This is a genomic window from Pseudomonas sp. GW821-FHT09C09, from assembly GCF_059418105.1.
In genome coordinates this window covers 563186-618841 of record NZ_JBWKPF010000003.1, presented here as the reverse complement: position 1 = coordinate 618841, position 55656 = coordinate 563186, and the positions used below count along the sequence as shown (strand labels likewise).

The following is a 55656-nucleotide window of genomic DNA, read 5'->3' as shown; positions in this document are numbered from 1 at the left end:
ATCCTACCCCGACGCAGGCCTACTCTAGTCCTCGCGCAATCGTGTCACCCCTCCCCGCCGAATCCGCTTCGCCGCTACTCCCATAACAAGGAGGTTCCCTGATGTTCGATTTCCACCCCCAGCTCAAGCAGCGCTTCGCTGCCTTGCGCACGGGCGCCGAGTTTTTTTCCTTGCGGTATGTACGCGAGTCCGGCCAGTACCTGTCGGTGCGCAAGAACGTCGCCGAACCGCCGAGCCTGAGCCGCGACGAAGGCGCGATGCTCACCGTCCGCGTCAACGGCGTCGAAGCCTACGCCGCGACCAATGACCTGTCGCAACAAGGACTGCAAGCCGCCCTCGAGCGCGCCGAACAGCAAGCCCGGCGGATCAAGCCCCACGCCCTGCTCGACCTGAGCCAGCAGCCGGTGTCCAGCGACCGCGCCGATTACTTTTCACCCAATCTCGAACAACCCTTCCCGTCCCTGAGCGAATGCTTCGAGCTGCTCGGCGCGGAATCCGCCTCGGTGCCAAAGGATGAGCGCCTGGTGAACTGGGAAGTGAGCATCGGCATCACCCACGTCGAACAGATTTACCTGAGCAGCGCCGGGGCCGAATTGCGCCAGGCCCAGCGCTTCGTCTATCCGGGTCTGGACGTCACCGCCTACGACGGCAACGACAGCCAGACTCGCAGCCTCGGCCGCGAGAACTTCGGCCAGCAGGGCGGCGCCGACGTGATCAGCCGTTGCGGCTTGATCGGCGCCGGCCCGCAAGTCGCCGATCAGGCGCTGCAACTGCTGCTCGCGCCAAATACGCCGCAAGGTCCGCGCGACCTGCTGCTGATGCCCGACCAGATGATGCTGCAGATCCACGAATCCATCGGCCACCCGCTGGAACTGGACCGGATCCTCGGCGACGAGCGCAACTACGCCGGCACCAGCTTCGTCAAAGCCTCGGATTTCGGCAGCCTGCAATACGGCTCGAAACTGCTCAACGTGACCTTCGATCCGGACATTCCCGAAGAGCTGGCGAGCTACGGCCACGATGACGACGGCTCCAAAGCCAGCAAGCAATTCCTGATTCGCGAAGGCCTGCTGGTACGGCCGTTGGGCGGTGCGCTGTCGCAGTTCCGCGCGGGCCTGGACGGTGTCGCCAACAGCCGCGCCTGCGGCTGGAACCGACCACCGATCGACCGCATGGCCAACCTCAATATCGAGCCGGGCGACCAGTCGCTGGAGCAACTGATCGGCGGCATCGAAAACGGCATCCTGATGAGCACCAACCGTTCGTGGTCGATCGACGACGCGCGGAACAAATTCCAGTTCGGCTGCGAATGGGGCCAGTTGATTGAAAACGGCGAACTCAAAGGCGTGGTGAAAAACCCGAACTACCGGGGTATTTCCGCGCACTTCTGGAAGAGCCTGCGCGCGGTCGGCAACGCCGGCACCACCAAAGTGCTGGGCACACCGAACTGCGGCAAGGGCGAACCGAACCAGGTGATCCGCGTCGGCCACGCTTCGCCGGCCTGCGTGTTCAGCAATGTTGATGTGTTTGGGGGAGACGCCTGATGAGTATTTCCAAGAGCCAGGTCGAGGCCTTCAAGGTGCTGGTCAACTGGCTGCGCGATGCCGTGCGCGAGCCGGAACAATTCACGCTGAGTTACGACGCCGAATCGTCGGCCTTCGTGCGCTTCAATCACGCGAAGGTGCGTCAGGCCGGGCAAGTGCAACAAGCCGGTATCGGCCTGAAACTGATCGACGACGGGCGCCATGCCGACCTGCACATCACCCTGTCCGGCGAACAGGCTACCGACCTGCAACGCCTCGCCGAAGGCCTGCAACAACTGCGCGAAACCCTGCCGCTGCTGCCGCAGGATCCGTACCTGCTGCTCAACCACAACGGCTGGCAGAGCCAGAATGTGCAGGAACATCCGCTGCCGGACACCGAGCAGGTGGTCGCTGAAATCGCCGAGGCGGCCGAAGGGCTGGATCTAGTCGGCTTCTATGCCGCAGGTCCCATCAGCCGTGGTTTCGCCAGTTCTTCCGGCGCGTTCGGCTGGCATCAGGCCAACAGTTTCAACTTCGACTTCAGCCTGTTCCACGAGAACGGCGAAGCGGTGAAAGCCAGCTACGCCGGGCACGAGTGGAGCAGCGAAGGTTTCGCCAAGCGTTTCCAGCAAGCCCGCGAGCAGCTTGAGTTTCTCGGTCGTCCGTTGCGCACCCTGCCACCGGGACAATACCGCGCCTATCTGGCACCGGCAGCCCTGGAAGAAATCATGGGCATGCTGTGCTGGGGCGGTTTCTCGGCGCAGTCGATTGCCAGCAAGAGCAGCCCGTTGCAGAAGCTGTATGCCGGCGATCAGGCGTTCAGTCCGCTGGTGTCCCTCGACGAGAAAGTCAGCGGTTCGCTGAGCCCGGCGTTTTCCGGTGAAGGTTATCCGCGCAGCGATCTGCGGTTGATCATCGAAGGCAAAGCAGGTGACCAGTTGGTGGGTTCGCGCAGTGCTGCCGAATACGGCCTGACGGCCAACGGTGCCGGCGGTGGCGAATCACCGAGCGCGCTGAACATGGGTGCCGGTGATCTGCCGCAGGCCGAAATCCTCAAGCAGTTGGGCACCGGCCTGTACATCAGCAACCTGTGGTACCTGAACTTCTCCGATCAACCGGCGGCGCGCCTGACCGGCATGACCCGGTTTGCCACGTTCTGGGTCGAGAACGGCGAGATTCAGGCGCCGGTCAGCACCATGCGTTTCGACGACAGCGCTTACAGCCTGCTGGGTTCGCAGCTGGAAGCGTTGACTGCCGAGCGCGAGTTGCTGCTGTCGGCAAGCACCTACAGTCAGCGCAATACGTCGTCGGCGTTGTTGCCGGGGGCGTTGGTGAGCCGATTGACCTTGACCTTGTAAAAGCATCGCGAGCAGGCTCGCTCCCACAGGTTCGCGCAGTCCATGTGGGAGCGAGCCTGCTCGCGATGAAGTCACCCCGGATTTACTGCGCCCATCACCAGAGGTTCCATGCCCAACCGCCCGCCTCTCGACGCCATCACCGCCCGCTGGTTGCCGTGGGTCGTCGCCATCGCTTTCTTCATGCAGTCCCTCGACGGGACCATCCTCAACACCGCCCTGCCGGCCATGGCACGGGATCTGGCCGAAGACCCGCTGCGCATGCAGGGTGTGGTCATCGCCTACATGCTCACCGTGGCGTTGCTGATTCCGGCCTCGGGCTGGATCGCCGACCGCTTCGGCACCAAGAAGATCTTCTTCGGCGCGATCCTGCTGTTCAGCATCGGCTCGCTACTCTGCGCCCTGTCCAGCAGCCTGACCATGCTGGTCGGCGCCCGGGTGATTCAGGGCCTCGGCGGTGCACTGATGCTGCCGGTCGGGCGACTGGTCGTGCTGCGCGCCTACCCGCGTTCGGAGCTGGTGCGGATCATGGGTTTCATCACCATTCCCGGCCTGCTCGGCCCGCTGATCGGCCCGACCATGGGCGGCTGGATGGTGCAATACCTGACGTGGCACTGGATCTTCCTGATCAACCTGCCGGTCGGCGTCATCGGCTGCTACGCGGTGTGGAAGTTCATTCCCGACCTGCGCGGCACCGAGCGCACACGCTTCGATAGCCTGGGTTTCCTGCTGTTTGGCGCAGCGATGATTCTGATCACCATCGCCATGGAAGGCCTTGGCGAATTGCATTTGCCGCACCTGCGGGTGATGTTGCTGCTGTTCGGCGGCATGGCCTGTCTGGCGGCGTACTGGTTGCGCGCCGGGCGGGTCGAGAATCCGCTGTTCGCGCCTTCGCTGTTCAAGACCCGGACGTTTGCGGTGGGGATCATCGGCAACCTGTTCGCCCGTCTGGGCAGCGGCGCGTTACCGTTTCTGGTGCCGTTGCTGCTGCAAGTGGCGCTGGGTTATTCACCGTCGCAGGCCGGGATGAGCATGCTGCCGCTGGCCGCTGCAGCGATGTTTGCCAAGTGGATGGCGCGACCGCTGATCGAGCGTCTCGGCTATCGCATCGTGCTCACCGGCAACACGCTGGCGCTGGGGATCATGCTGGCGAGCATGGGTCTGGTCAGCGAGCAGACACCGTATTGGCTGCTGTTGGGCCTGCTGGCGATCCTCGGCGCGATCAACTCGCTGCAGTTCACCGCGATGAACACCGTGACCCTGATCGACCTCGACGACGCCAGCGCCAGCAGCGGCAACAGTCTGCTGTCGGTGGTTGCGCAGTTGTCGCTGAGCCTCGGGGTGGCCTGCGCCGGTGCCTTGCTCGGCGGCTTCACGGCGGAAATCGGCAATGATGGCGTTGAAACCGTGCTGGGCGCGTTCCAGCTGACGTTCGTCACCGTGGGTGTCATGGCGATGCTGGCGGCGACCATCTTCTCGCAACTCTCGAAAGAAGACGGGCGGCGCGTCAAACGTCCCGATGAACATCCGGACGAACACATCGAACATTAACCACTGTTCGTCCAGAACTTTCGAGGAAAGTGGCACGGGGCTGCTACACTGCGCGACATTTTGTTTTGCAGGCCAGTCCCGTGACCACCATCGCCACCGCTTTTAATACTCTGCCGCTGTCCGCCGCCATGCTGGCTAACCTCGAATCACTCGGTTATGCCCAGATGACGCCGATCCAGGCGCAGAGCTTGCCGGTGATCCTCAAGGGGATGGACCTGATCGCCCAGGCCAAGACCGGCAGCGGCAAGACCGCCGCGTTCGGCATCGGCCTGCTGAACCCGATCAATCCGCGCTACTTCGGCTGCCAGGCGCTGGTGATTTGCCCGACTCGCGAACTGGCCGACCAGGTCGCCAAGGAAATCCGTCGTCTGGCCCGCGCCGAAGACAACATCAAGGTCCTGACCCTGTGCGGCGGCGTGTCGTTCGGCCCGCAGATCGGCTCGCTGGAGCATGGCGCGCACATCATCGTCGGCACCCCGGGCCGCATCCAGCAGCACCTGCGCAAGGGTTCGCTGGTTCTCGACGGCTTGAACACGCTGATCCTCGACGAAGCCGACCGCATGCTCGACATGGGTTTCTACGACGCCATCGAAGACATCATCGAGCAGACCCCGGCCCGTCGTCAGACCCTGCTGTTCTCGGCGACCTACCCGGTGGGCATCAAGCAACTGGCGTCGAAGTTCATGCGTGATCCGCAAACGGTGAAAGCCGAAGCGTTCCACGACGACACCCAGATCGAACAACGCTTCTACGAGATTTCCCCGGAAGAGCGCATGAGCGCGGTGACCAAGGTCCTGCACCACTTCCGTCCGGCCTCCACCGTGGCGTTCTGCTTCACCAAGCAGCAAGTGCAGGAAACCGTCGATCACCTGACCTCCAAGGGCATTTCCGCCGTTGGCCTGCATGGCGATCTGGAACAGCGTGACCGCGATCAGGTACTGGCAATGTTCGCCAACCGCAGTACTTCGGTACTGGTGGCCACCGACGTTGCCGCCCGTGGTCTGGACATCGATTCGCTGGACATGGTGATCAACGTCGAGCTGGCCCGGGATTCGGAAATCCACATTCACCGCGTCGGCCGTACCGGTCGTGCCGGCGAGAAAGGCATCGCGGTCAGCCTGGTGGCGCCGTCGGAAGCGCATCGTGCGCAAGCCATCGAACAACTGCAGAAAACCCCGCTGAACTGGGATCAGGTGGACAACCTGAAATCCCAGGGCGGTGCCCCGCTGCAACCGCCGATGAGCACGCTGTGCATCGCCGGCGGGCGCAAGGACAAGGTGCGTCCGGGTGACATTCTCGGCGCACTGACCGGTGAAGCCGGGATTCCGGGCACCCAGGTCGGCAAGATCGCGATCTTCGACTTCCAGTCCTATGTGGCCGTCGAGCGCACCGTGGTCATGCAGGCGCTGCAGCGCTTGAACAACGGCAAGATCAAGGGTCGTTCGCTGCGCGTTCGGGTTTTGTAAACGATCTACCATCCAAAGTAGATCCCCTGTGGGAGCGAGCCTGCTCGCGATGGCGGACTGTCAGCCAACAACTATGTTGCATGTGCCGACCCCATCGCGAGCAGGCTCGCTCCCACATTGGTTTCCGGTGAATTTGAATTTTGTGTGAGGACACCGTTTTGCGCTCTACCGAAGTCGTGATCATTGGCGCTGGCGCCGCTGGGTTGATGTGTGCACTGACCGCCGCCGGGCGCGGGCGTCAGGTGTTGCTGCTCGACCACGCGAACAAGGCCGGCAAGAAAATCCTGATGTCCGGCGGTGGGCGCTGCAACTTCACCAATATGTACACCGAGCCGGGCAATTTCCTCTCGCAGAATCCGCACTTCTGCAAATCCGCGCTGGCCCGCTACACCCAGTGGGATTTCATCGGCATGGTCGCCAAACACGGCGTGCCGTATCACGAGAAGAAACTCGGCCAGTTGTTCTGCGATAACAAATCCAGCGACATCCTCGGCATGCTGCTGGACGAGTGCGATCAGGTCGGCGTCAACTTGCACCTGGACACCTCGATCCAGACCATCGAGAAAGTCGAGGGCGGTTATCTGCTCGACACCACCCTCGGCCAGATCCAGTGCCAGTCGCTGGTAATCGCCACCGGCGGTCTGTCGATCCCGACGCTGGGCGCGACCGGATTCGGTTACCAGGTCGCCAAGCAATTCGGCCACGACCTGCTGCCGACCCGCGCCGGCCTGGTGCCGTTCACCATCACCGATCAGCTCAAGGATCTGTGCACCGAACTGTCCGGCACCTCGGTGGATTGCCTGGTCAGCTGCAACGACCAGAGCTTTCGCGAGAACATCCTGTTCACTCACCGCGGCCTCAGCGGCCCGGCGATTCTGCAGATTTCCTCGTTCTGGGAGCCGGGCGACACCGTCGAGATCAACCTGCTGCCCGATCACGACGCCGCAAGCTGGCTGCAACAGCAGACCGCCGAGCGCCCGAACAGCGAACTGAAAACCCTGCTGGGTGAAATCTTCACCAAGAAGATGGCCAACCTGCTGGCGGACAACTGGTTCGTCTCCAAACCGATGAAGCAGTACACCCACGCCGAACTGACGGACATCGCCGAGAAACTCGGCAGCTGGAAAGTCGTCCCGGCCGGCACCGAAGGCTACCGCACCGCCGAGGTAACGCTCGGTGGCGTCGACACCCGCGAAGTGTCGTCCAAGACCATGGAATCGCTGAAAAGCCCGGGGCTCTACTTCGTTGGCGAAGTGCTGGACGTCACCGGGCATCTGGGTGGTTTCAACTTCCAATGGGCCTGGGCATCGGGTTACGCGGCGGCGCAATACGTGTGATTTGAAGGCCGTGCGGAACACTTTTTGCTGTCAGATGTGATCGGCGCCATTGCGTCGGCGTCATTACTGGCTCAATTTAGCGGCATCGCCTCGGAAGGCCTTCGCACTTCATGTCCTCGACCTCGTTTCGTCAGTCTTTGCGGCGCCTGTGGGCGCTGGATAAATTCAGCTACAGCGTGCGGGTGTTCATCGCCCTGACCGGCAGCATGGCGCTGTGCTGGTATCAGGATGAAATGGGGCTGCTGATCCCGCTGTTCCTCGGGATCATCGCCAGCGCCCTGGCCGAGACCGACGACAGTTGGCAGGGCCGCCTCAATGCCCTGGCGGTAACGCTGGTGTGTTTCAGCGTTGCGGCGCTGTCGGTGGAATTGCTGTTCCCCTATCCCATCGTGTTCGTCATCGCTTTGGCACTGGCCAGTTTCGGCCTGACCATGCTCGGGGCGCTCGGTGAGCGTTATGGCGCGATCGCTTCGGCGACCCTGATTCTTTCCGTCTACACCATGATCGGCGTGGACCAGCGCGGCGGCGCGGTCACGGATTTCTGGCACGAACCGATGCTGCTGGTGGCCGGTGCCGCTTGGTACGGCTTGCTGTCGGTTTTGTGGCAGGCGATGTTTTCCAACCAGCCGGTGCAGCAAAGCCTGGCGCGGCTGTTTCGTGAGCTGGGTTATTACCTGAAGCTGAAAGCCTCGCTGTTCGAGCCGATCCGTCAGTTGGACGTCGAAGCGCGACGGCTGGAATTGGCCCAGCAAAACGGTCGTGTCGTGGCGGCACTGAACAGCGCCAAGGAAATCATCCTGCACCGCGTCGGCAACGGTCGCCCCGGCTCGAAAGTCAGCCGCTACCTGAAGCTGTACTTCCTCGCCCAAGACATTCACGAGCGCGCCAGTTCTTCGCACTACCCTTACAACGCGCTGGCCGAGGCGTTTTTCCACAGCGACGTGCTGTTCCGCTGCCAACGCCTGCTGCGCCAGCAAGGCAAGGCCTGCCGGGCGCTGGCCGAATCGATCCAGATGCGCCAGCCATTCATCTACGACGCGACTTTCGCCGAAGCCCTGAGCGACCTGCACGCCTCCCTCGAACACCTGCGCATCCAGAGCAACCCGGCCTGGCGCGGGCTGCTGCGTTCGCTGCGGGCGCTGGCGGCAAACCTCGGCACTCTTGACCGCTTGCTCAGCGATGCCAGCAACCCTGATGCGCTGGCCGATGCCACCGACAGCAGCCTGCTCGACCGTTCGCCGCGCAACTTCAAGGATGTCCTGACCCGTCTGCGCACGCAGCTGACGCCGACGTCATTGCTGTTCCGCCACGCCCTGCGCCTGCCGCTGGCGCTGAGCATCGGTTACGGCATGGTGCATCTGATTCACCCGTCGCAGGGTTACTGGATCATCCTCACCACGCTGTTCGTCTGCCAGCCGAATTACGGCGCCACCCGGCGCAAACTCGGTCAGCGGATTCTCGGCACCGCAATCGGCCTGACCATCGCCTGGGCGCTGTTCGATCTCTTCCCGAGCCCGCTGGTGCAGTCGTGCTTCGCCATCGCCGCCGGCGTGGTGTTCTTTACCAACCGCACCACCCGCTACACCGTGGCGACCGCCGCGATCACGATCATGGTGCTGTTCTGCTTCAACCAGGTCGGCGACGGTTACGGGCTGTTTGTGCCGCGCCTGTTCGATACCCTGCTCGGCAGCCTGATCGCAGGCCTGACGGTGATCCTGTTCCTGCCGGACTGGCAGGGTCGGCGCCTGAACAAAGTGCTGGCCAACACCCTGACCTGCAACAGCATCTACCTGCGCCAGATCATGCAGCAATACGCTGCCGGCAAGAGCGACGACCTCGCCTACCGCCTCGCCCGCCGCAACGCGCACAACGCCGACGCGGCGCTGTCGACCACGCTGGCAAACATGCTGATGGAGCCGGGGCATTTCCGCAAAGAGGCCGACGTCGGGTTCCGTTTCCTGGTGCTGTCGCACACGCTGCTCAGCTATCTGTCAGGGCTTGGTGCGCACCGGGAAACCCAGCTGCCGGCCGAAGTGCGTGAGCATCTGATCGATGGCGCCGGGGTGAAACTGGCCAGCAGCATCGATGAAATCGCCCAGGGTCTGGCGAGCAAACAGCCGATTGCGATTCAGAGCGATGAGGAAGAGGCGCTGGCCAATGAGCTTGAGCAGATGGCGGACGAGATCGATGAAGGCCAGCGGCTGGTGCAGACGCAACTGGCGCTGATCTGCCGTCAGCTAGGCCCGTTGCGGACGCTGGCGGCGCACTTGATCAAGGACACCGCCGAGGATTGAGCCGCTTCACATGCCATGCTGCCTGAGCAACTTGTCATAGCTGCCATCCGCCTTCATGGCCGCAATCGCCTTGTCGAACCCGGCCACGATCTGTTCGTGCTCCGGGTTCTTCAGGCTGACCAGAATGTGCAGGCTGTTTTCGCTCAAGGGTTTGGGCAGGAACTCCACGGCGTTGCGCACTTTCGGTGATTCACGGGCCAGGTAATAGCGGGCGACAAACTCGTCTTCCAGGGTCAGCTTGACCCGGTCCGCCGCCAGCATGCGCACGGCCATGGCGAAGTTATGCACAGGGACTTTCTGCAGCGCGGTATCGGCATCGAACGGCGCCGAATAGGCATAGCCGCGCACCACCGCAATCGGGTAGGTGTGCAGTTCCTGCAAGTTGTTGTATTCGATGGGCGTGTCTTTGCGCTTGAGAAAACGCACGCGGTTGAGCAAGTACTCGTCGGAAAACTGCCCCAGTTTCGTACGCTCGTCGTTGTACCAGGCATTGACCAGCACGTCGTAACGCCCCTCGCCAACCCCGAGCAGCGCCCGCGCCCACGGCACCTGTTCGTAATCGCTGGCATAACCGGCCCGGGCCAGGGCCGTGCTGACGATGTCCGTGGCCAGCCCACCGTTGACCAGTGTGTCATCGGTAAAGGGTGGCCAGACGTCGAAGACCAGACGCAGTTTCTCCGCTGCAGCGCTTTGACCCAGCAACAGCAATCCGATCAAAGCCAACGCTCGATGCAATCGCGGCATGCTTGAAAATCCTTAGCGGGCGGGCCGCCCGGCGTGTTTTCAGTCAAAACCCCAAGGCCCCGTACCGGCGAATCCCAGGCCCTAACATTAGCTCATTGAAGCCGTTGCACAGCGCTTCTCAGCAGATTACACAAAGATGTCGGCGCCGCCAGAAGGGAATGATGGCATTTTGGCCTTTGTCACAGATTTCTCAGCCATACAGACATATTTCGACGTGGCGCTTAGTATCGGGCGACGTAGTTCAAGGAATCGGAAGATGACAATCGAGTGGGTCTGCAAACATCACAGCGATCTGGGACTGGAACAGCTGTACGCCATTTTGAAATTGCGCTCGGAAGTGTTCGTGGTCGAACAGCGCTGCGCCTACCTGGACCCGGACGGGCAGGATCTGGACGGGGACACCTGCCATTTGATGGGCTGGGACGGTGATCAACTGGTGGCGTACCTGCGTCTGCTGGACCCGGAATCCCAGGGCGGCGACGTGGTGATCGGGCGGGTACTGACGGCGCCGGCCGGGCGTGGCAAAGGCCTGGGGCATGAAATGATGGAGCAGGCGCTGAAACAGGCCGAAAAGCGCTGGCCTGAAGTGCCGATCTATCTGTCGGCTCAGGCACATTTGCAGGGGTATTACGGGCGGTACGGGTTTGTGGTGGCGGGTGAGGAATATCTGGAGGATGACATTCCGCATATCGGGATGCGTCGGTCTTGAGACTTCCCTTCGCGGGCGTGCCCGCGAAGGGACTACATCGGTCAGGGATACTCAAGCACAGCCTTGATCTGCCGCAGATTGCGCTCGATCCACCCCCGATCAATCGCCCCCCACTCACGAATCCGATAGCGCCCCGCATGGTTGCGCGCACCCTCTTCCTGTTCGAACTCGCAGACGATATCCAGATCCGCCAGCGCCGCAATAGTGTCCTGCGCCGTGCGCCGGGGCATGCCGGTGGCGTCGGTCAGCGCCGGCACGCTGCTGGCCAGGCCGCTGTCGATCAGGTACGCCACGTACAAGCGCCGGTAGAAACTGCTCTTGGTCTTGCTCACGTCCATGCATGCGCTCCGTTGTTTGATGTCTTATTGCATGTCCCGCCACGTCAGGTACACCCGCAGATCGAACTCGATCTGGTGATAGCCCGGCAGCATGTGCTCACATAATTTATAGAACGCCTTGTTGTGATCCGACTCCTTGAAGTGCGCCAGTTCATGCACGACGATCATCTTCAAAAATTCAGGCGCGGCCTCCTTGAACAGCGAGGCGATGCGAATCTCTTTCTTGGCCTTGAGCTTGCCGCCCTGCACTCGCGACACCGTGGTGTGCAGGCCGAGGGCGCGGTGGGTCAGGTCGAGGCGGTTGTCGAACAAGACCTTGTCGATGGCCGGGGCGTTGCGCAGGTATTCCTGTTTCAGGTCCAGCGCGTAGCCGTACAACGCCTTGTCGCTCTGCACATCGTGGCGGCCCGGATAGCGTTGGCTCAGGTAATCACCAAGGCGGTTGTCGGCGATCAATTGGCGCACCTGATCCTGCAATTGCGCGGGATAGGCCTGGAGGTATTTCAACGCGGTCATGGGCGGCACGGGTCATGAAAAGGCCGCCAGTGTAGCGAATTCAACCGGCCAACGCGCTCCAGTCGAAGGGCTCGGCAAAGCGCGTGGCGTCCTCGGCGACCAACGGCCGCGCCACCAGGAAGCCTTGCACGTACTCGCAACCATGAGCTTGCAGCCATTGATATTGCTCGACGGTTTCCACGCCTTCGGCAATCACCAGCAACCCGTATTCCTTGCACAGCTCGATGACCGTGCGCACCAGCGAGGCGTCCCGGGACGAGTCCGGCAATCGGGCGATCAGGTGGCGATCGAGCTTGAGGGTGTCCAGCTCCAGATCCCGCAGATGCGACAGCGAGCAGGACCCGGAGCCGAAATCGTCCAGCGCTACCCGCACCCCGAGATTGCGCAGCAGCTTCAGCTGTTTGCGGGTCTCGTCCGGGTTGATCGTCAGCGCCTCCTCGGTCACTTCCACTTCCATCTGATGCGGCTGCAAGCCATGGCGCTCCAGCACCTGGCGCAACTCGGTCACCAGATTCGGTAAACCAAACTGGGTATTGCTCAGGCTCACCCCAAGCACCAGATCCCTGGAAAACTCGGACTCCCAGGCCTTACGCTGCCCGGCGCTGCGGTGATAAATCCAGCTGCCGAGCCGACTGATCAGCGTCGCCTCTTCCAGCAACGGCAGGAACAGCCCCGGCGGCACGTCGCCGACACTCGGATGCTGCCAGCGCAGCAACGCCTCGAAACCACGAATCCGGCCGTCACCAATTGCCACTTGCGGCTGATACACCAGATTGAAATCGCGATTCTCGATGGCATTGCGCACGCTCTCTTCCAGCATCAGTCTCGAGCGTGCGCGGCCATTCATTTCATGATCGTAGAAGCGATATTGCTGACGCCCGGCGCGCTTGGCTTCGTACATGGCGATGTCCGAAGCACGCATCAGACCGTCGAGGTTGTTGCCGCAATCCGGGTACGTGGCGATGCCAATACTGGCGCCCAGAGCAATGTCCATGCCTTCGATCTGCTGACAGATCGACACCCGTTCGATGAGCTTCTCGGCGATCTTCGCCGCTTGTTCGGGGAATTCCAGATCCAGCAACGCGGTGAACTCATCGCCGCCCATCCGCGCCAGAATGTCGAACGGCCGCAGGCAGGCCTTCAGTTGTTCAGAGACCCAGCGCAACACCCGGTCGCCGGCGTCGTGGCCGAGAGAATCGTTGACCCGTTTGAAGCCGTCGAGATCGAGGTACATCAGCACCCAACTGCTGTCACTGCGTTCACCGCGCAACAGGAGGTTTTCCACCGTCTGGTAGAAGCCGCGACGATTGAGCAGCCCGGTTAACGGATCGGTGACAGCCTGAAATTCCAGCTGCTGATGCAGATGCCGCACCACCGACATGTCCAGCACCGTCACCACCATCGCGTGCTGTTCACTCGGCAACGGCGCGCAGGATAGCGCCACAGGCACTTGCTGGCCCGGCGCAGTTCGCAGTAACGCGTCGTGTAGACGCAACGTCTCGCCACGTTTGTAACTGGCATAAAACTCGGAATCGGCCCACAGCGGAATGTGCGGTTTCTGCAGGAAATCGAGAAACTCCTGCCCTTCCAGTTCCTTCACCGGCGCGTTGAGCAACCGCGAAATCGCCGGGTTGGCGAAACGGATCAAGCCATCCTCGGCCAATACCAGAATGCCTTCGGCGGCGTTATCCAGCACCGATGCATTGAAGGCCCGCGCCGATTCCAGATCCTGACTCAGGCGCTGCAACGCCCGGCGATTGCGCTGATGCTCCAGCAACGCCTGGACCTTGGGCTTGAGAATCTGCGGGTCGAAAGGTTTGAACAGGTAATCCACCGCACCACTGGCGTAACCCTTGATCACGGCGTCCTGGGATTGCTCATTGGCGGTCAGGAAAATGATGGGGGTGAGCCGCGTTCGCTGGCTGCCGCGCATCAGGCGTGCGACTTCAAAACCGTCCATGCCCGGCATCTGCACATCCAGCAGCACCAGATCGATGTCGTGTTCAAGCAACAGGCTGAGGGCTTCGAAACCGGAAGCCGCGGTCATGACCTGCCAGTCCTGGCGCTGCAGCAACGCGCGCATGCTGATCAGATTTTCAGGGTAATCATCAACGATCAAAAGGACGGAGCTGCCTTCACCTGGCTGGGTTTGCGCGCATTCCATGCTGCTTCTCTTGTCGGGACATCCAATCGGGACGCGGCCGGTTTCTCGTGAAAACCGTACTGTTACTGAGCCTTCACTCTAGTCCTGGATCCGAAAAAGCAGTAGCTGTCATCAGGCCATCATTTAACCAAACCGGTAAGTAGCCGACTAACGGTCATCGCTGCAGCCCCCGAAAACCGGGAAACATGGCATTTCGACAGGATGTTGGCGCCAATCATCCGCCAGACGGCCGTTAACAAAAAATCCCTCTACGCTTATAAAGGCCGCCCCCAAGAGGCGCGGGCTAGAGCTTCTGGCACGCGCGTGCAGCAGAAACAGAGTGGAAGAACCGACATGATCGACCTCGCAACCTGGAACCTCAGCGTTCCCGTTGGCAGCCCGCCCCACACCGTCGAAACCTCCAGACTGGTGAACGGCTTCAAGGATCAGTACTTCCATTCCGACACCGGCACCCTGTTTTTCTGGTCCCCGGTGACCGGCTCGAAAACCGAAAACGCCATCTACCCGCGCACCGAACTGCGCGAAACCTACAGCAACGGCACCCTGCGCAACTGGTACTACCCGGACGCCGACAACCTGCTGCGCGCGACCCTCTCGGTCAACAAGGTGCCCAGCTCCGGCAAGATCGTCATCGGCCAGATCCACGCCTATGAAAGCCAGAAGCCGCTGGTGAAACTCGAGTATCAGTACAAGAGCAAACTAGACTCCGGCAACCTGGTGATCAAAGTGCGCATGCACCCGGATGATGACGAAGGCCGGGTGATTACCCTGGCGACCGGGATCAAACTGGATCGCGAATTCAATTACCTGATTCACCTCAGCCCCGGTGGTGCACTGGGTATCAGCGCGGCCGGGTATCAGTGGGACTCGCAGATCAGCGCGACATGGCGCAACAAGCCGCTGTACTTCAAGGCCGGTGTGTATGTGCAGGACAACACCGGGTACACCAGCGAGGGTGGGCAGGTGACATTCAGCAAGCTGGATATTGATCACGATAAATAGCAGCCGCGTGACCGTTTAAGGCTGCTGTTTAAAGACGGTTCGCGTTACGTCCTGAAGCCTACAACGGCTTGCGTCGCTGCCTACCGGTACGCCAGAATCCGCCGGCTTGTACGCCTTGAGGGCCGTCGGTAACTTGATTCGGGTCACTGATTCGCAGTGATCGGGTTTAGTAGCCTGTGGTTTCAAGCTTGGTGCACAAGCATCTGTCAGTCAGGTATTTCAATACCTGCACTCGATGGCGACTGTGCGCAGGGCACCTTCGGGTGCGCCGGCTTGCTCGAAACCCCGGTCTACTAACCTGCGTACAGTTGCCTCCACTTTGATTAGTAGCCAGAGCGGAAGCACTCCAATCAGGTTTCGAGCAAATGACTAAATCAACGCCTCATCCGCCAGAAACAGATCTGGCCTCCCCCTACGATTCCCTCGACCCCAAAAAACTCAACGAAGCCGCCGAACGCGCCCTCGACCACTACCTCTGCCCCGGCGCCCGCATCATGGCCACGGTCAACGAACCCGACCGCATGTACTTCGCCAACCCCGCCTGCAACACCGAATCCCTGTTGGCCAACGCCAGCGAAACCCTCGGCTCCGCCAGCGAAATGCTCAACAACTTCGCCGCGATACTCCCGACATCCCACCGCAAGACCGCGCTGGGTATTGCACAAGTGGTGATGCTTGGGGAATTGGCGGTGAATCAGGCGCTGGATCACGTCGAGCCAAAAACTTAATAAGCAAGTGGCTTAGGCAGCTCATCTACTACAGAACCCGCCATTGGCGGGTTCTCTTCACGCAGCACCGAAAACCTGCCAACAAATAAATCCGTCACCTTTCTTACTGGTCACCTTTCTTACTTCAGCCACCTATTTAATTTTATAAAAAGCAACCTAATCTGCGCCATACGCCTACTTCGAATTAATACATCACTCATCGCAAAAACATATAAGCACCTGTCAACTCTGACAGGTGACTAAATGCATACGGGGATCTAACTTCACCTACGGAACATTCAAAAAATTGGCAAAACAATAAACCGATAATTTTTTCGAATAAACACAGGAGAATTAAAATGGAAAGCAAGGTTTACGCAAACCAGGACTGGCAATACATCGGCCGGATTCCCTCGGCAGGACGCCTATTTGCTGACGGCATGTGGTGCTTCAATGTTAACGAACGCACGGCCCGTTCCTGCAACAGTAACGGTCAGGGTAATACCGGGAACTACTACATCATCAAAGTCGAAGGCGACATGAGTTTCCCCTACTTCGGCCACCATGCCAAATGCGGCCAGGCGCTGATCCGTGTTGGTGATAACGGCAGCGTGGAATCACTGGAATACAACAGTTATTTCCAGGGCGGTGAAGATCTGTGGATGCGAATCAACGATAGCGGGACCGCAGACAATGATGGAGCACTGGACCTGAGATTCGTGTCCAAAGCTGAGTCGGATGCCAACGGTCAGCGAATGGAGCCGAAAAACTCGTACGGCGACCCACTCGGCACTCAGTACGACGCGAACGGCATCAAGCTCTCCGGACAATAAAAGGGGACGCAATAAAAGGGGACGGATTTATTTAACCGCCAACCTCACACTAAAACTGCTACAAGCTGCGCAGACCATGAAAAAGTCACCCATATCGGACTTCGGCCCAGCAAATCCAGATTTTGTCCGTTACAGGTGACATTTCACCCAATAGAAATATGAGCTCGCCATGAAAATTCAGGCAAAAAAAACCCGCCTCACGGCGGGTTTCTTTCAAATCAGCTCAACACCCAGTCTCAATTGACCTTGGCGTTCAACTCACCCTTCAGATAACGCTGATACATGCTTTCCAGCGAGATCGGCTTGATCTTCGAAGCGTTGCCAGCGGTACCGAAAGCTTCGTAACGAGCGATACATACGTCGCGCATCGCCTTCACGGTTTCGCCGAAGAATTTACGCGGGTCGAATTCGCTCGGGTTGGTGGCCATCAGGCGACGCATGGCGCCGGTGGATGCCAGACGCAGGTCGGTGTCGATGTTGACCTTGCGCACGCCGTGCTTGATGCCTTCGACGATTTCTTCAACCGGTACGCCGTAGGTTTCTTTGATGTCGCCGCCGTACTGGTTAATGATCGCCCGCCACTCTTGCGGCACCGACGAGGAACCGTGCATCACCAGGTGGGTGTTCGGGATGCGTTTGTGGATTTCCTTTATGCGGTCGTTACCACACGTCTGCATTAGGCCCACGAAACAACACCATCACTTGAATGTTGTGTTAACGTAACATTTATATATTTATGTTCCGGTAACAGCACATGGATTATTTTTTGTTGATCGCTCGCCTTGGCGACCAGTTGCGCAAAAAACGCATCGGACGAGGCCTCACCCAAGCGCAGCTTGCCGACCTCGCAGGGCTGACACGATACAAGGTCATCGCCGTAGAAAAAGGCACCCTTTCTGTCGGCATGATCGCCTATGCGCGCGTCCTTGGTGCTCTGGATTGCGAACTCGCTGTCGTTCCTGCCGCCATGCCGACCCTTGAAGAACTTGGGGACTTATTCGAATGAAAATGACCTCTCTCAAAGTCAGCACACCTGAGGGGCATAGCGGCAGGCTTTTCAGCGACAAAGAGGACTTCACATTCCGTTATCACGAAGACGCATCGCCAGAAATGGCGATCAGCCTGTCGATGCCGGTACGTCTTGACGAGTTTCGCCGGCGCGAGCTCCATCCTGTTTTTCAGATGAACCTGCCGGAAGGCTACGTGCTGGAGCAACTGCGCAATCGCTTGGCCAAGACTGTGAATGTCGACCCGATGCTGTTATTGGCGCTTTCCGGCAGCACTTCGCCCATCGGCAGGGTTCAAGTGCGCTCTGAAACGGTTGATGCCTTGCTGGAAGAGCAACAATTTCCAGGGGAGAAACTTGAGGAGATTCTGACATGGGACGGCACGGAAGATATTTTCGCCGACCTGATGGATCGCTACATCCTGCGAGCGGGCATTTCGGGCGTTCAGCCAAAATTGCTGGTTCCGGAACAACAAGAATCCGCGTTACCCCGCGTGACCTCGAAAACCTCGGACTTGATTATCAAAAGTGGTCGAGACGAATTTCCCGGTCTGGCAATCAACGAATTCCTTTGTATGTCCATGGCGAAAGAAGCGGGTATTCCCGTTCCGCCGTTCTACCTTTCCGACAATGCCAAACTTTTTGTCATGCGCCGCTTCGACCGCGACGATCAGCTCAACCCGATCGGTTTTGAAGACATGGCGGTGTTGATGGGGCTGTCGGCCAGCCAGAAGTACAGCAAAAGCTATGCGGCAATTGCCAAGGCCATCCGCCTTTACTGCCCGACCAAGCACTTACGCGCGTCCCTTGATCAACTCTTCGATAACGTTGCCCTCAGTTGCATTGTCGGGAATGGTGACGCTCATTTGAAAAACTTCGGCTTGCTCTACTCCGAACCGACGCAACGCGACGCGCGCCTGGCGCCGGCTTACGACATCGTCAACACCACGGCTTATATTCCGGAGGATGTACTGGCTCTGGATCTGGCGGGCAACAAATCGATGTTTGCCTCGCGACAGGGTTTGCTGGAGTTTGCCCACACTTGTGAGATCGAGCGGCCTCGGGAGCGAATTCAGCGATTGCTTGCCTCGGTTGAAGCCGTGCTTGCGCGCTATCCCCAGTATCGGGAACAGGCGCCTCATGTGGTCAGTGCCATTGAGCAGGCAGCAGCGCCGTTTGCTCTGACTTTCGGATAGCTTCATGGCCCGAGAATATCGTCGCCCATAAAAAATCCGCCTCACGGCGGATTTTTTATTCAATCAGCTCAACACCCAGTCTCAATTGACCTTGGCGTTCAACTCACCCTTCAGATAACGCTGATACATGCTTTCCAGCGAGATCGGCTTGATCTTCGAAGCGTTGCCGGCAGTACCGAAAGCTTCGTAACGAGCGATACATACATCGCGCATTGCCTTCACGGTTTCGCCGAAGAATTTACGCGGGTCGAATTCGCTCGGGTTGGTGGCCATCAGGCGACGCATGGCGCCGGTGGATGCCAGACGCAGGTCGGTGTCGATGTTGACCTTGCGCACGCCGTGCTTGATGCCTTCGACGATTTCTTCAACCGGTACGCCGTAGGTTTCTTTGATGTCGCCGCCGTACTGGTTGATGATCGCCAGCCACTCTTGTGGAACCGACGAGGAACCGTGCATCACCAGGTGGGTGTTCGGAATGCGTTTGTGGATTTCCTTGATGCGGTCGATGGCCAGTACGTCGCCGGTAGGTGGCTTGGTGAACTTGTAGGCGCCGTGGCTGGTGCCGATGGCGATGGCCAGGGCGTCGACCTGAGTCTTCTTGACGAAGTCAGCGGCTTCTTCCGGGTCGGTCAGCATCTGGCTGTGGTCCAGAACGCCTTCGGCGCCGATGCCGTCTTCTTCACCGGCCATGCCGGTTTCCAGGGAGCCCAGGCAGCCCAGCTCGCCTTCAACCGAAACGCCGCAGGCGTGAGCCATGGCGACGGTTTGTTGGGTTACGCGGACGTTGTATTCGTAGTCGGTCGGGGTCTTGCCGTCTTCACCGAGGGAGCCGTCCATCATTACCGAGCTGAAGCCCAGCTGGATCGAGCGCTGGCAGACGTCAGGGCTGGTGCCGTGGTCCTGGTGCATGCACACCGGGATGTGCGGGAATTCTTCGATCGCGGCCAGGATCAGGTGACGCAGGAACGGCGCGCCGGCGTATTTGCGAGCGCCGGCCGAAGCCTGGACGATCACCGGGGAGTCAGTCTTGTCAGCGGCTTCCATGATGGCGCGCATCTGCTCAAGGTTGTTGACGTTGAAGGCTGGAACGCCGTAGCCGAACTCGGCTGCGTGGTCCAGCATCTGGCGCATGCTGATAAGTGCCATTGTGTGTGTCTCTCCCGGTTTGGGTCGTTAATCGTGCCAGCCTGCCGGAGCGGCGGCGGCTATTCAAGTGATTGCAGATCGGGGGTTAAGGCCCGGCCTGGTGATTCGATAAAGCAGATTCTGTTTTATTCGGCTTTGCAGCCCCGGCCGATCAGATCATTGGTAGCGACCCAGTAGACCAGGCCTTCATTACCTTTGATGTGAAACGCCAGCATGTCGTCGCTGTACAGCGCGCCCGAGGCGCCCGGCTCTTCTTTCAGGCGATAGACCTGATCGCCGCCGCCCAGTCGCACATCGACTGCCTTCTGGCCGGCATCGGTGTAGCGCCACAGCACCTTGGCCTGGCTGTCGCAGGTCCAGGTGGTCCAGTTATCCACAGGGGCGGACGACTGGAACGGGTTCCACTGCGCACAACCACCCAACAATCCCAGTGCCGCAACGGCGATCAAGCCTTTCATCCGTGTTCCTCGACCGGCAGCGCACACCGCCGGCCCTGAGTTAAAGAGTCAGACCGGTCAAGGGCAACCATGTTCCTTGGCCGGGGTTTGCGTCTCGTATTTGTCCAGGCCTTCCGGCCCCGAGCGCTTGTTCAGCACCGGGTTGGTTTCGGCCTGCCAGTCGGCCTGATAGCAGCCCTTCTGTGCCTCGCCGGGTGCCGGCTCCGGCGCAGCCTTCGGGTTACTCCCGCAGGCCGCCAATGTACCGGTCAGCAACAACAGCGCTAACGACTTGACCATCTGAACACTCCTTTGCCTGGCCAAACGGGCGGCCTCAGGCCTTGGCCCGGCTTTCCAGGACTTCAACGGCCGGCAGCACCTTGCCTTCGACGAATTCGAGGAACGCGCCACCGCCGGTGGAAATGTAGGAGATCTTTTCCGCCACGCCATATTTATCGATGGCCGCCAGGGTATCGCCACCGCCGGCAATCGAGAACGCCGCGCTTTCGGCGATGGCTTCGGCCAGCACTTTGGTGCCGTTGCCGAACTGGTCGAATTCGAACACGCCGACCGGACCGTTCCACAGGATGGTTTTCGACGACTTCAGCAGTTCAGCGAAGTTGGCAGCGGTTTGCGGGCCGATGTCCAGAATCATGTCGTCGGCAGCGACGTCAGCGATCAGCTTCACGGTCGCTTCGGCGCTTTCAGCGAATTCCTTGGCAACTACAACGTCGACCGGCAGCGGCACGCTGACCTTGGCGGCGATGGCGCGCGCGGTGTCCAGCAGGTCCGGCTCGTACAGCGACTTGCCGACCGGGTGACCGGCAGCGGCGAGGAAGGTGTTGGCGATGCCGCCGCCGACGATCAGTTGATCGCAGATCTGGCTCAGGCTGTTCAGCACGTCGAGTTTGGTCGAGACCTTGGAACCGGCAACGATGGCCGCCATCGGCTTGGCCGGGGCGCCCAGGGCTTTACCCAGTGCGTCGAGTTCAGCGGCCAGCAGCGGGCCGGCGGCAGCGATTTTGGCGAACTTGGCTACGCCGTGGGTCGAACCTTCGGCGCGGTGAGCAGTACCGAAAGCATCCATCACGAACACGTCGCACAGGGCGGCGTATTGCTGGGCCAGCTCGTCGGCGTTCTTTTTTTCGCCCTTGTTGAAGCGCACGTTTTCGAACAGCACGATGTCGCCGGCCTTGACGTCAACGCCGCCCAGGTAATCGGCCACCAGCGGCACTTCGCGGCCCAGGGCCTTGCTCAGGTAATCAGCGACAGGCTTGAGGCTGTTCTCGGCGGAGAACTCGCCTTCGGTCGGACGACCCAGGTGCGAGCAGACCATCACGGCCGCGCCTTTTTCCAGGGCCAGCTTGATGGTCGGCAGCGAAGCCAGGATACGCGCATCGCTGGTGACAACACCGTCCTTGACTGGGACGTTGAGGTCTTCGCGGATCAATACGCGCTTACCTTGCAGATCGAGGTCGGACATCTTCAACACGGTCATGGGTCGCACTTCCTACGGTTTTTTTGAAGTCGCTGTCTGCAGATAGTGTTCTGCAACATCCAGCATTCGGTTGGCAAAACCCCATTCGTTGTCGAACCAGGCCAGGATGTTCACCAGCCGTGGGCCGGAAACGCGGGTCTGACTGGCATCGACGATGGCCGAATGTGGGTCATGGTTGAAATCACAACTTGCGTGAGGCAATTCGGTGTAGGCCAACAGACCTTTGAGCGGGCCGCTGGTGGCGGCGTCGCGCAGGATCCGGTTGACCTCGCCGGCGTCGGTGTCGCTCGCGGTCTGCATCGTGATGTCGAGGCAGGACACGTTGACCGTCGGCACGCGTACGGCTTTGGCCTGGATTCGCCCGGCAAGTTCCGGCAGCAGGCGTTCGATACCGCGCGCCAGACCGGTGGACACCGGGATCACCGACTGGAACGCCGAACGGGTGCGGCGCAGGTCTTCGTGGTGATAGGCGTCGATCACCGGCTGATCGTTCATCGCCGAGTGGATCGTGGTGATCGACACGAATTCCAGGCCGATCGCCTTGTCCAGCAGGCGCAACAGCGGCACGCCGCAGTTGGTGGTACAGGAGGCGTTGGACACCAGCAATTCATCGCCGGTCAGGCAATCCTGATTGACGCCGTAGACGATGGTGGCGTCGACATCCGCCTCGCTGGCCATCGGCTGCGAAAACAGCACCCGCGGCGCGCCGGCATCGAGGAAACGCTGGCCGTCTTCACGGGTGTGGTAGGCGCCGGAGCATTCGAGCACGAGATCGACGCCCAGGGACGCCCAATCGATGCCTTCGGGGGTGGAACTGCGCAGAACCTTCACGCAGTTGCCATTGATATGCAGACAATCGCCGTCGACCTTCACTTCGCCCGGGAACCGGCCGTGGGTGGAGTCGAAGCGTGTCAGGTATTCGATGCTGGCCATGTCAGCCAGATCGTTGATCGCGACAATTTCAAACCCGGCCTTATCGCCTCGCTCGAACAACGCACGCAAGACGCAACGACCAATCCGGCCGTAGCCGTTGAGTGCAACTTTGTAGGGACGCGGTTGAGGCATGGGGTTCTCGATTACCGTGCAGATTCAGTTACAGCATTGCCTGAACCTCCGCTTTCGCGAGCAAGCCCGCTCCCACAGGGGAATGCATTCCAATGTGGGAGCGGGCTTGCCCACGAAGACGTCAGTTCAGACGACATCCTTTCTGGATCAGTCTCAGTCTTCCAGCAGCTCTTCAGCCTGACCCAGGATGTTTTCCAGGGTGAAGCCGAACTCTTCGAACAGTGCCGAAGCCGGAGCCGATTCGCCGTAGGTGGTCATGCCGATCACACGACCTTCCAGACCTACATACTTGAACCAGAAGTCGGCGTGGGCCGCTTCGATCGCGATACGCGCGCCGACCTGCAAAGGCAGGACCGATTGCTTGTAGCTGGCGTCCTGAGCGTCGAACGCGCTGGTGCATGGCATGGAAACCACACGTACCTTGCGGCCCTGCTCGGTCAGTTTGTCGTAGGCCTGAACGGCCAGGCCGACTTCCGAACCGGTAGCGATCAGGATCAGCTCTGGCTCGCCTGCGCAGTCCTTCAGCACGTAGCCACCACGGCTGATGTCGGCGATCTGGCCGGCATCACGGGTTTGGTGCTGCAGGTTCTGACGGGAGAAGATCAGAGCGGACGGACCGTCCTTGCGCTCCAGAGCGTTTTTCCAGGCCACTGCCGATTCAACGGCATCGGCTGGACGCCAGGTGTCGAGGTTCGGCGTGCTGCGCAGGCTGGTCAGTTGCTCGATCGGCTGGTGAGTCGGGCCGTCTTCGCCCAGACCGATGGAGTCGTGGGTGTAGACATGGATCACACGCTGCTTCATCAGAGCGGACATGCGCACCGCGTTGCGGGCGTATTCCATGAACATCAGGAAGGTCGCGCCGTAAGGCACCAGACCGCCGTGCAGGGCAACGCCGTTCATGATCGCGGTCATGCCGAATTCGCGCACGCCGTAGTACATGTAGTTGCCGCTGGCGTCTTCGGCGCTGACGCCTTTGCAGCCTTTCCACAGGGTCAGGTTGGAACCGGCCAGGTCAGCCGAACCGCCCAGCACTTCCGGCAGCAGCGGGCCGAACGCGTTCAGGGCGTTCTGGCTGGCTTTACGGCTGGCGATGGTTTCGCCCTTGGCCGCGACTTCAGCGATGTAGGCATCGGCCTTCTCGGAGAAGTCAGCTGGCAGTTCGCCGCTCAGGCGACGGATCAGTTCGTTGGCTTCGGTCGGGAACGCGGCGGAGTAGGCAGCGAAACGCTGGTCCCACTCGGACTCGACGGCGCGGCCCTTTTCCTTGGCATCCCACTCGGCATAGATGTCGGCCGGGATTTCGAACGGACCGTGGTTCCAGTTCAGCGCCTGACGGGTCAGGGCGATTTCCGCGTCACCCAGCGGGGCGCCGTGGCAATCTTCCTTGCCCTGCTTGTTCGGCGAACCGAAACCGATGGTGGTCTTGCAGCAGATCAGGGTCGGCAGCGGGCTCTTGCGAGCGGTCTCGATGGCGGTCTTGATCTCTTCCGGGTCGTGACCGTCGACGTTGCGGATCACCTGCCAGTTGTAGGCTTCGAAACGCTTCGGCGTGTCATCGGTGAACCAGCCTTCGACTTCGCCGTCGATGGAGATGCCGTTGTCATCGTAGAAGGCGATCAGCTTGCCCAGGCCCAGGGTACCGGCCAGGGAAGCGACTTCGTGGGAAATGCCTTCCATCATGCAGCCATCACCCAGGAACACGTAGGTGTGGTGGTCGACGATGTTGTGGCCAGGACGGTTGAACTGCGCGCCCAGTACCTTTTCTGCCAGGGCGAAGCCCACGGCGTTGGCCAGACCCTGACCCAGCGGGCCGGTGGTGGTCTCGACGCCCGGGGTGTAACCGAATTCCGGGTGGCCCGGGGTGCGGCTGTGCAGTTGACGGAACTGTTTCAGGTCGTCGATCGACAGGTCGTAACCGGTCAGGTGCAGCAGCGAGTAGATCAACATCGAGCCGTGGCCGTTGGACAGCACAAAGCGGTCACGGTCGGCGAAGGATGGATTGCTCGGGTTGTGCTTGAGGTAGTCGCGCCAAAGCACTTCGGCAATATCTGCCATACCCATAGGGGCACCGGGATGGCCGCTGTTGGCTTTTTGCACGGCATCCATGCTGAGGGCACGAATGGCGTTGGCACGCTCACGACGGCTAGGCATCGCTGATCTCCTGGGTGTGAATAGATTGAAACGGAAAAAAGGAGGGCATTTTCCCTCACCCGAGCGCCTCGGGGCAATGACAGATAGTCATCCGAAGGCGTTTTTCCAATGGATAACATCGGTTTCGGCTGGTGAAACCTTTCCGCTGTTCGTCTGTAGAGTTAACCGGTCAGTGAGAAGTGCAATAAAAAGTGCCACCCATCGAGCAATATCAAAACTTTTTGATATTGGCCTTGCGGTGTTTTCCGGCCGTCTCTAGACTGCTGGCCCTATGAACTTACGCGTGCCTTCCATTCGCCATGACGATTGCGACGAGCTGGCGGCCCTGTGCAAGGCCGGCGGTGATCCGCTGCGGCTGAATGTATTGCGCGCCCTGGCCAACGATTCGTTCGGCGTACTGGAACTGGCGCAGATTTTCGATATCGGCCAGTCCGGCATGAGCCATCACCTCAAGGTGTTGGCACAAGCCGATCTGGTGGCGACTCGCCGTGAAGGCAACGCGGTTTTCTACCGCCGCGCCCTGCCCCACACCGAGTTGCTGGGCGGCAAATTGCACGCGGCATTGTTAGAAGAAGTCGACAATCTGGCGCTGCCGGCCGACGTGGAAACACGAATCGCACAGGTCCATGGGCAGCGTGCTGCCAACAGCCAGGACTTTTTCGCACGGGTCGCGGAGAAATTCCGCGCCCAGCAGGATTTGATTGCCGGACTGCCGCAGTACCGTGAAAGCGTGCTGGCCCTGCTCGACAAACTGAATTTCAATGGCGCTGCCACGGCCATTGAAGTCGGCCCCGGCGATGGTGCATTCCTGCCGGAACTGGCGCGTCGCTTCGGCACCGTAACCGCACTGGACAACAGCGCGGCGATGCTCGAACTGGCCCGTCAGGTATGTGAACGTGAAAAGCTGACTAACGTCAGCCTGCAATTGGCCGATGCATTGAATGGCGTGAGCCTTCAGGCCGATTGCGTGGTGTTGAACATGGTGTTGCACCATTTCGCCGCGCCGGCCGAAGCGCTCAAGCACATGGCCAGCCTGCTGCAACCGGGCGGTAGCCTGCTCGTGACAGAGTTATGTAGCCACAACCAGAGTTGGGCCAGGGAGGCCTGCGGTGATCTGTGGTTGGGGTTTGAACAGGACGATCTGGCCCGTTGGGCCACCGCTGCGGGACTCGTTCCCGGGGAAAGCCTCTATGTAGGCTTACGTAATGGTTTCCAGATCCAGGTTCGCCATTTTCAGCGACCGGCTGGCGACACTCACCATCGGTAAATTCAGGAAAACATCGAGATGAGCGAATACTCCCTCTTCACCTCCGAGTCCGTGTCTGAAGGACATCCGGACAAAATCGCCGACCAGATTTCCGATGCAGTGCTGGACGCCATCATCGCCCAGGACAAGCACGCACGCGTTGCCGTGGAAACCCTGGTCAAGACTGGCGTGGCCATCGTTGCCGGTGAAGTGACCACCAGCGCCTGGGTCGACCTGGAGCAGATCGTTCGTGACGTGATCTGCGACATCGGCTACACCAGCTCCGAAGTCGGCTTCGACGGCGCCACCTGCGGTGTGATGAACATCATCGGCAAGCAGTCCCCTGACATCAACCAAGGCGTTGACCGTGCCAAGCCTGAAGATCAGGGCGCCGGCGACCAGGGCCTGATGTTCGGCTACGCCAGCAACGAAACCGACGTGCTGATGCCGGCACCGATCACCTTCTCCCACCAGCTGGTTCAGCGCCAGGCCGAAGCCCGTAAATCGGGTCTGCTGCCTTGGCTGCGCCCTGACGCCAAGTCGCAAGTGACCTGCCGTTACGAAGGCGGCAAGGTTGTGGGTATCGACGCTGTTGTTCTGTCGACCCAGCACAACCCTGAAGTGTCGTACAAAGACCTGCGCGAAGGCGTGATGGAGCTGATCGTCAAGCACGTGCTGCCTGCCGAACTGCTGAGCAAGGACACCCAGTTCCACATCAACCCGACCGGCCAGTTCATCATTGGCGGCCCGGTAGGTGACTGCGGTCTGACCGGTCGCAAGATCATCGTCGACAGCTACGGCGGCATGGCCCGTCACGGCGGCGGCGCGTTCTCCGGCAAGGATCCATCGAAGGTTGACCGTTCGGCTGCCTACGCTGGCCGTTACGTTGCCAAGAACATCGTGGCTGCCGGCCTGGCCGAGCGTTGCGAGATCCAGGTTTCCTACGCGATCGGTGTGGCCCAGCCTACTTCGATCTCGCTGAACACCTTCGGCACCGGCAAGATCAGCGATGACAAGATCATCAAACTGGTCCGCGAAGTGTTCGACCTGCGTCCATACGCAATCACCACCATGCTCGACCTGCTGCACCCGATGTACCAGGAAACCGCAGCCTACGGTCACTTCGGCCGTGCTCCGCAGACCAAGACTGTTGGCGAAGACACCTTCTCCACCTTCACCTGGGAAAAAACCGACCGCGCCGACGCTCTGCGTTCTGCTGCCGGCCTGTAATTTTCCTGGCGGTACAAAAAGCCCCGCACGGTTCGCCGTGCGGGGCTTTTTCATGGCCGCGAAACACCCGGCAAAACAGCCGGCCGGCCCGCCGGAAAATCCCGGCTAGCCTTCAAGTATCTCCCTGAGCAAGGACGCTCACGATGCTTGCCACACTGCGCCTGTTTTGCATTTTCCTGCTGTTCTCCGCCCACCTCAGCGCCTTCGCTGGCGATTGTCCGGACTGGACCGCCGACAGGGCCCGAAGCGAAATCACTGCCCTGCAACAGCAGATCGATCGATGGGACGACGCCTATCACCGCGAAGGCCGGTCACTGATCGCCGATGAACTCTACGATCAGTCCCGCACCCGGCTCGGCATATGGCGCCAGTGCTTCAAGCTTCCATCAGCGTCCAAGCCGTTACGGACTGCGGCTGGCCCGGTCGCACATCCGATCGCCCATACCGGCCTCGACAAACTTCACGACGCATCCGACATCGAAGCCTGGCTGCGCGACCGCAAGGACGTCTGGGTACAACCCAAGGTCGATGGCGTGGCCGTCACGCTGATCTATCGCGCCGGGCGTTTGCAGCAGGCGATCAGTCGCGGCGACGGCGTTCGCGGGCAGGACTGGACTGCCTCGGCACAAAAGATCAACGCCATTCCCCGACAACTGACCCAACCGCTGGATCTGTCGGTGCAGGGCGAACTCTATTGGCGACTGAACGACCATATCCAGGCCCGCGCCGGCAGCGCCAACGCCCGCGCAACCGTCGCCGGCCTGATGGGACGCAAGGATCTCAGTGCCGAACAGGCAGCGGGTATCGGGCTGTTTGTCTGGGACTGGCCGCTGGGACCGAGCAGCCTGAAAAAGCGAATCACGGGGCTGGTGACACTGGGTTTCGCGACGACAGAACCTTACAGCCAACCTATTGGTGATCTTGCCGATGCGCAACAGTGGCGCGATCACTGGTATCGCTCGCCACTGCCCTTCGCCAGTGACGGTATCGTCCTGCGCCAGAGCCAGCGTCCTGCTGCCGAACGCTGGCAGGCGCGCTCGCCTTTCTGGGCCGTGGCCTGGAAATACCCGTTCGCCCAGGCACTGGCCGATGTGCGCAAGATCGATTTCAAGGTCGGCCGAACCGGGCGCATCACTCCCGTGCTGGAATTGGCGCCGGTCATGCTCGACGACCGCCAGATCAGACGGGTCAGCGTCAGCTCGCTCAAACGCTGGCAGGAACTGGACATTCGTCCCGGCGATCAAGTGGCGATCAGCCTGGCCGGACTGACGATTCCGCGACTCGACAGCGTCGTAATGCGCAGCACGGAGCGCGTCGAATTGAATGCTCCACTCGCCAGCGACTTTCACCCGCTAAGCTGCTGGCAACCGACGCCCGGGTGCGAGAGTCAGTTCCTCGCGCGTATGACCTGGCTTGGCGGCAAGCAAGGGCTGGCACTGCCCCATGTCGGTCGCGGCACGTGGGAGAAACTTCTGGATACAGGCCGCCTGAACAACCTGCTGGATTGGTTGGCCCTCGACGAGCCAGAGCTTGCTAAGATTGCCGGCCTCGGCGAGCGCAGCAGCGCCCGCCTGCTCCACAGTTTTCACAGCGCTCGCCAGCGGCCGTTCACCCAGTGGCTCAAGGCCCTGGGGCTGCCGCCGACCGGTCAGGCTGCTTTGGCTGATTCATGGCAAGCGCTGGCACAACGAAATACCGAACAATGGCAGGCAGAACCCGGAATCGGCCCCGGTCGCGCGGCGCAATTGAGCGCTTTTTTCCGCGACCCGCAGGTGCTGGCCCTGAGTGAAACCTTACGCGCCGCCGGAATCGACGGTTTCTGAACATGCATCCCGGCAAGCCGGGAACCCAACGGTCGCCGAAGCGCTCCAACAGCGCAGTGCTTTCCCGACCCGATTGCCTTTGCACATGGAGCTTTTATGAAATTTCTCGCACCGCTCGCCATGCTGACTCTTTGCGCCGTAATGGCCGCACCCGCGATGGCTGGCGAAGACGCCCCGGGCCTCACCGGTTGCGCCGCCAAGAAGCAAGGCATCATCAATCAGATCGAACAGGCCAAATCCCGCGGCAACGCCGACCAGCAGGCTGGCCTCGAAACCGCCCTGCGCGAAGTCACCGAACACTGCACCGACGCTGGCCTGAAAAAGGAACGTGAAAACAAGGTGCTCGACGCCAAGCACGAAGTGAGCAAGCGTCAGGCCGATCTCGACAAGGCCATGAAGAAAGGCGACCCGGAGAAGATCGACAAGCGCAAAAACAAACTCGCCGAGTCGCGCAAGGAATTGCAGGACGCGCTGGACGAACTGGACAAGTAATCCGCCAGGCAATGTGCGGTGAAAGAGTCCTCTCCGTCACCGCACCTCAGGATCAATGATCCCGAAACTCTTTATGACAGGCACTGCAGGCATCTTCGACCTTCTGCACCGCCGGCCCCAGGTTACTGGCCTTGTACGGCTGAACCTTGCTGGCGATCACCAGTTCACCGGTGGCCGCCTCAAGGGTGCGGGCCATTTCCTGGAATCGTGCCTGCCGCTGCCAGACATCGTCCTTGGCGCTGGTGTGATCCTCTTCGCGCACCGACGGGAAATGCTGCCACGGTTCATGGGACAGCGCATCGAGCTTGACCGCGCCTTCCGTGAATTTCGGCCCGTCGAAGGGGATGCGCCCGCGCAGCATGCCGCCCAGGTCTTCGCCGGTCTTGAGCATCTGCTTGAAGATCGCCTTGCGCTGACCCAGCGGGGAATTCGGGTCGACACCGCCGCAGGCGGACAAGGTCAGACAGGCCAGCAATACAACAGAAAGTCTTTTAAGAGTCATGGTGGCTTCAGGTCACGGAATTCGGCGGCCAGTATCCTCGCGTCACCGCCAAACACCAATAGCCCTATTAATAATATGGGTTGCTGGCGCGCATGGAGCACGCTTGCAACCGACACAGGAAATTCTCCATGAACAGCCGTTTCAAGGCCTGGCGTCACCCGCTCATCGCAACCCTGCCGCTGCTGGCGATCCTCGCCGGCTGCACCGGGGGCGACAGTGCCAAGCCGAAAACCCACGCACTGGCCACTTACTCCAGCGCCACCTGGGAAGCCCTGCCTGCGGTTTCCGACAACGATCTGGTGGCCGGTTTTGGTTCGTGGCGCAGTGCCTGCACCCGGCTCAAGGCTGACCCGGTCTGGGGCGCCACCTGCGCGGCGGCGGCCAATGTGCCGCAAAGCGCTGGCGATATCCGCACGTTCCTCAAGCAAAACCTCGATGTGTTCGGCCTGCGCGCCGAAAATGACAACCCCAACGGTCTGATCACCGGCTACTACGAACCGGTCTACCCCGGCAGCCTGACGCAAACCGCGGCCGCCAATGTGCCGGTGTATGGCGTGCCCGAAGACATGATCATCGTCTCGCTGGACAGCATTTACCCGGAGCTGAAAGGCAAGCGCCTGCGCGGGCGCCTCGAAGGACGCGTGCTCAAGCCTTACGACGACGCCTCGACCATCGAGAGCAAAGGCGTCAAGGCACCCGTGGTGGCGTGGCTGACCGATCCGATGAACCTGCAATTTCTGCAGATCCAGGGTTCGGGGCGGATTCAGACCGATGACGGCCGACAACTGCGCATCGCCTATGCCGACCAGAACGGTCACCCGTATCGGCCGATCGGCCGCTGGCTGGTGGAACAGGGTGAGCTGAAGAAAGAAGACGTGACCATGGGCGCCATCAGCAACTGGGCCAAGGCCAATCCGTCGCGCATTCCGGAATTGCTGGGCAGCAACCCGAGTTATGTGTTCTTCACCCGCAACCCGGACAGCAACGAAGGCCCGCGCGGCTCGTTGAATGTGCCGCTGACCGCCGGTTACAGCGCGGCGGTGGATCGCAAGGTGATTCCGTTGGGCAGCCTGTTGTGGCTGTCGACCACCCGCCCTGACGGCACGGCGCTGGTACGCCCGGTGGCTGCGCAGGACACCGGCGGCGCAATTGCCGGCGAGGTTCGCGCGGATCTGTTCTGGGGCACTGGTGATGCTGCCGGGCAACTGGCCGGTGACATGAAGCAGCAAGGGCAGATCTGGATGCTCTGGCCAAAAGGAGCGGCATTGCCACAAGTGCCGCAGGTTGAAGATAAACCCTGACCACGACTTCGGCGGTCGGACCGCCATCGCGAGCAGGCTCGCTCCCACAGGGAAATGCACTCAAGTGTGGGAGCGAGCCTGCTCGCGATGAGGCCAGTGGCAGCACTCAATAATCAGACCGAAACGAAGAAGAAACTGGCAATCAGCCCCATCCCGACAAACCACACCAGCGACCGCAGAATCGCCCAGTCCGCCAGATAGCAAATGATGTACAGCAGGCGACTGGTGATGAACAGCACTGCCAGCACATTCACCGTCACCAACTGCGCCGTGCCCACCAGGTGCGCAACGATCACCGCCGCCGCAAAGGCCGGCGTCACTTCAAAACTGTTCAGTTGCGCCGCATGGGCCCGTCGCGCCACACCGTTCAGGCTTTCGAGAAAATCCCGGGGATCGTGATTGTCACTGAGCCGGTAACCACCGACAGCCTTGGCCACGCCCGTGCACACATAGGGCAGAAAGATCGCAATGAAAACGCACCACAGAGCCACCGTCATAACGCCGTCCTTTTTCAGTTTTTAGAGTTGGCGGGTCAGAACTTCATCACCAGCATGCCGATCAGCACCAGCCCACAGGCTAAGAGCCGTGGCCGGCCGAAAGGTTCTTTCAGGTAACGCATGCCGAACAGCACCACCAGAATCACGCTGATCTCGCGCAACGCCGCTGCTTCGGCAATCGACCCCAGTTGCATCGCCCACAGCACCAGAGCGTAGCTGAACAACACGCAGAACCCGACCGCCAGTCCCAGCTTCCATTGTTCGCGCCAGAACTGCAGGAACGCCGGCCGTTTGGCGACCCACGCCAGCATCGGGAACGGCCAGGCGCTGAGCAACGTGACCCAGACCAGGTAATCCAGCGGATGCGACCAGCGCCGCAAGGCCTGACCATCGATGTAGGTGTAGCAGCCGATGCACAAGCCGATCAGCGCCACCACCGGCAGCATCGACCACGGCAGGTGTTTCCCGCCGCCGCCCTGCCAGAGCAGGCAGGCCATGCCCAGCGGGATCAGCATGATTCCGAAGATCTGCTGGTTGGTCAGCACTTCGCCGGCGAAGATCAGGGTCAGCGCCAGCACCACCAATGGCGACAGCCCGCGCATCAGCGGATAGACCAGCCCTAGGTCGCCGACCCGATAGGCCTGGATCAACAGGTAGCGATAAAGCAGCTCGAACGCCGCCGACGCCAGAATCCACGGCCAGATTTCCTGCGGCGGCAGGCTGATGAAAGGAAACGCCAGCGCGACGAACAACAGCGCCACGGTGTCCATGCAGGCCACCACCAGCAACCGCTCGGCGCTGAATTTGATCAGGGTATTCCACGCGGCGTGCAACAGCGCCGCCACCAACACCAGAGCTGTCGCCAGCACGTGTCACTCCTTCATTCTTGTTTTTGAACCCGAGCCATTTGATCAGGTCTTTGATTCGCGATGTGTCAGGCGCTGTTTATACGTCAAGCGACCTCGCCACACCCGGTTGCGCACAGACAAATGCCAAAAAAAATCCTGTCCGGGACACACAATTGTGCCCCCACCCGGTGTCTACCCATCCAACCCTTGTGCCCATGAACAGGCGCGCTGTCTTTTCACCCCCCATCCAAAGGACCCCGGATGCTTGAACTTGTCGCCGCTTTCATCTGCCTCACCACCCTCCTCACTTTCGTGAATTTCCGCTTCATCGGTTTGCCGCCGACCATCGGCGTGATGGTTACCGCACTGATGTTTTCCCTGTTGCTGCAAGGCTTGAGCCTGCTGGGTTATCCCGGCCTCGAAGAGCGCGTGCTGCAACTGATCGGCCAGATCGACTTCGGTGATCTGCTGATGAACTGGATGCTGTCGTTCCTGCTGTTCGCCGGCGCCTTGCACGTCAACCTGAACGACCTGCGCAGCTATCGCTGGCCCATCGGCCTGCTGGCGACCTTCGGCGTACTGATCGCCACCGCCGTGATCGGCAGCCTCGCCTACTACATCTTCGCCTTGTTCGGCTGGCACGTGAGCTTCCTCTACTGCCTGTTGTTCGGCGCACTGATCTCCCCGACCGACCCGATCGCGGTACTCGGCGTGTTGCGAACGGCCAACGCCTCGAAGCCGTTGAAGACCACCATCGTCGGCGAATCGCTGTTCAACGACGGCACTGCCGTGGTGGTGTTCACCGTGTTGCTGGGCATCGCGCAACTGGGTGAAACCCCGACCATCGGCGCCACCGCCATGCTGTTTGCCCATGAAGCCATCGGCGGCGTGCTGTTCGGCGGGCTGATCGGTTATCTGGTGTACCTGATGATCAAGAGCATCGAGCAGCACCAGATCGAAGTCATGCTGACCCTGGCGCTGGTGATCGGCGGCTCGGCGATGGCCACCGAGCTGCACGTCTCGGCGCCGATTGCGATGGTGGTTGCCGGTCTGATCATCGGTAACCTGGGGCGCAACCTGGCGATGAACGACATGACGCGCAAATACCTGGACGGTTTCTGGGAGTTGCTCGACGACATGCTCAACGCCCTGCTGTTCGCGCTGATCGGCATGGAGCTGTTGCTGCTGCCGTTCAACTGGCTGCACGTGGCGGCGGCAAGTCTGCTGGCGCTGGCGATTCTGTTGTCGCGCCTGCTCACCGTGGCACCGGCCATCGTTCTGTTGCGGCGCTGGCGCACGGTGCCGCGCGGCACCATTCGGATCCTGACCTGGGGCGGTTTGCGCGGCGGGGTTTCGGTGGCCTTGGCTTTGGCCCTGCCGCTGGGCCCGGAGCGCGATCTGCTGCTGAGCATCACCTACATCGTGGTGCTGTCGTCGATCCTGTTGCAGGGTCTGACCATTGGCAAACTGGTCAAGCACGCCACCCGCGATGAACCGGCAACCACTGCCGAGCCTGCGCACCACTGATCATTTCCTGATCCGCTGCGGGTCGGGCTTTTCCGCTTGATCCGCAGACTCCTTCGGCTTGCCGCTTTCGCTGCGGATCTGCGCATGGCTGATCAGGGCAAAGATGAAACTGCCGCCGATGATATTCCCCGCCAGGGTCGGCCCGGCAAACACCGCCCAGAAATCACTCCACGGCAACTCGCCGGCAAACACCAGATACGACACCTCCGCCGAACCCACCACGATGTGCGTAAAGTCGCCCAGCGCCATGAGGTAGGTGATGAGGATGATGATCCACATCTTCGCGCTCTCCATGGACGGGATCATCCAGACCATGGTGGCGATCATCCAGCCGGAAACGATGCCCTTGGCGAACATCTGGCTCGCATGGTTTTCCATGACCTTGCGACCAATCTCAAGAAAGGCGGCGTCGGTCTTGCTGTCGAAGATCGGCAGTTCGAGCATCACGTAGGCCACCAGAATCGTCCCGCACAGGTTGCCGAACAGCACCACCGTCCAGAGTCGGATCAAGCGGCCGAAATTGCCGAGCGTCGGTTTGGTCATGACCGGCAGAACAGCGGTCAGGGTGTTTTCGGTGAACAGTTGCTGGCGGGCGAGGATCACCGCCAGAAAGCCTGCGCAGTAACCGAAGCTCGCGATCACCTTGAATTCGTCACCCTCGGGCAACCGGGAATTGAGCAGGCCCATGCCCATCAGCGACAGGCCCATGGTCAGCCCCGCCGCCAGCGCCGACCACCACAGCGCGGCAATGCTGCGCTCCAGTTCCTGGTCGCCCTGTGTACGGATGATTTCATGCAGGACCGCCGCCCGGGGCGGCTGGTTTTTCTCGACTTCGTGCTGTTCCTTGGCCGAGAGGTCGGGGGTCTTGCCGTCTGTTGGCGTGGTCATGGCGGGAAACCGGTGGCGGGGTCATAAAGCTACGACACGCGCCATTCGGCTTCCGTTCTACGGGACGCGCCGATTACTCGGTAACGGGTGTTTCATCCTTGAACTGGTCTTTGACGTACTTGATCTCGGTCCGCCCGTGCGGCGCCGGCAGGCCGTCTTCGCCGAGGTTCACAAAAACCATCTTCTCGACGGTCAGGATGCTCTTGCGGGTGATCTTGTTGCGCACTTCGCAGGTCAGGGTGATCGAGGTGCGGCCGAACTCGGTGGCGGTGATGCCCAGTTCGATGATGTCGCCCTGGCGCGAGGCGCTGACGAAGTTGATCTCGGAAATATACTTGGTCACCACGCGCTGGTTGCCCAGTTGAACGATGGCGTAGATCGCCGCCTCTTCGTCGATCCAGCGCAGCAGGCTGCCGCCGAACAGGGTGCCGTTGGGGTTGAGGTCTTCGGGTTTTACCCACTTGCGGGTGTGGAAATTCATCTTCACTCCTGAGCGTCTTGCCGAATGATGGGGCCATCTTGGCAGACTGAGCGGTCATGCTCCATGAGGCTTCTACTATGGTCGCTATTAATGATCTTCATCTGGCCGACAGAAACCCTTTGGAAGATCAGTCTAGACGGCTATAATCGCCCCCGTTTCAAAACGGTAACGTTCGCTTGATACCGTTTTCCCGCCACCTGTCCGAGGGGCGCTGCAGCAGGTTCAACCTGTCAGGCTCGGATGGGGCGTTGACTGGCTCAGGCCGGACACTAAACGCACAACGGCGCCCATTCGCATACATTACGAATGGAGGCTCTCATGAGCGCTGTTATCACGCCTGCAGATTTTAACGATTACAAAGTTGCCGACATGTCCCTGGCTGCCTGGGGCCGTCGCGAAACCATCATCGCCGAGTCGGAAATGCCGGCTCTGATGGGTCTGCGTCGCAAGTACGCTTCCGAGCAGCCGCTGAAAGGCGCGAAAATCCTCGGCTGCATCCACATGACCATTCAGACCGCCGTGCTGATCGAAACCCTGGTTGCCCTGGGTGCCGAAGTTCGCTGGTCGTCCTGCAACATCTTCTCGACTCAGGATCAGGCCGCCGCTTCCATCGCCGCTGCCGGCATCCCGGTTTTCGCCTGGAAAGGTGAAACCGAAGAAGAGTACGAGTGGTGCCTGGAGCAGACCATCCTGAAAGATGGCCAGCCATGGGACGCCAACATGATCCTCGACGACGGCGGCGACCTGACCCAGCTGCTGCACGACAAGTACCCACAGGTTCTGGACCGCGTTCACGGCGTGACCGAAGAAACCACCACCGGCGTACACCGTCTGCTGGACATGCTGGCCAAGGGCGAACTGCGCATCCCGGCCATCAACGTCAACGACTCGGTGACCAAGTCCAAGAACGACAACAAGTACGGCTGCCGTCACAGCCTGAACGACGCCATCAAGCGCGGCACCGACCACCTGCTGTCCGGCAAGCAAGCGCTGGTCATCGGCTACGGTGACGTGGGCAAGGGCTCGGCCCAGTCCCTGCGTCAGGAAGGCATGATCGTTAAAGTGTCCGAAGTCGACCCGATCTGCGCCATGCAAGCCTGCATGGACGGTTTCGAACTGGTTTCGCCGTTCATCGACGGTATCAACGACGGCACCGAAGCAAGCATCGACAAAGCGCTGCTGGGCAAGATCGACCTGATCGTGACCACCACCGGTAACGTCAACGTTTGCGACGCAAATATGCTCAAAGCCCTGAAGAAGCGCGCCGTTGTCTGCAACATCGGTCACTTCGACAACGAAATCGACACCGCTTTCATGCGCAAGAACTGGGCATGGGAAGAAGTGAAGCCACAGGTACACAAGATCCACCGTACCGGCCCGGGCGCTTTCGACGCTCAGAACGACGACTACCTGATCCTGCTGGCCGAAGGCCGTCTGGTGAACCTGGGCAACGCCACTGGTCACCCGAGCCGTATCATGGATGGTTCGTTCGCCAACCAGGTTCTGGCCCAGATCTTCCTGTTCGGCCAGAAGTACGCCGACCTGTCGCCAGCCCAGAAAGCCGAGCGCCTGACCGTTGAAGTACTGCCGAAGAAACTCGACGAAGAAGTGGCCCTGGAAATGGTTCGCGGCTTCGGCGGCGTGGTCACTCAACTGACCAAGCAACAGGCTGACTACATCGGCGTGACCGTCGAAGGCCCGTTCAAGCCGCACGCTTACCGCTACTAAGAGCAGCTGCGAGCTTCAAGCTTCAAGCGGCAAGCAAGGTCAAAAGCCGAACTTGCCGTACGAAGCTTGAGAGCTCTGCCCCTATTTCAAAACAGTTTCAGGCAGCAGGTTTCACGCACGAGAGATCAGCGCACCTCCGCTTCTCTCGAAGCTTGTAGCTTGCCGCTCGTGACTGGAGGTCCCCCGATGTCCCAAGACCGTCGCTACAGCTTCGAGTTCTTCCCGACCAAGACCGATGCCGGGCATGAAAAACTGCTCGCCACTGCCCGTCAGCTGGCCACCTATAACCCTGACTTCTTTTCCTGCACCTACGGCGCGGGCGGCTCGACCCGTGACCGCACGCTGAACACCGTGTTGCAGCTGGAAAGCGAAGTCAAAGTCCCCGCCGCACCGCACCTGTCGTGCGTCGGCGACAGCAAGGACGACCTGCGCGGCCTGCTGAACGAGTACAAGGCTGCCGGCATCAAGCGCATCGTCGCTCTGCGCGGTGACCTGCCGTCCGGCATGGGCATGACCAGCGGCGAGCTGCGTCACGCCAATGAGCTGGTTGAATTCATTCGTGAAGAAACCGGCAATCATTTCCACATCGAAGTCGCCGCCTACCCGGAGATGCATCCGCAAGCGCGCAACTACGAAGACGATCTCGCCAACTTCGTGCGCAAGGCCCGTGCCGGCGCCGACAGCGCGATCACCCAGTACTTCTTCAACGCCGACAGCTACTTCTACTTCGTCGATCGTTTGCAGGCGCTGGGCGTGGACATTCCGGTGGTTCCGGGGATCATGCCGATCACCAACTACAGCAAACTCGCGCGCTTCTCCGATGCCTGCGGTGCGGAAATCCCGCGCTGGATCCGCAAGCAACTGGAAGCCTACGGCGATGACAGCCAGAGCATTCAGCGCTTCGGCGAACAAGTCGTCAGCGAAATGTGCGAACGCCTGCTGCAAGGCGGCGCGCCTGGCCTGCACTTCTATTCCATGAACCAGGCCGAACCGAGCCTGGCGATCTGGAACAACCTGAAGTTGCCACGCTGAGACCGCTGTACGCTTCAAGCTGAACGCTTCATGCAACAACAGAAGATCGCAAGTTTCGACAGCTCCTGGTGGGTTGTCGCAACTGCGATCTTTTGCTTTTAAGGCCCGAAACAGAGCTTCTGCAGCCAGTTTCTGGCTCTTTGGCGTTTCTCGTCGTAATCTCAAGTCATGCCTTTGATCACGCAGTTATTCGCCGTGCTGGTTTTTGCTTGCCTGAGCTTTGCGGCTCGAGGCGAGAAGCTGCGTATCGTCACCGAACCCTGGGCGCCGTACGTTTACGAAGAAAACGGCAAGAACCTCGGGCTGGACTACGAAACCACCGCCATCGTGTTCAAACGTCTGGGCATCGATGTCGAGTGGCAGTTCCTGCCATGGAAGCGTTGCCTGTCGATGCTCGAAACCGGCCAGGCCGACGGTGCGCTGGACATCTTTCACAGCGACGAACGCGACGCCACCCTGCTCTACCCAAGCGAACCGCTGTCGGACGTCGAGTTCGTGATGTTCTACGCCAACGACCGACCGCACCCTTTTCGCAGTCTTGAAGACCTCAAGGGCCTGACCATCGGCACCTCGCCGGGTTATCTGTACAGCCCGGACTTCAGTGAATCGACCCTGTTCAACCGGGAACCGGCCCCGACCCACGAAGCCAATTTCGGCAAACTGGTGCGCGGGCGCATCGACCTGCTGATCACCGATCGCCGCGTGGGTCAGCATTTGCTCGATGAATTGAATATCCGCGATCAGATCACCGAAAACCCCACCGTCATCAGCCGCCAGAGCCAGTTTCTGGCCGTACGGCGCAATGCGGGGATGGATTTGCTGGTGCAACGCTTCGGCGCCGAACTCAAGCGTTTCAAGCGTGAGCCGGCCTATGCCGAGTTGAGCGCGCGCTACGGTGCAGCCCCGGTTTCGGAAAAACCCTTGAGCAGCGCCACCGCCAGCGGCAAAACCGTTGAGCAGCAGGAAAGCGGCGCGCAGTGATTGCTCTGTTATACTCCGGCGTTCCCGCCAGGCTCACGCCCGGACGCCCGGAACCGTTACAGGCCTCCCGACCCGCTACAGCGCAGCTTTTCAGCCCGCGCGAGCGCTCCGGACGTGCCTTCGGAACCGCAGCAGGACCGGACGGGATTGCGTCCTCTTAAACGCCATTCGCGCCAGGCAAGACTCCCATTGGGCCAAGCCCTAACTAAAACAGGATTACTCATGTCCTTTGCTTCCCTCGGTCTCTCCGAGGCTTTGGTCCGCGCTATCGAAGACGCGGGCTATACCGAGCCTACTCCGGTGCAACAGCGGGCCATTCCCGCCGTGTTGCAAGGTCGCGACCTGATGGTTGCGGCACAGACAGGTACCGGTAAAACCGGCGGTTTCGCCCTTCCGATCCTGGAGCGGCTGTTCCCCAACGGTCACCCGGACAAATCCCAGCGCCACGGCCCGCGCCAGCCGCGCGTCCTGGTCCTGACCCCGACCCGCGAACTCGCGGCCCAGGTACACGACAGCTTCAAGATCTACGCCCGTGACCTGAAATTCGTCAGCGCCTGCATCTTCGGCGGCGTCGGCATGAACCCGCAGGTTCAGGCCATGTCCCGTGGTGTGGACGTACTGGTTGCCTGCCCGGGTCGTCTGCTCGACCTGTGCGGCCAGGGCAGCATCGATCTGTCCCACGTTGAAATCCTCGTGCTGGACGAAGCCGACCGCATGCTCGACATGGGCTTTGTCCATGACGTGAAGAAAGTCCTCGCCCGCCTGCCGGCCAAGCGCCAGAACCTGCTGTTCTCGGCGACCTTCTCCAAAGACATCACCGACCTCGCCGGCAAGCTGCTGCACAACCCGGAACGCATCGAAGTGACGCCGCCGAACACCACGGTCGAGCGCATCGAACAACGCGTCTTCCGCCTGCCGGCCAGCCACAAGCGTGCGCTGCTGGCCCACCTGATCACCGCCGGCGCGTGGGAACAGGTACTGGTGTTCACCCGCACCAAGCACGGTGCCAACCGTCTGGCCGAGTACCTGGACAAACACGGCCTGCCGGCTGTGGCGATCCACGGCAACAAGAGCCAGAACGCCCGCACCAAGGCCCTGGCCGATTTCAAGGCCAACCAGGTACGCATTCTGGTTGCCACCGACATCGCGGCCCGCGGCCTGGACATCGACCAGTTGCCACACGTGGTCAACTTCGAACTGCCGAACGTCGATGAAGACTACGTGCACCGCATCGGTCGTACCGGCCGTGCCGGTCGTTCGGGCGAGGCGATCTCGCTGGTCGCGCCGGACGAAGAAAAACTGCTGAAAAGCATCGAACGCATGACCAAGCAGAAAATCGCCGACGGCGACCTGATGGGCTTCGATGCCAGCACCATCGAGGCCGAGAAGCCTGAAGTGCGCGAGCGTCCGGACATGCGCAACCCGCGCAACGGTCGTGGCCCGCGCGGCGACGGTCCGAATGGCGGCGGCGGTGGCGGCGGTCGTAAAGACAAAGGCAAGGACAAGGGCAAGGAAAAACCTGCCGGCGAACGCGGTGAGCGTGGCGAGCGTCCAGCCCGTCAACAGAAACCCCGCGAAGGCACCCCGGCCCGCGAACAGCGTCAGCCAAGCCAGCCGCCACGTGCTGCGGCTGATCGCGCCCCGGACGAGTTCCTCGACGACGATATCGATAACTTCGGCAACCGCGTTGACTACGTGCCGAAGCAGGCTCCGGCCGGTGGTCGCAACCGTCGTCCTGGTGCTCCGGCGCAAGGCGCAGGTTCGGGCGCTCCGCGCGGCGGTCAGTCGCAAGGTCGTCAGAACGGCCCGCGCAACAGCAACGGCTCGAGCACCGGCACCCCGCCGGGCAAACGCAACGGCCCGCGTAACGGTGCCCCGCGTGATGGTCAGGGTCGTCGCGACGAAAATTCGCGCAACCGCCGTCCGGCCCGTGACGATCAGCAACGTGCCGAACCGGCCGTGCAGAACCCGCGCAGCAGCGGCCCGAAGATCATGCACAAGGAATCGAAAGCCGACCGCTTCCCGACGCCTGAGCAGCTCGATCAACTGCCAAGCCGCCCACGCGGTGAGAAACCGGCCTTGCTGACCCGCAATCGCTGAGTTTCGACAAGGCAATAAAAAACGCCCCCGGTCGCAAGACCGGGGGCGTTTTTGTGTGTCAGGCGAAAATTACTTCGCTTTAACACCTTCGAACGAGATGTACAGGTCGACTTTGTCGGACTGTGGACCCAGGTCCATCATCTTGCCGAAATCAGAACGCTTGATGCTGGTGGTGCCTTCGAAGCCGGCACGGTAGCCGCCCCATGGATCCTTGCCTTCACCCAGGAAAGTGGCCTTGACCACGATCGGCTTGGTCACGCCGTGCAGGGTCAGGTCACCGGTCACGTCGGCAGTGTCTTTGCCATCGGCGTTCTTGCCGGTGGATTTGACGCTGGTGGAGACGAACTTGGCGTCAGCGAATTTGCCCACGTCCAGGAAGTCTTTGCTGGCGATGTGCTTGTCACGCTCGGCGTGGTTGGTGAACACGCTGGCGGTCTTCACGTCGAACTCGATCTTGCTGTCTTCAGGCTTGGCAGCATCGAAGCTGAACTTGCCGCTGATGTCCTTGAAGGTACCGGTGATGTAGCTGTAGCCCAGGTGGCTGATCTTGAAGTCGACGAAGGCGTGCTGGCCTTCTTTGTCGACGGTGTAATCAGCAGCCATTACGTTGGCGGACAGCACGGCAGAACCGATTGCCAGAGCGGCCAGAGTCTTTTTCAACATGCTTTCTTTTCCTTTGAGTCGAGGTTGAGCTTCAGGCTTTGCGACCGAGCATTCGAGTGAGGGTCGCATCACGATCGATAAAGTGGTGCTTCAATGCTGCCAACGCATGGAGGCCGGAAAAAATTACCAGCGCCCACGCCAGGTACAAATGAATCACCCCGGCGGTATCTGCCTGATCCGGTAGTCCGGAAACCAGTGCAGGAACTTCAAACAGGCCAAACACCGGAATCCCGACACCGTCTGCGGTGGAAATCAGGTAACCGGCAATCATCACGGCGAACAGCGCAAGGTACAGAAACCCGTGGCCGAACTTGGCGCCGATGCGGGTCATGCGGCTGTAGCTCTGCAGCGTTGGCGGCGGTGGGCTGACAAAGCGCCACAGCACCCGCAACACCATCACAGCCAGCAGCACCAGACCGATGCTCTTGTGCAGATCCGGCGCGTCTTTGCGCCAGGTGCTGTAGTAATCCAGCCCCACCATCCACAGACCGAGCGCAAACAGCCCGAAGACCGCCAGCGCCACACCCCAGTGCATGAAGATGCTGACCCAACCGTAGCGCGAAGAAGAGTTACGTAGCTGCATTGCCCAAATCCTGTGAGAACTGCGAACCAAGACTAGCGAGTTATCTATCGAATTAAAGCGGAAAATTTCGCTTTGAAATATCGAGAAATACGATCAAGAGTCTTGAACAAGGGAGTTAAGGAAAGATTAAAGGGGAAAAGTGTGACGGGAGATTAGCTGGCGAGCGAGCAAACACAGGATGCTCGCTGTTTCACAGGCAATAAAAAAGCGCGGCCTGAAAGCCGCGCTTTTTCATTCACCGCAAAGCCTTACTGCGCTTTGGTATCGGTCGCTGCCGCCGGGGCTGCTGCCGGTTTGGCGGCTGGCTTCTTGGCCGGTTCAGACTTTTTCGCTGCCGGTTTGGCCGGGGCTTTTTTCGCCTCGGTCTTGGCCGCAGGTTTTTTCGCTGCTGGCTTGGCCGGTGCTTTCTTGGCTGGCTCGGCTTTCACCGGAGCCGCAGGCTTCGGCGCTTCAACCGGGGCTGGCGCAGGGGCCGGAGTCGGTGCAGGCGCCGGAGCGGCTGGAGCAGGTGCCGGCTCTGGGGCTTTTACTGGCTCGGGTTTCTTGTCGTCATCCGAACCGCCGAACAGGTTGGTGAAGAAATTGCCTTTCTTCGCCGCCGTGGCCGCACCCGCTGCGCCCGCTGCCGCTGCTGCGGTGGCCGCCGCCGGACCGACCTTGATCGGTTCGAAGGATTTGCCTGCCGCCAGGTCTTCCACCTGACTGGCCGCACGCTGTCCAGTGCGCAGTGCGCCTTCCAGGGTGCCCGGATACAGAGTGTCGGTGTGCTCGCCGGCAAACGCTACGCGTTGCAGCGGACGCTCCCACAGGCGCCAGTACTTGCTGATCTGGCCCGGGCCAAAGGCCAGGTACGAACCGCCAGTCGACGGGTCGGTGCTGTAGCGACGGATTTCATAACCGGTGAACGCGCCACGGGCCTGTGGATAAAACGCGTGCAGACGAATCAGCACCTGATCGACCATCTGCTTGTCGCCGAAGGCCTGCATGACGCGGGCGTTGTCGCCGGACAGGTTGATCACCACGTTCGCGCCGCCCTTCAGGGCCGGTTCGATCCACAACATGCCCAGACCGGTGTTGCTGTAGATCTCGCCGGACATCCGCGCCTTGCTTTCCCAGACCGGCGTCTTGAATTTCAGCATGATCTGGTCGCGCCAGCCGTAGTTGGTGCCCTTGATCGCGGCCAGGTGCTGGGCATCCAGGGCCGGGGTCAGCTGGATCTTGTCGAGGGCGCGCAATGGCACCGCCAGTACGACGTAGTCTGCCTGATAGCCGACGCTGCCGACCTTGACGGTCACGCCGTCCTTGTCCTGGACGATCGCGGAAACCGGCGAGCTGGTCTTGATGGTTTTCAGTTGCTTGACGAAAGCCTGGGCCAGCACCGGGCTGCCGCCGACCAGACGCGAAGCGCGCATGTCACGGTCGGACACGCCGCGATAAACACGGCTCTGCTGCGCGTAGTACAGCAGCGACAGACGCGACGGTTCGTCGTAATGGGTGCGGATATCCTGGTTGATCAACTGACGCGCAGTAGCAGGCAGGTTCTGCTTGTCGAGCCAGCTCGACACGTTGATCTGGTCCAGCGCGTGCAGGGTGTTGGTCGCCGCCGGGTTCTGCGGATCGTCGATCGAACGCGCCAGATCGTCACGGGTTTTCTCGAAGGTTTTCAACGCCTGCGCAGTGGCCGGTTGCTTGGTGGCCAGGTCGGCGGCAGAGAAATACTCGCCATCGATCAGATAACCCGGGGTACGTACGAATTCAGGGGCCGGCGTGGTGCTCAGCTTGAAGGTCGACACGTATTTGTTCAGCACCGGCTGAGCCTTATCGTTGCCGATCCACTCGCTGGTCGCCATGCCCGAGCGACCGCCCAGGCTCGGCTTGGCTTCCAGCAGCGTGACCTGCCAGCCCTTGTTCTGCAGTTCGTAAGCCGCGGTCAGGCCCGACAGGCCGCCGCCGATCACGATCGCGGTTTTTTCCTTGGCCAGCGCCGTAACGCTGAAAAGCCCCAACACCACAAGCGCACAGGCGCGCAGCCAACCGACAGACATTCAGCGAACTCCGGAAAAACACGTAGGAAAAAAGCAGTTTTGCGGGTCAGTCGACCCAAAGAACCGCGAAGAATACGTCAGCCATCAAAACGCCGCCAGCGACGTCTATCGGCCCATACAAAGTAGCTCAATCGACGCAATGGGTTGTCCCGGCGCGACGCATTGCATAGGCTTGCGCGATTGTTTGCCCGCGCCTGACGCGAGCCGCCTCGAGGAGACTGAACATGGGCCTGAACAACCAGTGGATGCAACGCGATCTCGCGGTGTTGTGGCATCCCTGCACCCAGATGAAAGACCACGAACAGCTGCCGCTGATTCCGATCAAGCGCGGTGAAGGCGTCTGGCTGGAGGACTTTGAAGGCAAGCGCTACCTGGATGCCGTCAGTTCCTGGTGGGTCAACGTGTTCGGCCACGCCAATCCGCGCATCAATCAGCGCATCAAGGATCAGGTCGATCAGCTGGAACACGTGATTCTGGCCGGTTTCAGCCATCAGCCGGTGATCGAGCTGTCCGAGCGTCTGGTGAAGATGACGCCGGAAGGCCTGAACCGGGTGTTCTACGCCGATAACGGTTCGTCCTGCATCGAAGTCGCGCTGAAAATGAGCTTTCACTACTGGCTCAACCGCGGCCAGCCGAACAAGAAACGCTTCGTCACCCTGACCAACAGCTACCACGGCGAGACCATGGCGGCGATGGCAGTCGGCGACGTGCCACTGTTCACCGAGACCTACAAAGCGCTGCTGATGGACACCATCAAGGTGCCGAGCCCGGACTGCTACCTGCGCCCGCAGGGCATGAGCTGGGAAGAACACTCGCGCAACATGTTCGCGGCCATGGAGCAGACGCTGGCGGAAAATCATGACAGCGTCGCGGCCGTGATCGTCGAGCCGCTGATCCAGGGCGCCGGCGGCATGCGCATGTATCACCCGGTGTACCTCAAGCTGCTGCGCGAGGCCTGTGATCGTTACGGCGTGCACCTGATCCACGACGAAATCGCCGTCGGTTTCGGACGCACCGGGACGATGTTCGCCTGCGAACAGGCCGGCATCCGCCCGGACTTCCTGTGCCTGTCCAAAGCCCTGACCGGTGGTTATCTGCCGCTCGCGGCGTGCCTGACCACCGATGAGGTATACAGCGCGTTCTACGACGATTACCCGACCCTGCGCGCCTTCCTGCATTCACACAGCTACACCGGCAACCCGCTGGCCTGCGCGGCGGCATTGGCGACCCTGGATATTTTCGAACAGGACAACGTGATCGAGAACAATCGGGCGCTGGCTCAACGCATGGCGTCGGCCACGGCGCATCTGGTGGATCACCCGAACGTGTCCGAAGTCCGTCAGACCGGCATGGTGCTGGCCATCGAGATGGTCAAGGACAAGGCCACGAAAGAGGCCTACCCATGGCAGGAACGTCGCGGCCTGAAAGTGTTCCAGCATGCTCTGGAGCGCGGCGCGTTGCTGCGTCCGCTGGGCAGCGTGGTGTATTTCCTGCCTCCGTACGTGATCACCCCGGAGCAGATCGATTTCCTCGCCGAAGTCGCCAGCGAAGGCATCGACATCGCCACCCGTGACAGTGTCAGCGTGGCCGTGCCGAAGGATTTCCATCCCGGGTTCCGTGATCCGGGCTGATTCGGCTTACTTGAGATTTGCGGTGCCTGGACCGTCCCTTTCGCGAGCAAGCTCACTCCCACAGGGAAATGCATTCTAAATGTGGGAGCGAGCTTGCTCGCGAATGAAGTCGACTCCGATCCAACTGATTCACATCTTTTCAGAGAACCACCATGAGACTGTCCCGCTTCTTTATCGACGCCCCGCTGAGCACCGGCGAACACGAACTGCCGGAAGCCCAGGCGCATTACATCAGCCGCGTGCTGCGCATGGCCGAGGGCGATGCGGTGCAGTTGTTCGACGGTTCCGGCCACGAGTTTCGCGGATCGCTGGTGGAAGTCGGCAAGAAGCGTGTCGTGGTGCAGATCGACGAGCAGTTTGCCGGTCAGGTTGAATCGCCGTTGCACATCCATCTCGGCCAGGGTCTGTCCCGGGGCGAGCGGATGGACTGGGCGATCCAGAAAGCCACCGAACTGGGCGTCAACGAAATCACCCCGATCTTCAGCGAACGCTGCGAAGTCCGCCTCAAGGACGAACGTGCCGACAAACGCCTGCTGCACTGGCGCCAGGTGGCGATCAGCGCCTGCGAGCAATGCGGTCGCTCACGCGTACCGGTGATTCATCCACCGGTGCTGCTGGCGGACTGGCTGAAACAGACCGAGGCCGAACTGAAACTGGTCCTGCACCCGGTGGCCGAGCCGTTGGTCAGCCATGCCAAACCATCGACTCTGGCGTTCCTGATCGGCCCCGAAGGCGGCTTGTCCGACGCCGAAGTCGAGCAGGCCAAGACCAACGGCTACCACGCCGCCCGCCTCGGCCCGCGCGTGCTGCGCACCGAGACGGCGCCGGTGGTGGCGCTGGCGGTGGCGCAGCAACTGTGGGGTGATTTCTAAGCCGTCACTGCACTGGATCACTGATCGGTCTGGCGATGATTGCCTTGAGTTCGCTGGTCATCGGGAACTCAAGGTTCAAGCCCTTCGGCGGGATCGGTTGTTCGAACCACTTGCGGTAGATCCCGTTGATCTCCCCCGAGCTGTACAGATCGGCCAGCGCGCCGTTCACCAGCGCGAGGAATTGCGGATCATCCTTGCGCACCATGCAGCTGTAGATTTCCCGCGATTGCTCCTCCCCCACCACGACCCAGTTATGCGGATCGCGCGCCTTGGCCCGTTCACCGTAGAGCAACGCGTCGTCCATGTAGAACGCTGCCGCGCGCCCCGATTGCAGCATCTGGAACGCCTCGCCGTGATCCTTGGCGCTGATCACGAACATGTTCAATTTGTGGTCGAGGTTGTAGCTCTTCAAATAGCGCTCGTTGGTGGTGCCGGCGGTGGTCACCACGTTCTTGCCGCGCAGATCGTCGAAGCTGTGGATGCCGCTGTCCTTTGCGGTCAGCAACTGCCCTTTGACATAGATAAAACCGTAGGAGAACGCGACCTGTTTCTGCCGCTCGGCCGTCACCCCGGTGGAGCCGCACTCAAGATCAACCGTGCCGTTCTGCACCAGCGGAATCCGCGTCTGCGACGTCACCAGGTTGTACTTCACCTTCAGATCCGGCAGCGCCAGTTGCTGCTTGATGCGCTCGACAATCTTGCCCGCCAGCTCCACCGAATACCCCATCGGCTGCCCGGTGTGATCGCCCACATACGAGAACGGCACCGACGCATCGCGATAACCCAGGGTGATGCTGTTGGCGCTGGCGATCTTGCCGAGCGTGCCGGTCAGCGGCACTTCATTGGCCTGAGCTTGAGCACCTAAAACCAGCGCCAGTGTGCAGCCGAGCAACGTGATTTTTTGCATTGTTATTCTCCGTTGTGGGTGGAGTGTTTTAGCAGAGACCGTTACGCCGCACGGGGATTGAACCCGTGCAGATCAATCGATGTGCGCTGCTGACCGATCAGTTCGCTGAGCAACTGCCCGCTACCGCAGGCCAGGGTGAAACCGAGCGCGCCGTGGCCGAGGTTGAGCCACAGATTGCGATACGCCGTGGCGCCCAGCAGCGGAACACCGGTGGGGGTGGCCGGGCGCATGCCGGCCCACTCCACTGCGGCGTCGTAGTGGCCGGCGTCGGGAAAGGTGTCGCGGGCCTGGCGCTTGATCAGCGCCAGCCGCTCGGGATCCACCGCCGGGTCGAAACCGACGATGTCGACCATCGCCGCCACGCGCAACTGTTCGCCGATGCGCGCGTAGACGATCTTGCGGTCGTAGTCGGTGATGCTCACATCCGGTGCCCGGTGCTCGTTGCCGATCGGCACGGTCAGGCTGTAGCCCTTCAGCGGATACAACGGCAGGCGCAGACCGGGCAGCGCCAGCAACGGGCTGCGATGGCCGGCGGCGATTACCAGTTGTTCGACCGGCAGGGTTTCGTCGCCAAGCTCAATCGCCGTGACGGCGCCGACGTTGTGGCGAATGCCGGTGACTGCCTGACCGAGGCGAAACTCGCAGCGGCCCGACGCTTTCAATCGCGCCGCCAACTGTTGGCAGAAACCGTGACAGTCGCCCACTTCTTCATCCGGCGTGTAGATCGCGCCCACAAACGGCGCGTCGGCCAGTGCCAGTTCCAGTTGCGCACATTCGGTGGCGGACAACACCTGCTGTTGTTGCGGATCGGCCAGGCCCTTGCGTGCATGGTCGAAGCTGGCGGTGTTACGGAAGGTCACCAGTTTGCCGTTGCGTCGCCAGTTGAAACCGACGAGTCCGTCGTCCTCGCGCCAGCGTTTCAGCGTGCTCTGGCTGAACAGCGCCAGACGCAACAGATGCGCCGCGTTTTCCCGGTTGACCGAGGTCCGGCACGCGGCGAGAAACGAGGCCATCCAGCGCCACTGCGCCGGGTCCAGACGCGGGCGAAGTTTCAGCGGTGAATCGCCGCGCAGCATCCAGCCGATCGCCTGCAACGGCACGCCGGCATCGGCCAGCGGCGCCACATAGCGGTAGGACAACTGGCCGCCGTTGGCGAAACTGGTTTCGCTGCCCAGCGACTGCCGCGCCTCGACCACCGTCACCTCGAAGCCGTCGCGCACCAGCGCATAGGCTGTTGCCAGGCCGATCACACCGCCGCCGATGATGCACACACGCTGAGCCATGTCAGTCCTTATTTCTATTTGAAGACGAGGCCGAGGTTAGGGTGAGGTGACAGGCGCCGAACAATGAATAAAGATGCCAGACCTATAAACAAAGGTTATGGACTCGCCATGCGCCTTCGCCACATCGAGATTTTCCAGGCCATCCGCCAGACCGGCTCGGTCAGCGCCGCTGCGCAGTTGCTGCACGTCTCGCAACCGGCGGTGACCAAAGTGCTGCAGCACGCCGAGCAGCAGTTGGGCTTTCCGCTGTTTCTGCGGGTGCGCGGCAAGTTGCAGGCGACCCCGGAAGCGCTGGAGCTGGAGCGCGAAGTCGACAAGGTCACCGAAAGCCTGCAAGGCGTGCGGCGCCTGGCCCAGAGCCTGCGTCGCGAGCCCGGCCACAGTCTGCGAATCGGTGCGACCCCGGCGCTGGCGCTGTCGTTGCTGCCGCCGGCGATCCGGCAATGGACGGCGCAGTTCCCGGACATCGCCTGCGAACTGTCGAGCGCCCACAGCCGCGAGCTGATGCAGAACCTGCTGATGCGCGAAGTGGACGTGGCCCTGACGTTGCAGTTGCCGGATCATCCGGGGCTGAAGGCGCGGGCATTGGCCTCGGGGGTTCTGGTAGCGCTGGCGCCGAAAGATTACTGGCCGGAGGAAGACGCCGGCCAGCCGCTGCCGCTGATGGCTCTGGCCGGGGCGCCGCTGATCGGGCTGTCCAGCGCCGACCCGCTGGCCGCCCGGCTCGACAGTTATCTGGAAGCAGTCGAACCGCCGCCGCGTGTGCGGATCGCCGTGCAGACGTACTCACTGGCCCGGGCGATGGTTGAATCCGGAGCTGGCGTGGCGGTGATTGATCCGTTCACCGCGCTCGGTGCCTCATCGGCCACCACCACTATTCGCCCTCTCGCCCCACCGCTGCCGATCACGCTGTACGCCGTGACCCGCGCCACCGAACCGCCGCCCCACACCTTGAATGATTTGCTGGAGATCTTCAGTCAGCGCGCCCGGGAACAACTCGACCGACTGATGCGCCCTTAAAGGACGTAAAACAGAATCGCCACAAAGTGCAGCAAACTCCCGGCGATCACGAACAGATGCCAGATCCCGTGGGCATGCCGCAACCGGTGATCAAGGGCAAAAAAGATAATCCCCACGGTGTACAACACGCCGCCCGACGCCAGCCAGGCAAATCCCGCTGTCCCCAGCGCGTCGATCAGCGGCTTGACCGCCACCAGCACGATCCAGCCCATCACCGCGTAGATCACGATCGACAGGATCCGCGCCTCGGAGCGCGGCTTGATCTCTTGCAGGATGCCGATCAGCGCCAGCCCCCAGACGATTCCGAACAACGTCCAGCCCCACGGCCCACGTAAGGTCACCAGACAGAACGGCGTGTAACTGCCAGCGATCAGCAGGTAGATCGAAAAGTGATCGACCTTCTTCATGATCGCTTTCTTGCGCCCGCGCACGCTGTGGTACACGGTGGATGCGCTGTAGAGCACCAGCAAAGTGAAAGCGTAAATCGCCACGCTGACGATCTTCCACGGGCTGCCGTCGAGGCTGGCAATCACCAGCATCCAGACGCCCCCGACAAACGCCGCTATCGCCCCGACCAGATGCGTCCAGGCGTTCAGTTTTTCTCCGTGATACATGTGTCGCACACCTCGATTTCATTACCGCAGCGCGCAAGGCTCGGGCCTTGAGCGTAAAAGCGCAATGTTTCCGTTCAACGCGGGCCTGCGCCTGTCCTGATATTTGGGCACAATCGACCGATACCAAGAAGAGTCCGCGCCATGCTGATCGACGAAGAATTGACCCTGAAGAAACTCGAGGTGTTCCTCGCCTTCATGCGCACCGGCAACCTCGCCCGCGCCGCCGCCGAGTTGCAGACCAGCAACGTCAGTGTGCACCGCGCGATCCATTCGCTGGAAAGCGCCCTGCGCTGCCCGTTGTTCAAGCACGAAGGACGCAACCTGACGCCGCTTGAAAGCGCCTATGTGCTCGAAGAGCGGGCGCAAAAGCTGATTCAGGACGTGGTCGAAAGCGTGCGCCTGACCCGCGAAGCCGCCGGGTTCTCGGCCGAGCGTTTCAAGCTCGGCTCGCTGTATTCGTTGACGGTGAAGACCGTGCCGCAGCTGATCATGGGTTTGAAGATCCGCCGCAGCGAACTCAACATCGACCTGATCCTCGGCTCGAACATCGACCTGCTCTACAAGCTGAAAAACATGGAAGTCGACGCGATCCTGGTGTCGCTGGACGACAGCGTCAACGATCCGGACTGCGAGCAGATTCCACTGTTTTCCGACGACATCTTCCTCGCCACTCCGGCCGATTCCCGCTTCGCCCAACGCAGCGAAGTGGATCTGGCAGAGGTGCGCGACGAAACCTTCATCACCCTCACCCAAGGCTTCGCCACCCATCAGGACGGCATCCGGGTGTTCAGGCAGGCGGGGTTCGAGCCGAAGGTGGCGATGCAGGTCAACGACATCTTCACCCTGCTGAGCATGGTCAGTTCAGGGGTGGGTTATGCGTTGCTGCCGGGGAGGATTGCGGCGGTGTACGAGAACCGGGTGAAGCTGATTCCGTTGCAGGAGAAGTACCGGTTGCAACAGCACATTGGCGTGGTGTTCTTGAAGGCCAAGGAGCGGGATCCGAATTTGCTGGCGTTGTTGGCGGAGTGTCGGATGTATGCCAATCGCCAGACCTGACACCCCGTCGCGCCCTTCGCGAGCAGGCTCGCTCCCACAGGGAAATGCATTCCAAATGTGGGAGCGAGCCTGCTCGCGAAAGCGTCAGCTCAGACAACTCAATATCCGAACCTAGCCCACAATCCCGCGCACGATGAAGAACAGCAGCGAAGGCCCCAGCAAACACCCAAGCCCGGTGTGGAACGTAGCCGTCAACGCCCCATAAGGCACCAGCCGCCGATCCGTCGCCGCCAGCCCCGCCGTCACGCCACTCACGGTCCCGGCCAGCCCGCCAAACACCATCGCCGAACGCGGGTTATCCAGGCCCATCCAGCGCGCCGCCACCGGGGTGCCGACCATCACCAGAATCGCCTTGATCAACCCGGTGGCAATCGACAGCGCCATCACATCCGAGGTTGCGCCAATCGCTGCTCCAGTTACCGGCCCGACGATGTAGGTCACCGCCCCCGCGCCGATGGTGGTCATGCTCACGGCATCGCGATAACCGAACGCGTAAGCCATGCACGCGCCGACAATGAACGGCAGAATCGTGCCCAGCAGCAACGCGATCACGCCAATCAACCCGGCCTTCTTCGCCTCGGTCGCCTGCACCTCGAAAGCCGTGGCAACGATGGCGAAATCCCGCAGCATCGCGCCGCCCATCAGGCCGATGCCGGAGAACAGCGACAGATCCGCCAGGCCTTTCTGTCCGCCGGTCATGGTGCCGCCCACCCACGCCAGCACCAGGCCAATGACGATGGCAATCGCCGAGCCGTGAATCCGCCCGAACGTCAGGCGTTTGGAGAGAATCACCGAGACCCACATGATCACGCCGACGAAGGCGAACGCCGTGATCAGACCGTTGTGTTCCAGACCTTTTTCAATGAGATCCCACATGTCAGCGACCTCCTACGGGTGTGCCGACCGGGGAGACTTCCGCCGGCTCGTCGGGCAAGGGTTCACCCTTGTGGGTGCGGCTGATCAGGGCAATGGTGCAACCACAGACCACCACCGAACCGATTGCCGCCAGCACCGCCACCGGGCCGCCGTGCAGGGCGGTGACGACGTTCTGTTGCGCGGCCATCGCCACCACCACCGGAATGTACATGGCGCCCCAGAAGCCGACGCCCATCTCGCAGTCCTTGGTCATGCCGCCGCGTTTTTGCATCCACAGCCGCGCACAGATCAACAGGATCATGGCGATGCCGACCCCGCCGACGTTGGATTTGACCCCCAGCAACACGCCGAGCAGGTCACCCATGATCACCCCTGCCAGCGTACAGATCGCCAGCAGCGCCACACCGTAAATAATCATTGTTGTAGTCCTCAAAGTGCATCGTCGAATGTTGTTTTTGTTGTTCGAAGCCTGAGTCGGTGATTTAGATTCTTCTGCCCTCCTCCTCACGCAACAGCGCCTGCAAGGTGTCGAGCCGGGCGCTGTCGAAGGCAGTGACAGTCCCCTGGTCGAACACCCGGCGCGCCAGCCCGGTCAGCACCGCACCGGGCGGCAGTTCGATCTGTAGTCGCACGCCACGCTCGTAGGCGCTTTGCACGGTGCCGCGCCAGTCCACCACGCGGCACATGTTGAAGGCGAGATCGTCGCGCAGCGCTTCTACCTTGGTCACAGGCCTTGCGCGACTGCCGCTCAGGTAAGCGATTTTCGGTGTTTTCAGTTCAATCTTTTTAAACGCTTCGGCGAGTATTTGCGCAGGCTCATCCAGCAACGGGCAATGCGACGGCACGCTGACCGCCAGACGTTTTGCCAGCCCGGCGCCACGGCTGCGCGCCAGCTCGGCGACCGCTTGCATCGCCTTGTCGCTGCCGGCAATCACCACCTGGTTATCGGCGTTGATGTTGGCCAGGTAAACCGGCGTTTCTGCGCCGTGCACCTGCGCCAGCAGCGTTTCGACTGTGGATAATTGCAGACCAATGATCGCGGTCATGCCGAAGCCCTGTGGATAAGCCTGCTGCATCAACTCACCGCGCAGGCTGACCAGATGCAGCGCATCACTGAAGCGCAACGCTCCGGCGACAACCGCTGCCGGATACGCACCGATGGACAGACCGGCGACGTAATCTGCGGTGAGTTCGTCCTGCAGCAACTGCCGCGAGGCCGCGACGCCGGCGATCAGCAAGCAAAGCTGAACCGCCCGGGTGCTGTGCAACGCTTCGCTCGAATCCAGCCGCAAGACATCTTCCCCCAGGCTATCGCTGGCCTCGATCAGCGTTTCCCGAGGCAAACGCTGGAGCATGCCGGGCTGCTGCGCACCCTGGCCGGGAAACACCAGCAGACTGCTCACGCTGCCTGCTCCTGCGGGTTCCATGGGTCGCTGACCAGACAGGCTTCATGGGCGTTTTTCAGCAGCACCCGCGAAGCGTTTCCGGCCCACTCGCGCAGGGCGACGGCACCGAATGGCGTCTGCAATTGCATGTCGACCCGGCAGATTGCTTGATCGAAAATCGCAACCAGTTTGCGTGCCTGATTACGGGTGATGAGTTGCGGTGTACGCAGGATCAAGTCGAGATCGCTGGCCTCGTGCATGGCTGCAAACCCGCTCGCCAGTTCAAACCCGGCACTGCCACTGACGCCCCAGATCCAACCGCAATCATCGAGCATCGGCCGCAGTTGCCGGAGCGCCTGCATGACTGGCAGATCACGCTCGCTCTCGACCTGACAAAGCGCCTCGGGACTGACCCGACAGGCAATCGAATCGACAGGCATGAACGCCGCCAGCCGCTGCTCGCGCAAACGACCGCGCACGCCCACCGCCACGAACCCGTCTTCACTCAGCGCCCGCCGCACCACCACCGGCTGCCCGGCAGCCAGCGAATCAATCGCCCACTGCGGCGCATCCGCCGGCAACTGCGCCGGCGTCATGCCCCACAGCAGGTCGTGGGCCAGAGGCATGTTCACCACTGCGCCCTCAGCAGTTCACGCACACGGCTGGAGGCTTCACGGTTTTTCGCGCCGAGACGATTGCTCAGATCCGTTGCGCCAATATCACCGATGGCTTGCTTCAGGCATTCGCCGACTCGTGCCAGATCCTCCGCTGTCGGCTGTTCGATCTGCTGCACCGACAGGGTTTCCCAGAGCAATCCGAGGCTGGCATAGCTGTCGATGTCATAGGCCATCGGCGGCACGCTGGAGGCCAGGGCTTCCAGCTCTTCGACGCTGCGCAAGGTCACCCGCGCCGCCGACGCCTTGCCCATTGCGTGCACCATCACCCCCGGATCGCGCAGGGCGATCAAGCGATTGGCCTGATAACCATGGGCCAGAAACGCTCCGGAC

General features: G+C 61.1%; 52 protein-coding genes, 1 pseudogene and 1 riboswitch (1 of these 54 running past the window's edge). Of the genes and pseudogenes, 26 read left to right on the top strand and 27 right to left on the bottom strand.

All coding sequences use genetic code 11. The features are described 5' to 3' along the window. Window positions 1-101 precede the first annotated feature (101 nt). The 6 genes from AC07NR_RS12610 to yccS all read left to right on the top strand — a co-directional run bounded on the left by AC07NR_RS12610 (window position 102) and on the right by yccS (window position 9526). Window positions 102-1544 (top strand): TldD/PmbA family protein, encoded by a 1443-nt coding sequence (locus tag AC07NR_RS12610; protein ID WP_495078669.1) that lies wholly within the window; start codon window positions 102-104, stop codon window positions 1542-1544. Next, complete coding sequence (locus tag AC07NR_RS12605) at window positions 1544-2881, top strand: TldD/PmbA family protein (protein WP_119427583.1); 1338 nt, start codon at window positions 1544-1546, stop codon at window positions 2879-2881. Before AC07NR_RS12610 ends, AC07NR_RS12605 begins: the two co-directional genes overlap by 1 nt. A gap of 108 nt (window positions 2882-2989) precedes the next feature. Then, entirely contained in the window at window positions 2990-4429 is a 1440-nt protein-coding gene (mdtD, locus tag AC07NR_RS12600) for a multidrug transporter subunit MdtD (protein WP_495078668.1), read from the top strand. A gap of 80 nt (window positions 4430-4509) precedes the next feature. Next, a complete protein-coding gene (dbpA, locus tag AC07NR_RS12595) occupies window positions 4510-5895 on the top strand; it encodes an ATP-dependent RNA helicase DbpA (protein ID WP_495078667.1) in 1386 nt (461 codons plus the stop codon). Between the two features lie 158 nt (window positions 5896-6053). After that, on the top strand, window positions 6054-7232 hold the full coding sequence (locus tag AC07NR_RS12590; RefSeq protein ID WP_495078666.1) for a BaiN/RdsA family NAD(P)/FAD-dependent oxidoreductase: 1179 nt from the start codon (window positions 6054-6056) through the stop codon (window positions 7230-7232). Window positions 7233-7342: 110 nt separating this feature from the next. Continuing rightward, window positions 7343-9526 (top strand): YccS family putative transporter, encoded by a 2184-nt coding sequence (yccS, locus tag AC07NR_RS12585; protein WP_134828362.1) that lies wholly within the window; start codon window positions 7343-7345, stop codon window positions 9524-9526. A gap of 6 nt (window positions 9527-9532) precedes the next feature. On the opposite strand, the gene AC07NR_RS12580 is transcribed toward yccS, so the two are convergent. Next, window positions 9533-10270, bottom strand: coding sequence for a substrate-binding periplasmic protein (locus AC07NR_RS12580; protein ID WP_134828363.1), 738 nt, complete (start codon window positions 10268-10270; stop codon window positions 9533-9535). 256 nt (window positions 10271-10526) lie between these two features. Here AC07NR_RS12580 and AC07NR_RS12575 point away from each other — a divergent pair, with 256 nt between their 5' ends. Further along, on the top strand, window positions 10527-10979 hold the full coding sequence (locus tag AC07NR_RS12575; protein WP_011336314.1) for a GNAT family N-acetyltransferase: 453 nt from the start codon (window positions 10527-10529) through the stop codon (window positions 10977-10979). Window positions 10980-11020: 41 nt separating this feature from the next. On the opposite strand, the gene AC07NR_RS12570 is transcribed toward AC07NR_RS12575, so the two are convergent. Genes AC07NR_RS12570 through AC07NR_RS12560 form a run of 3 tightly spaced genes read right to left on the bottom strand, consistent with a single transcriptional unit; the run spans window position 11021 to window position 13997 of the window. Beyond that, window positions 11021-11317: a winged helix-turn-helix domain-containing protein gene (locus tag AC07NR_RS12570; protein ID WP_085580718.1), complete on the bottom strand. Its 297-nt coding sequence runs from the start codon at window positions 11315-11317 to the stop codon at window positions 11021-11023. Window positions 11318-11341: 24 nt separating this feature from the next. Beyond that, a complete protein-coding gene (locus AC07NR_RS12565; protein ID WP_262196390.1) occupies window positions 11342-11833 on the bottom strand; it encodes a M48 metallopeptidase family protein in 492 nt (163 codons plus the stop codon). 40 nt (window positions 11834-11873) lie between these two features. Beyond that, entirely contained in the window at window positions 11874-13997 is a 2124-nt protein-coding gene (locus tag AC07NR_RS12560; protein WP_134828364.1) for a putative bifunctional diguanylate cyclase/phosphodiesterase, read from the bottom strand. A gap of 333 nt (window positions 13998-14330) precedes the next feature. On the opposite strand from AC07NR_RS12560, the gene AC07NR_RS12555 reads away from it, so the two are divergent. From AC07NR_RS12555 to AC07NR_RS12545, 3 genes are all read left to right on the top strand, one after another. Next, entirely contained in the window at window positions 14331-14999 is a 669-nt protein-coding gene (locus tag AC07NR_RS12555; protein WP_114886022.1) for a polysaccharide lyase family 7 protein, read from the top strand. 365 nt (window positions 15000-15364) lie between these two features. Then, entirely contained in the window at window positions 15365-15727 is a 363-nt protein-coding gene (locus tag AC07NR_RS12550) for a DUF6124 family protein (RefSeq protein WP_495078665.1), read from the top strand. Window positions 15728-16065: 338 nt separating this feature from the next. Further along, a complete protein-coding gene (locus AC07NR_RS12545) occupies window positions 16066-16539 on the top strand; it encodes a hypothetical protein (protein WP_495078664.1) in 474 nt (157 codons plus the stop codon). A 236-nt stretch (window positions 16540-16775) separates the two neighbouring features. On the opposite strand, the pseudogene AC07NR_RS12540 reads toward AC07NR_RS12545, so the two are convergent. Then, window positions 16776-17210 (bottom strand): annotated as a pseudogene (locus AC07NR_RS12540) (class II fructose-bisphosphate aldolase); the annotation flags it as partial. A gap of 83 nt (window positions 17211-17293) precedes the next feature. Between AC07NR_RS12540 and AC07NR_RS12535 the strand changes: the two are divergent. Together AC07NR_RS12535 and AC07NR_RS12530 are read left to right on the top strand one after the other, a co-directional pair. Beyond that, window positions 17294-17545 (top strand): helix-turn-helix domain-containing protein, encoded by a 252-nt coding sequence (locus AC07NR_RS12535; RefSeq protein WP_495078663.1) that lies wholly within the window; start codon window positions 17294-17296, stop codon window positions 17543-17545. Further along, on the top strand, window positions 17542-18741 hold the full coding sequence (locus AC07NR_RS12530) for a type II toxin-antitoxin system HipA family toxin (RefSeq protein WP_495078662.1): 1200 nt from the start codon (window positions 17542-17544) through the stop codon (window positions 18739-18741). Before AC07NR_RS12535 ends, AC07NR_RS12530 begins: the two co-directional genes overlap by 4 nt. 81 nt (window positions 18742-18822) lie before the next feature. Here AC07NR_RS12530 and fba read toward each other — a convergent pair whose 3' ends face one another. The 6 genes from fba to tkt form a co-directional block, all read right to left on the bottom strand. Beyond that, on the bottom strand, window positions 18823-19887 hold the full coding sequence (gene fba / locus AC07NR_RS12525) for a class II fructose-bisphosphate aldolase (protein ID WP_007959708.1): 1065 nt from the start codon (window positions 19885-19887) through the stop codon (window positions 18823-18825). Between the two features lie 125 nt (window positions 19888-20012). Continuing rightward, entirely contained in the window at window positions 20013-20345 is a 333-nt protein-coding gene (locus AC07NR_RS12520) for an MliC family protein (RefSeq protein ID WP_114886030.1), read from the bottom strand. A gap of 57 nt (window positions 20346-20402) precedes the next feature. Continuing rightward, window positions 20403-20624 (bottom strand): hypothetical protein, encoded by a 222-nt coding sequence (locus AC07NR_RS12515; RefSeq protein ID WP_085688661.1) that lies wholly within the window; start codon window positions 20622-20624, stop codon window positions 20403-20405. Window positions 20625-20658: 34 nt separating this feature from the next. Continuing rightward, window positions 20659-21822 carry a phosphoglycerate kinase gene (locus AC07NR_RS12510; RefSeq protein WP_495078661.1) on the bottom strand — a complete coding sequence of 388 codons (1164 nt, stop codon included), beginning with the start codon at window positions 21820-21822 and terminating at the stop codon, window positions 20659-20661. Window positions 21823-21834: 12 nt separating this feature from the next. Then, on the bottom strand, window positions 21835-22887 hold the full coding sequence (gene epd / locus AC07NR_RS12505) for an erythrose-4-phosphate dehydrogenase (protein WP_495078660.1): 1053 nt from the start codon (window positions 22885-22887) through the stop codon (window positions 21835-21837). A 153-nt stretch (window positions 22888-23040) separates the two neighbouring features. Continuing rightward, window positions 23041-25038 (bottom strand): transketolase, encoded by a 1998-nt coding sequence (tkt, locus tag AC07NR_RS12500; RefSeq protein WP_119427571.1) that lies wholly within the window; start codon window positions 25036-25038, stop codon window positions 23041-23043. Window positions 25039-25309: 271 nt separating this feature from the next. Between tkt and AC07NR_RS12495 the strand changes: the two genes are divergently transcribed. The 4 genes from AC07NR_RS12495 (at window position 25310) to AC07NR_RS12480 (ending at window position 29829) form a co-directional block, all read left to right on the top strand. Beyond that, window positions 25310-26305, top strand: coding sequence for an ArsR/SmtB family transcription factor (locus AC07NR_RS12495; RefSeq protein ID WP_085709116.1), 996 nt, complete (start codon window positions 25310-25312; stop codon window positions 26303-26305). A gap of 18 nt (window positions 26306-26323) precedes the next feature. Further along, window positions 26324-27514: a methionine adenosyltransferase gene (metK, locus tag AC07NR_RS12490; protein WP_027610621.1), complete on the top strand. Its 1191-nt coding sequence runs from the start codon at window positions 26324-26326 to the stop codon at window positions 27512-27514. 143 nt (window positions 27515-27657) lie between these two features. Continuing rightward, on the top strand, window positions 27658-29337 hold the full coding sequence (ligB, locus tag AC07NR_RS12485) for an NAD-dependent DNA ligase LigB (RefSeq protein ID WP_495078659.1): 1680 nt from the start codon (window positions 27658-27660) through the stop codon (window positions 29335-29337). A gap of 96 nt (window positions 29338-29433) precedes the next feature. Then, a complete protein-coding gene (locus AC07NR_RS12480; RefSeq protein ID WP_085709113.1) occupies window positions 29434-29829 on the top strand; it encodes a DUF1090 domain-containing protein in 396 nt (131 codons plus the stop codon). 52 nt (window positions 29830-29881) lie between these two features. On the opposite strand, the gene AC07NR_RS12475 is transcribed toward AC07NR_RS12480, so the two are convergent. Continuing rightward, complete coding sequence (locus tag AC07NR_RS12475) at window positions 29882-30331, bottom strand: c-type cytochrome (RefSeq protein WP_495078658.1); 450 nt, start codon at window positions 30329-30331, stop codon at window positions 29882-29884. Between the two features lie 128 nt (window positions 30332-30459). Here AC07NR_RS12475 and mltA point away from each other — a divergent pair, with 128 nt between their 5' ends. Next, window positions 30460-31632 carry a murein transglycosylase A gene (gene mltA / locus AC07NR_RS12470; RefSeq protein WP_495078657.1) on the top strand — a complete coding sequence of 391 codons (1173 nt, stop codon included), beginning with the start codon at window positions 30460-30462 and terminating at the stop codon, window positions 31630-31632. A 113-nt stretch (window positions 31633-31745) separates the two neighbouring features. On the opposite strand, the gene AC07NR_RS12465 is transcribed toward mltA, so the two are convergent. Both AC07NR_RS12465 and AC07NR_RS12460 read right to left on the bottom strand, forming a co-directional pair. Further along, entirely contained in the window at window positions 31746-32129 is a 384-nt protein-coding gene (locus AC07NR_RS12465) for an MAPEG family protein (RefSeq protein ID WP_085709110.1), read from the bottom strand. A 35-nt stretch (window positions 32130-32164) separates the two neighbouring features. After that, window positions 32165-32998, bottom strand: coding sequence for an EamA family transporter (locus tag AC07NR_RS12460; protein WP_423204469.1), 834 nt, complete (start codon window positions 32996-32998; stop codon window positions 32165-32167). A gap of 240 nt (window positions 32999-33238) precedes the next feature. Between AC07NR_RS12460 and AC07NR_RS12455 the strand changes: the two genes are divergently transcribed. After that, complete coding sequence (locus tag AC07NR_RS12455) at window positions 33239-34504, top strand: cation:proton antiporter (protein ID WP_495078656.1); 1266 nt, start codon at window positions 33239-33241, stop codon at window positions 34502-34504. On the opposite strand, the gene AC07NR_RS12450 is transcribed toward AC07NR_RS12455, so the two are convergent. Further along, the gene (locus AC07NR_RS12450; protein ID WP_495078655.1) at window positions 34505-35392 is read right to left on the bottom strand and encodes a formate/nitrite transporter family protein; all 888 of its coding nucleotides are present in this window, start codon (window positions 35390-35392) and stop codon (window positions 34505-34507) included. A gap of 73 nt (window positions 35393-35465) precedes the next feature. After that, the gene (locus AC07NR_RS12445; RefSeq protein WP_007959686.1) at window positions 35466-35873 is read right to left on the bottom strand and encodes an acyl-CoA thioesterase; all 408 of its coding nucleotides are present in this window, start codon (window positions 35871-35873) and stop codon (window positions 35466-35468) included. Between the two features lie 197 nt (window positions 35874-36070). Continuing rightward, a riboswitch (S-adenosyl-L-homocysteine riboswitch) is annotated at window positions 36071-36169 on the top strand. 22 nt (window positions 36170-36191) lie between these two features. On the opposite strand from AC07NR_RS12445, the gene ahcY reads away from it, so the two are divergent. From ahcY to rhlE2, 4 genes are all read left to right on the top strand, one after another. Then, window positions 36192-37601, top strand: coding sequence for an adenosylhomocysteinase (gene ahcY / locus AC07NR_RS12440; protein WP_127800358.1), 1410 nt, complete (start codon window positions 36192-36194; stop codon window positions 37599-37601). Between the two features lie 186 nt (window positions 37602-37787). Next, window positions 37788-38633 carry a methylenetetrahydrofolate reductase [NAD(P)H] gene (gene metF / locus AC07NR_RS12435; RefSeq protein WP_114886047.1) on the top strand — a complete coding sequence of 282 codons (846 nt, stop codon included), beginning with the start codon at window positions 37788-37790 and terminating at the stop codon, window positions 38631-38633. Between the two features lie 168 nt (window positions 38634-38801). Continuing rightward, window positions 38802-39614, top strand: a complete 813-nt coding sequence (locus AC07NR_RS12430; RefSeq protein WP_114886048.1) for a substrate-binding periplasmic protein — start codon at window positions 38802-38804, stop codon at window positions 39612-39614. 222 nt (window positions 39615-39836) lie between these two features. Next, complete coding sequence (gene rhlE2 / locus AC07NR_RS12425) at window positions 39837-41714, top strand: RNA helicase RhlE2 (protein WP_248739960.1); 1878 nt, start codon at window positions 39837-39839, stop codon at window positions 41712-41714. A 69-nt stretch (window positions 41715-41783) separates the two neighbouring features. On the opposite strand, the gene AC07NR_RS12420 is transcribed toward rhlE2, so the two are convergent. The 3 genes from AC07NR_RS12420 to AC07NR_RS12410 all read right to left on the bottom strand — a co-directional run bounded on the left by AC07NR_RS12420 (window position 41784) and on the right by AC07NR_RS12410 (window position 45005). Then, on the bottom strand, window positions 41784-42377 hold the full coding sequence (locus AC07NR_RS12420; RefSeq protein WP_085731599.1) for a YceI family protein: 594 nt from the start codon (window positions 42375-42377) through the stop codon (window positions 41784-41786). Window positions 42378-42408: 31 nt separating this feature from the next. Further along, complete coding sequence (locus AC07NR_RS12415; RefSeq protein WP_011336344.1) at window positions 42409-42960, bottom strand: cytochrome b; 552 nt, start codon at window positions 42958-42960, stop codon at window positions 42409-42411. A gap of 248 nt (window positions 42961-43208) precedes the next feature. After that, window positions 43209-45005 carry a flavin monoamine oxidase family protein gene (locus tag AC07NR_RS12410; protein WP_305835753.1) on the bottom strand — a complete coding sequence of 599 codons (1797 nt, stop codon included), beginning with the start codon at window positions 45003-45005 and terminating at the stop codon, window positions 43209-43211. Between the two features lie 224 nt (window positions 45006-45229). On the opposite strand from AC07NR_RS12410, the gene AC07NR_RS12405 reads away from it, so the two are divergent. Both AC07NR_RS12405 and AC07NR_RS12400 read left to right on the top strand, forming a co-directional pair. Beyond that, complete coding sequence (locus AC07NR_RS12405) at window positions 45230-46636, top strand: adenosylmethionine--8-amino-7-oxononanoate transaminase (RefSeq protein ID WP_007953301.1); 1407 nt, start codon at window positions 45230-45232, stop codon at window positions 46634-46636. Between the two features lie 152 nt (window positions 46637-46788). Then, the gene (locus AC07NR_RS12400) at window positions 46789-47508 is read left to right on the top strand and encodes a 16S rRNA (uracil(1498)-N(3))-methyltransferase (protein WP_134828382.1); all 720 of its coding nucleotides are present in this window, start codon (window positions 46789-46791) and stop codon (window positions 47506-47508) included. 4 nt (window positions 47509-47512) lie between these two features. On the opposite strand, the gene AC07NR_RS12395 is transcribed toward AC07NR_RS12400, so the two are convergent. Both AC07NR_RS12395 and AC07NR_RS12390 read right to left on the bottom strand, forming a co-directional pair. Beyond that, window positions 47513-48415 carry a transporter substrate-binding domain-containing protein gene (locus AC07NR_RS12395; protein WP_495078654.1) on the bottom strand — a complete coding sequence of 301 codons (903 nt, stop codon included), beginning with the start codon at window positions 48413-48415 and terminating at the stop codon, window positions 47513-47515. A 41-nt stretch (window positions 48416-48456) separates the two neighbouring features. Continuing rightward, entirely contained in the window at window positions 48457-49698 is a 1242-nt protein-coding gene (locus AC07NR_RS12390; RefSeq protein ID WP_495078653.1) for a D-amino acid dehydrogenase, read from the bottom strand. A gap of 108 nt (window positions 49699-49806) precedes the next feature. On the opposite strand from AC07NR_RS12390, the gene AC07NR_RS12385 reads away from it, so the two are divergent. After that, a complete protein-coding gene (locus AC07NR_RS12385; RefSeq protein WP_495078652.1) occupies window positions 49807-50718 on the top strand; it encodes a LysR family transcriptional regulator in 912 nt (303 codons plus the stop codon). On the opposite strand, the gene trhA is transcribed toward AC07NR_RS12385, so the two are convergent. Beyond that, window positions 50715-51332, bottom strand: a complete 618-nt coding sequence (trhA, locus tag AC07NR_RS12380; RefSeq protein ID WP_495078651.1) for a PAQR family membrane homeostasis protein TrhA — start codon at window positions 51330-51332, stop codon at window positions 50715-50717. The genes AC07NR_RS12385 and trhA overlap by 4 nt on opposite strands. A gap of 141 nt (window positions 51333-51473) precedes the next feature. Here trhA and AC07NR_RS12375 point away from each other — a divergent pair, with 141 nt between their 5' ends. Continuing rightward, window positions 51474-52388, top strand: a complete 915-nt coding sequence (locus AC07NR_RS12375; protein WP_248742276.1) for a LysR family transcriptional regulator — start codon at window positions 51474-51476, stop codon at window positions 52386-52388. 111 nt (window positions 52389-52499) lie between these two features. Here the strand turns inward: AC07NR_RS12375 and madM are convergent, their stop codons facing one another. From madM to mdcE, 5 genes are all read right to left on the bottom strand, one after another. Further along, the gene (madM, locus tag AC07NR_RS12370; protein ID WP_085709095.1) at window positions 52500-53264 is read right to left on the bottom strand and encodes a malonate transporter subunit MadM; all 765 of its coding nucleotides are present in this window, start codon (window positions 53262-53264) and stop codon (window positions 52500-52502) included. 1 nt (window position 53265) lies between these two features. Beyond that, the gene (madL, locus tag AC07NR_RS12365) at window positions 53266-53682 is read right to left on the bottom strand and encodes a malonate transporter subunit MadL (protein WP_085709094.1); all 417 of its coding nucleotides are present in this window, start codon (window positions 53680-53682) and stop codon (window positions 53266-53268) included. A 64-nt stretch (window positions 53683-53746) separates the two neighbouring features. Next, window positions 53747-54667: a malonate decarboxylase subunit epsilon gene (gene mdcH / locus AC07NR_RS12360; RefSeq protein WP_495078650.1), complete on the bottom strand. Its 921-nt coding sequence runs from the start codon at window positions 54665-54667 to the stop codon at window positions 53747-53749. Next, window positions 54664-55284: a malonate decarboxylase holo-ACP synthase gene (locus tag AC07NR_RS12355; RefSeq protein WP_248739949.1), complete on the bottom strand. Its 621-nt coding sequence runs from the start codon at window positions 55282-55284 to the stop codon at window positions 54664-54666. The genes mdcH and AC07NR_RS12355 overlap by 4 nt, the downstream gene beginning before the upstream one ends. Next, window positions 55278-55656, bottom strand: the end of a protein-coding gene (gene mdcE, locus AC07NR_RS12350; protein WP_495078649.1) for a biotin-independent malonate decarboxylase subunit gamma. The gene runs 407 nt beyond the window's last position; only the last 379 of its 786 coding nucleotides appear in the window; its start codon lies beyond the right edge, outside the window; its stop codon occupies window positions 55278-55280. The genes AC07NR_RS12355 and mdcE overlap by 7 nt, the downstream gene beginning before the upstream one ends.

What these genes read in the sequence shown, in the direction of transcription:
- madM (WP_085709095.1), bottom strand. Translation starts at nt 53,264, where the DNA reads ATGTGGGATCTCATTGAAAAAGGTCTGGAACACAACGGTCTGATCACG.
- AC07NR_RS12550 (WP_495078665.1), top strand. Translation starts at nt 15,365, where the DNA reads ATGACTAAATCAACGCCTCATCCGCCAGAAACAGATCTGGCCTCCCCC.
- tkt (WP_119427571.1), bottom strand. Translation starts at nt 25,038, where the DNA reads ATGCCTAGCCGTCGTGAGCGTGCCAACGCCATTCGTGCCCTCAGCATG.
- AC07NR_RS12560 (WP_134828364.1), bottom strand. Translation starts at nt 13,997, where the DNA reads ATGGAATGCGCGCAAACCCAGCCAGGTGAAGGCAGCTCCGTCCTTTTG.
- AC07NR_RS12475 (WP_495078658.1), bottom strand. Translation starts at nt 30,331, where the DNA reads ATGACTCTTAAAAGACTTTCTGTTGTATTGCTGGCCTGTCTGACCTTG.
- AC07NR_RS12520 (WP_114886030.1), bottom strand. Translation starts at nt 20,345, where the DNA reads ATGAAAGGCTTGATCGCCGTTGCGGCACTGGGATTGTTGGGTGGTTGT.
- AC07NR_RS12575 (WP_011336314.1), top strand. Translation starts at nt 10,527, where the DNA reads ATGACAATCGAGTGGGTCTGCAAACATCACAGCGATCTGGGACTGGAA.
- AC07NR_RS12565 (WP_262196390.1), bottom strand. Translation starts at nt 11,833, where the DNA reads ATGACCGCGTTGAAATACCTCCAGGCCTATCCCGCGCAATTGCAGGAT.
- trhA (WP_495078651.1), bottom strand. Translation starts at nt 51,332, where the DNA reads ATGTATCACGGAGAAAAACTGAACGCCTGGACGCATCTGGTCGGGGCG.
- metK (WP_027610621.1), top strand. Translation starts at nt 26,324, where the DNA reads ATGAGCGAATACTCCCTCTTCACCTCCGAGTCCGTGTCTGAAGGACAT.
- yccS (WP_134828362.1), top strand. Translation starts at nt 7,343, where the DNA reads ATGTCCTCGACCTCGTTTCGTCAGTCTTTGCGGCGCCTGTGGGCGCTG.
- epd (WP_495078660.1), bottom strand. Translation starts at nt 22,887, where the DNA reads ATGCCTCAACCGCGTCCCTACAAAGTTGCACTCAACGGCTACGGCCGG.
- metF (WP_114886047.1), top strand. Translation starts at nt 37,788, where the DNA reads ATGTCCCAAGACCGTCGCTACAGCTTCGAGTTCTTCCCGACCAAGACC.
- AC07NR_RS12515 (WP_085688661.1), bottom strand. Translation starts at nt 20,624, where the DNA reads ATGGTCAAGTCGTTAGCGCTGTTGTTGCTGACCGGTACATTGGCGGCC.
- AC07NR_RS12570 (WP_085580718.1), bottom strand. Translation starts at nt 11,317, where the DNA reads ATGGACGTGAGCAAGACCAAGAGCAGTTTCTACCGGCGCTTGTACGTG.
- AC07NR_RS12610 (WP_495078669.1), top strand. Translation starts at nt 102, where the DNA reads ATGTTCGATTTCCACCCCCAGCTCAAGCAGCGCTTCGCTGCCTTGCGC.
- AC07NR_RS12385 (WP_495078652.1), top strand. Translation starts at nt 49,807, where the DNA reads ATGCGCCTTCGCCACATCGAGATTTTCCAGGCCATCCGCCAGACCGGC.
- ahcY (WP_127800358.1), top strand. Translation starts at nt 36,192, where the DNA reads ATGAGCGCTGTTATCACGCCTGCAGATTTTAACGATTACAAAGTTGCC.
- AC07NR_RS12395 (WP_495078654.1), bottom strand. Translation starts at nt 48,415, where the DNA reads ATGCAAAAAATCACGTTGCTCGGCTGCACACTGGCGCTGGTTTTAGGT.
- AC07NR_RS12400 (WP_134828382.1), top strand. Translation starts at nt 46,789, where the DNA reads ATGAGACTGTCCCGCTTCTTTATCGACGCCCCGCTGAGCACCGGCGAA.
- madL (WP_085709094.1), bottom strand. Translation starts at nt 53,682, where the DNA reads ATGATTATTTACGGTGTGGCGCTGCTGGCGATCTGTACGCTGGCAGGG.
- AC07NR_RS12465 (WP_085709110.1), bottom strand. Translation starts at nt 32,129, where the DNA reads ATGACGGTGGCTCTGTGGTGCGTTTTCATTGCGATCTTTCTGCCCTAT.
- AC07NR_RS12555 (WP_114886022.1), top strand. Translation starts at nt 14,331, where the DNA reads ATGATCGACCTCGCAACCTGGAACCTCAGCGTTCCCGTTGGCAGCCCG.
- AC07NR_RS12430 (WP_114886048.1), top strand. Translation starts at nt 38,802, where the DNA reads ATGCCTTTGATCACGCAGTTATTCGCCGTGCTGGTTTTTGCTTGCCTG.
- mltA (WP_495078657.1), top strand. Translation starts at nt 30,460, where the DNA reads ATGAACAGCCGTTTCAAGGCCTGGCGTCACCCGCTCATCGCAACCCTG.
- AC07NR_RS12535 (WP_495078663.1), top strand. Translation starts at nt 17,294, where the DNA reads ATGGATTATTTTTTGTTGATCGCTCGCCTTGGCGACCAGTTGCGCAAA.
- rhlE2 (WP_248739960.1), top strand. Translation starts at nt 39,837, where the DNA reads ATGTCCTTTGCTTCCCTCGGTCTCTCCGAGGCTTTGGTCCGCGCTATC.
- AC07NR_RS12480 (WP_085709113.1), top strand. Translation starts at nt 29,434, where the DNA reads ATGAAATTTCTCGCACCGCTCGCCATGCTGACTCTTTGCGCCGTAATG.
- mdtD (WP_495078668.1), top strand. Translation starts at nt 2,990, where the DNA reads ATGCCCAACCGCCCGCCTCTCGACGCCATCACCGCCCGCTGGTTGCCG.
- AC07NR_RS12375 (WP_248742276.1), top strand. Translation starts at nt 51,474, where the DNA reads ATGCTGATCGACGAAGAATTGACCCTGAAGAAACTCGAGGTGTTCCTC.
- AC07NR_RS12410 (WP_305835753.1), bottom strand. Translation starts at nt 45,005, where the DNA reads ATGTCTGTCGGTTGGCTGCGCGCCTGTGCGCTTGTGGTGTTGGGGCTT.
- fba (WP_007959708.1), bottom strand. Translation starts at nt 19,887, where the DNA reads ATGGCACTTATCAGCATGCGCCAGATGCTGGACCACGCAGCCGAGTTC.
- AC07NR_RS12415 (WP_011336344.1), bottom strand. Translation starts at nt 42,960, where the DNA reads ATGCAGCTACGTAACTCTTCTTCGCGCTACGGTTGGGTCAGCATCTTC.
- AC07NR_RS12420 (WP_085731599.1), bottom strand. Translation starts at nt 42,377, where the DNA reads ATGTTGAAAAAGACTCTGGCCGCTCTGGCAATCGGTTCTGCCGTGCTG.
- AC07NR_RS12455 (WP_495078656.1), top strand. Translation starts at nt 33,239, where the DNA reads ATGCTTGAACTTGTCGCCGCTTTCATCTGCCTCACCACCCTCCTCACT.
- AC07NR_RS12405 (WP_007953301.1), top strand. Translation starts at nt 45,230, where the DNA reads ATGGGCCTGAACAACCAGTGGATGCAACGCGATCTCGCGGTGTTGTGG.
- AC07NR_RS12530 (WP_495078662.1), top strand. Translation starts at nt 17,542, where the DNA reads ATGAAAATGACCTCTCTCAAAGTCAGCACACCTGAGGGGCATAGCGGC.
- AC07NR_RS12580 (WP_134828363.1), bottom strand. Translation starts at nt 10,270, where the DNA reads ATGCCGCGATTGCATCGAGCGTTGGCTTTGATCGGATTGCTGTTGCTG.
- ligB (WP_495078659.1), top strand. Translation starts at nt 27,658, where the DNA reads ATGCTTGCCACACTGCGCCTGTTTTGCATTTTCCTGCTGTTCTCCGCC.
- AC07NR_RS12605 (WP_119427583.1), top strand. Translation starts at nt 1,544, where the DNA reads ATGAGTATTTCCAAGAGCCAGGTCGAGGCCTTCAAGGTGCTGGTCAAC.
- AC07NR_RS12495 (WP_085709116.1), top strand. Translation starts at nt 25,310, where the DNA reads ATGAACTTACGCGTGCCTTCCATTCGCCATGACGATTGCGACGAGCTG.
- AC07NR_RS12510 (WP_495078661.1), bottom strand. Translation starts at nt 21,822, where the DNA reads ATGACCGTGTTGAAGATGTCCGACCTCGATCTGCAAGGTAAGCGCGTA.
- AC07NR_RS12545 (WP_495078664.1), top strand. Translation starts at nt 16,066, where the DNA reads ATGGAAAGCAAGGTTTACGCAAACCAGGACTGGCAATACATCGGCCGG.
- AC07NR_RS12445 (WP_007959686.1), bottom strand. Translation starts at nt 35,873, where the DNA reads ATGAATTTCCACACCCGCAAGTGGGTAAAACCCGAAGACCTCAACCCC.
- AC07NR_RS12390 (WP_495078653.1), bottom strand. Translation starts at nt 49,698, where the DNA reads ATGGCTCAGCGTGTGTGCATCATCGGCGGCGGTGTGATCGGCCTGGCA.
- AC07NR_RS12450 (WP_495078655.1), bottom strand. Translation starts at nt 35,392, where the DNA reads ATGACCACGCCAACAGACGGCAAGACCCCCGACCTCTCGGCCAAGGAA.